Below are 57671 nucleotides of genomic sequence, written 5' to 3'. Positions count from 1 at the left end.
GACTTCAGAATTTTGCTGAAGTCGGGTTCGCTCAATGCCGAAGAACGGAGCGCGGTGCAACAGCACGCGGTGGTTCCGGAGCAACTGTTGTCGGGGGTGCCGGGCCTGGAGACCGCCGTCCAGGTCCTTCGCTCACACCACGAGAATTTCGATGGGTCCGGATATCCTGACGGGCTCGCGGGCGCCGCGATTCCGCGGTCATCCCAGATTCTTCACCTGGCGGACACCTATGAGGCGCTATGCTCGCAACGTCCTTATCGAGAAGCGGTCGCTCCCGATAAGGCGATCATGGAAATCGAACGCGACGTGGGGCGCGCATTTGATCCGACGTTGATCGAACCATTCAAGCTCGCGGTAGGGCGGATGCCGGAGGCAGGACGTTCGTAAGCCCGCAGCACGCCGGGAACACCCGGCGGCTCGGCGAGGGGCCAAGGAGGGGCAACCGTGTTGGTATTAACCAGGCGAGTGGAAGAAGGGATCGTGATCGGGGACGATGTCCGCGTGCGCGTCCTCGAGATCAAGGGGCACCAAGTGAAGCTGGGTATCGATGCACCGCGGAGCACGGGCGTGTACCGGGAGGAGATTTATCGCCGGATTCAGGAGGAAAACCGCCGCGCCGCGCAGGTCCCGGAACACCCGGGCGTTCTGTCATCGCTGTGGCGAGAATGGCGAAACCGCGGATTGCCTGAGAGGAAAAAGCCGTGACCATTGTAACGACCCGTTTCGGAAGGGTGGAGGTGTCCCCGCAGGCGCTGATCGAATTGCCTCTTGGCCTGATCGGGTTGCCCTCGCTGACTCGTTTTGCGGTCCTTGAGGCCGATGCGGGCAGCGTGTTCCGGTGGTGGCAAGCCGTGGACGCTCCGGACACGGCGTTCGTGGTACTGGACGTGGTGTCGGTCCTACCCGACTACGACCTGCGCGGCCTCGAGGCCGAGTGGTCCAACCTCGACATCGACGCCGCCCATCGACACGTCGTGGTGCTGGTCACCGCACCGGGCCCGAGCCTCGACTCCGTCACGCTCAACCTCGCCGCACCGATCGTCGTCAACGCAGCGACCCGCCGGGGCCGTCAGGTGGTCTGGCCTGAGGGACGATACGCCGCGGCGGTTCGCCTCGAAGACGCTCTGGCCCCCAAGAAGCCGGTGGAACTCGCCGCGTGACCGCGCCTCCCCGTGTCGCCGGTTCGGCGCTTCCGTCGTGGTGGGCTCCGGCCGCGCCCACCGACGCCGGGGTGGCCTCCATCGATCGCGTGGTGGTCCTGCTCTATTCGGAAGCCCTGGCTCGGCTGCGGCGCGCGCGCCACGCGCGAGCCGGACGTCGCCGCGACGTCCATGCCGTGGTGGCCATCCTGATGGAACTGTCCAACGCCCTGACCCAGCGGGAGGAGCCTGACAACGTCGTCGACCTCGTTTCGCTGTATCGCTACATGATGCACCGCCTGACCGCGGCCACCGACCACAGGTCCGACCAGGCGTGTGACGACGCCTTGGCCGAGGTCGAACGCCTGTTCTCGACCCTGATGGACGGCTGGATCCAGGTGCTTCCGCCGGGGCCGGATTCGAGCTTTCCGGCCCCGGCGGAAGCGGACGACCCACGCTCACTGCCCCCGCTGTTTCCGGCGCACAGCTCTCCCACCGAGGACTGACACCGCATCCGCACACCGCGGCCGCCTCGCCGACGCGGCGCTGGCGCGACGAACGTCGCGAGTCCGGGACACCGCGACCGTCGCGCAGCGCTCGGAATTCGTTGACTTTTGAGCGCCGATTACTATACTAGGGGGCTACGTTTATGCCGGCCACAGTGGCGATTTCCATAAAAAAGCGCGTCGCCGAGATCCTGCAACGGGCTCTCGATCGTGCGCGGTCTTCCGGCGATCTCCGGAGTGACCCCGTTCCGGTATCGGTCGAGGCGCCGAAACGCGGCGCATGGGGCGACTTTGCGACCACGGTCGCGCTGACCCTCGGTGCCGCCGAACGCCGTCCGCCTCGCCAGGTGGCGGACATCATCAAACAGCATATCGAGACCGGAGACCTGCTCGAGGCCGTGGAGGTGGCGGGACCCGGGTACCTCAACGTCACCGTGCGCCGCGAGGCGTGGCGCAACCTGATCCCGGAGGTGTTGGCGGCGGGAGCCTCCTACGGCCGCGGGGACCCGACCGGACGCACCGTCCAAGTGGAGTTTGTGAGCGCCAACCCCACGGGCCCCTTGCACGTGGGGCACGGGCGGCTCGCCGCCGTGGGGCTCGGACTGGCCAACCTGCTCGCGGCCGCGGGACATACGGTCCAGCGCGAGTACTACATCAACGACGCCGGTCGCCAGATGCGGCTGCTCGGCGAATCGGTGTGGGCGCGCTACTGCACGCTGGTCGGCCGAGCCACGTCCATGCCGGACGACGGCTATCACGGCGCGTATGTCGAAGAAATCGCGCGAGACGTCGCGGCGGACGCCGGGGCCCGATATCTGGACGTGCCGCGGGAAGACGCGGTGGCCGCGCTGACGGCGGCGGCGTATCAACGCCTGATGGCCGAAATTCGCGCGGACCTCGACGCGTTCGGGATCGCGTTCGATTCCTGGGTGAGTGAACGAGCCCTGTTTGCCGCGGGGGCCGTCGAGCAGGTCGTCGAGCGTTTGAGATCGCTCGGGTACGTGTACGAGGCGGATGGGGCGGTCTGGTTCCAATCGTCGATGCTCGGTGACGAGAAAGATCGCGTGATTCGGAAGCAGGACGGAGAGTGGACGTACCTCGCCTCGGACTTGGCCTATCACCTGCAGAAACTCACGGCCGGACACGACGTGCTGGTCGACCTCTGGGGGGCTGACCACCACGGGTATGTGGCCCGGATCCGAGCGTTGCTGCGGGCACTGGGTTACCCCGACGACCGTCTGCGGGTGGAGATCGCCCAGCTGGTCAGCGTGGTCCGTAAGGGCAAGCCCGTGGCGATGTCAAAGCGGGCGGGCACGTTCATCACGCTGCGCGATGTGATCGACGAAGTCGGCCGTGACGCGGCCCTGCTGACGTTTCAGATGCGCCGACTGGACAGTCCGATGGACTTCGACCTCGAATTGGTCAAGGAGCAGTCCGCGGAGAATCCGGTATATTACATCCAGTACGCGCACGCCCGCGTGGCCAGTGTGTTGCGCACTGCCGCGGATCAGGCGCTGTCGTGGCACGCGCTCGGCGAACCCGAGCTCGCGCGTCTTGATCTGCCCGAAGAGATCGGGTTGCTCAAGGCCCTGGCCGCGTTTCCGGACGTCATTGTGGACGCAGCGGCCGCGTATGAACCGCATCGTCTCGCGTACTTCCTGCAAGAGCTCGCGTCCCAGTTTCACGCCTACTACTACAAACACCGGATCATCGGAGAGGATCGCGTGGCTTCGGTCGCGCGCCTCGCGTTGGCCGCGGCTACCGGGGTGGTCATCCGCAACGGTCTGGCGATCCTCGGGGTCTCCGCTCCGGAACGCATGTGATGGCGTCAAGCCGGGTCCAGACTGCGACGGCTGTTGCCGAACGCGCCGACCGCATGGAGCAGGATGCGCGCGGAGGCTTCGCCGTGGTCGCCGTCGATCCCGCCACCGGGGCGCGCATGGGGCGGTTGCAGACTGCGCACGGGGTGATCGAGACCCCGGCGTTTATGCCGGTGGGAACGTCCGCGGCGGTCAAGGGGATGGATCCGGACGATCTCGTTGCGGTCGGCGCCCAGATCATCCTGGCCAACGCCTATCATCTGATGGTGCGGCCCGGCCATCGGCTCATCGCCGACCAAGGCGGCTTGCACCGGTTCATGGCGTGGCCCCGTCCCATCCTCACGGACAGCGGAGGGTTCCAGATCTACAGCCTGGCCGCGCTGCGTCGCGTGACGGATGAAGGCGTGTCGTTTCGGTCGCATCTGGACGGCGCGCTCCACCACCTGACGCCTGAAGGCGCGATCGAGGTCCAGGACGCGCTGGGGGCCGACATCGTGATGGCGTTCGACGAATGTTTGGCGTATCCAGCCACCGACGCGGACGCGGCTGCCGCGCTTCGCCGGACCGTGGCCTGGGCGCGGCGGTGCGCGGCGGCCCGGCGCAGCCGACCGTCGCTGCTCTTTGGCATCGTGCAAGGAGGATTTTCGCTTCCGTTACGGGATCGCGCGGTCGACGAGACCATCGCGCTGGGGTTTGACGGGTATGCCATCGGCGGGGTGTCGGTCGGCGAGCCGAAAGACGAGATGCTCCGGATCGTGGAGCACGTCGCCCCGCGATTACCCGCCTCGCACCCGCGTTATCTGATGGGGGTGGGCACCCCGAGCGATCTGGTCGACGGGGTGGCGCGCGGCGTCGATCTGTTCGACTGCGTGATCCCGACGCGGCACGCCAGAACCGGCTGGCTGTTCACCAGCGAGGGGAGGGTGTCGATCAAACACGCCCGATACGCCGCCGACGACGGGCCGCTCGACCCGGCGTGCGCGTGCTCGACCTGTCGCCGGTTCTCGCGGGCCTACCTGCGCCATCTCTTTCTGGCGAACGACCCCCTGGCCGTGCGGGTGCACACGATCCACAATCTCACCTTTTATCTCGGGCTGATGACCGAGATGCGCCAAGCCATCGCCGCGGCGCGATTCGGCCAATGGCGGGAGCGCACCGGCCACTCGGCCTGGTACCGGCAGGATGTGGTCGGACACCACGAGGAGGAGCCTCAGTGAGGACGGTTTGGGTACGGAGGGGCGACGTCTTGGTCGGCGTCGGGTTGGCGGGATCGCTCATGAGCGCATCCGTGGCCGGAGCGCAGGAGTCGGCGGGGCCGGGGGGACCGCTCGGTCCGCTCTCGGGCTTCATCCCGTTCTTGTTGATCATCGTGCTCTTTTACGTGTTGCTCATCATGCCCCAGCAGCGCCGGCAGAAAAAGCACCGGGCCATGCTGGAGGCGCTGAAAAAGGATGACAAAGTCGTGACCAACGGAGGAATTTACGGCGTGGTCAAAAGCCTGTCCAAAGACACGGTCACGCTCGAAGTAGGCAAGGGCGTCGGCCTCAAGATCCGACGCGACGCCATCGCGGAGTTGCGGAGCGGCGACGACGAGGAGACGAAGTGAAACGCGGCGTCAAAGGGCGGGTTCTGCTTATCGGGGCCACGGTGCTTCTGTCGGTGATCTTCTTCCTCCCCTCGACGCCGTGGTTCGATTCGATGCCGGAGTGGTGGAAACGCTTCCTCCCGCACCAGGGGATTACCTTGGGACTCGACCTCCAGGGCGGCATGCACCTGGTGATGGAAGTCGACGTGGAGCGCGCGGTGGACAACGTGCTCGATCGCGCGGTCCTCGACCTCGGTGATCGCCTCAAGGAACAGCAGATCAATGCCACGCCCGCGCGCGATGGCCGGTCCGTCGCGGTCGCGATGACCGACGTGGCGGATCGGGAAAAGATCTCCAAGATCGTCGACGATCGGTTCGCGATGCTCCGCTCGGGCGATGTGAAGGGTGAGACCCTCGTCCTGGACCTGCGAAGCGGCGAAGCTGATCGGATCCAAAAGGCGGCGGTCTCCCAAGCCCTGGAGACCATCCGAAACCGGATCGATCAGTTCGGAGTTACCGAGCCGTTGATTCAAATGCAGGGCGAGCGGCAGATCCTCATTCAATTGCCCGGGGAAAAGGATCCGCAGCGAGCGCTGAACGTGATCGGCAAGACCGCGTTGTTGGAGTTCAAGCTTCTCGACGAAGAGAGCCCCGTGGCGGCGCAGCTCCCCCCCCAGGTCCTCCCCGGGCAAGAGGAGGCGTTGCTCGCGGAATGGCAGGCCAAGGTGCCGCCGGGTGACCAGATCCTCTTCGAGCGGGTGACCGCGGAAGAAGGCCCGGTCAGCAAGCGCCCGTATCTCGTCAAAGAGCGGGCGGTGATGACGGGCGAATCCCTCCAGGACGCGCTGGTGACGATCGGCGAGTTCAACGAGCCGCAGGTCTCGATCACCTTCGACGGCGCCGGAGCCGCCCAGTTCGAGCGGATCACCTCGGAAAACGTGAGAAAACGGCTGGCGATCGTGTTGGACGATTCGATCTATTCCGCGCCGGTGATTCAGGAACGGATCGGCGGCGGCCGCGCGCAGATCTCCGGCGCCTTTACGATGGACGAGGCCAATGACCTCGCCATCGTGCTGCGCGCGGGGGCGTTGCCCGCCCCCGTGAACGTGATTCAAAACGTGACCGTGGGGCCGTCGCTCGGCCAAGACTCGATCGACGCGGGCATCCGCGCCGCGTGGATCGGCACGCTGCTGGTCGTCGCGTTCATGGCGATCTACTACCGGCTCGCCGGCGTGATCGCCGACTTCGCGCTGGTGCTCAACGTGCTGTTGCTGATCGGCGCCCTGGCCGCCCTCAACGCTACGCTGACGTTGCCCGGCATTGCGGGCATCATCCTGACGATCGGCATGTCGGTCGACTCCAACGTGCTGATCTTCGAGCGAATCCGGGAAGAACTGCGTCAAGGCAAACCCGTGCGTTTGGCCGTGGACGCGGGGTACGAAAAGGCGTTTCTCACCGTCGTCGATTCCCACGTCACCACGTTGATCACGGCGCTGGTGTTGTTCCTGTTCGGAACCGGGCCGATCAAAGGGTTTGCGGTCACGCTGAGTCTGGGGGTGACGATCAATCTCTTTACCGCGTTGGTCGGCACCAAGGTCGTCTTCGATCTGATTAATGCGCGGGCGAAAGTCGCGCAGTTAAGCATCTGAGGGGAGCCATGTTTGAGCTGCTGGGCAAGACGAACATCGACTTTATTGGGAAACGCAACTACGCGTTCGTGTTCTCGGCGATTCTCGCGGTGCTGGGCGTGATCACGATCATTCAGATCGCGCGCGGCCAGGCCAATACCGGGATCGACTTCGCGGGCGGCACGGCGGTTCAACTGCAATTTGAACAGCCGGCCCACCTGGACGAGGCGCGGGCTCTGCTGGAACGGGAAGGGTTTCCGGACGCCGAACTCCAGGAATTCACCGAGGGCAACAAGCTGCTGATCCGCGTCAAGAAACAAACGACGATTCAGGAAAAGACCGCGGACCGACTGGTCGAGGTGTTCAAGAAAGGGTTCGCGGACAATCCGTTCGTGGTCGACAGCACGACCGAGATCGGTCCCACGGTCGGAGCCAAGTTGCAGCAGGACGCAGTGAAGGCCATCACCATCGCGATGATCGGGATCGTCATCTACATCGCCCTGCGATTCGAGTTCCGCTTCGGCGTCGCGGCCGCGGTCGCCACGTTTCACGACGTATTGGCCGTGCTCGGCATCATGGGGATGTTGGGACGGGAGATCAATCTGCTGATCGTAACCGCCCTGTTGACGCTGGCCGGGTATTCGCTGACCGACACGGTGGTCGTGTTCGATCGAATACGGGAGAATCTGCGCAATCGGCGACGCGACCCGTTGGGACAGGTGATCAACCAGGGCATCAACCAGGTGTTGTCGCGGACGATCGTCGTGTCGCTCACCGTGTTTCTGGTGTTGGTCGCATTATTCTTTTTCGGGGGCGAAGTCATCCACGACTTCTCCCTCGCGCTGCTCATGGGGGTGGTGGTCGGCACGTATTCGTCGATTTTCGTGGCGAGTCCGTTGCTCCTGCTGTGGCCCGGCGCGCAAGGCAAGTTGCTCAAGCGAACGGCCTGAGTCGTTTGGTGACGAGCCCGTACGTTGCTTCGCCACCTGGGGGGTAGCCTGCGGCCCAATCGACATGGCGCACCGCGGCGTGGTGCGCTGCAGGTTGCTGCGCCACCTGGGGGGTAGCCTGCGGCCCAATGGACATGGCGCACCACTACGTGGTGCGCTGCAGGTTGCTGCGCCACCTGGAAAGACGCCTGCGGCCCATCGACATGGCGCACCACTACGTGGTGCGCTGCAGGTTGCTGCGCCACCTGGGGGGTAGCCTGCGGCCCAATGGACATGGCGCACCACTACGTGGTGCGCTGCAGGTTTTGACAGCAATGGGCCCGCTCCGCTATCATCCCGCGACGTCCATTGGCCAGTGACCTTCCAGATCAGAGGGGCCGGACCCTCGTCGGGCGTTGTCTCGACCCGGTGCGTGGCGCGTTGGCCGTGATGAGCCTGCTCGCGGTTGGCGTGGCCGTGGCCTGCACCCCGCGCCCCCCGGTGTTTGCCCCCCTCGCGGTCACCGAGACGCCCGGTGCGCGCGATGTGGTGGTTCACGTCCGGCCGATCGACACCCGACTCGGCAGCGAGGACCGGCGGCAGTACGGCGTGGACATCGGCGCGTATTTCTCGGCGTTTTTCGTCAGCGTGGAAAACCGCACGGCGCATGACCTGGCAGTGGATCTCAAGCCGTCGACGCTGGGCGCCGCGTCGGGACCCGTCAGCGAAGTGCTGAGCGACGATGATCTGGTCCGCACGTACCGGCGAGGCGGGATGGATGAGAAGGCGGTGGAACTGGTGGCCAAGGCGCCGGCGGTCGTCAAACGGGAGTTGGAACAGCTTCGCGCGGCGCGCATGCCCGCGACGCAACTCGGGATCGGCGGCCGCGTGGAAGGCGTGTTGTACTTCCGACCGCCGACGACCCCCGACTGTGCTCAGACCGTCTTAACTATCAGAGGAATCGAGATCCTGGACGAACCGCAATCGCTGGAATTCCAGTTCCCGATGGATCCGTGCGGCGCCGGCCCCCGCGAGGCGCGTCCGTAGCGCTCAACGGACGGTCAGTGGGGCGGCGTCTTTGCGTTGGTTCTCCAAGATCGTGTGATCAACGATGGATCCGCAGTTGACGCACTTCCAGGCATAAAAGGTGAGAAAGTAATCGGACAGCCGCTCGCTGTACATCATCCCACTGCATTTTGGACAGGTCATGGGCGACTCCTTGGTGGGTGGTGGATGACGCAATGAGCACGAAATCGAACGCATGGAGGCACCTATTCAGCAAGCGGTATGCCACCGGCTTCGTGCAAAAAGGACCGTGAGAAGCGGTCCCTTGGCCGGGATAGACGGGGTAAACCCTTGCCACTGTGTCAGGAGATTGACGGGGAGTGTCAAAAATTGTCGCTAGAGGGTAAGGTGCGCCAGAGCGAACCAATCCGTCCCCGGTCGTATCCTATTTCAGTGTGGCCCTGCGACGAACGGCCGCGGGAACGGTTGTTGGAACGCGGCGCGGATGGGATGACCGACGCGCACCTGATCGCGATCCTCCTCCGCACCGGTCGCAAACAGCAGAGCGCGGTCGATCTTGCCGTGCGGCTCTTGTCGGAATTTGGTGATTTGCGCGGGCTGGCGCAGGCATCGGTCGCCGAACTCTGTGGGATCGACGGCGTGGGACCAGCCAAAGCCGCCCAACTCAAGGCCGCCCAAGAGTTGGGCCGCCGAGTGGCGGCCGCCCCCTTGCGGCTCGGCGCGCCCATCGAGTCCAGTGCGATCGTCTTCGAGCACTTCGGCCCGCTGATGAGGGGGCTCAAGCAAGAACGGTTCGTCGGGCTCTATCTCGACGGCAGGCACCGCGTGGTGTCGGAGCGAACGATCTCGGAGGGGAGCCTGACGGCGAGCCTCGTGCACCCGCGGGAAGCGTTCGCCCCGGCGGTGCGGGCGTCGGCCGCCGCGGTCATTTTCCTCCACAACCATCCGAGCGGAGACGAGACCCCCAGCCGGGAGGACCGAGAGTTGACGGCACGGCTCGCCGCCTGTGGCCGATTGTTGGGGATCCCGATGCTCGATCACGTGGTCGTGGGATCCGAGCGGTACTTCAGTTTTTCCGACCATCACCTGCTGGAGGCGGCGCCGTGAGCGATCGGCGTGGCGGGGAGCGCCGTCGCGGCGAACGTCGTGGGGCCATGGACCGCCGCCTTCGACACCGGCGCAGCGGGATGGACCGTCGGCGCGTGGACAAACCGATTACGTTTGAGGATCGCCGAACCACCACGCGGCGGGAGGGAGACCGTCGACTCTCGACCCGGCGGCGGACGGCGGGGGGGCGAGCCGGTCTTCAGCCGGACCCGCGAACGCGGCCGCAGGTGAGCCTTCCTCGGCCAGGAAAGGAGATTGCCCCATCGTGAAATCCCGTGTCGGCCGCCGTCCCCGCGGCGCAAAACCCTCCGGCCCGTCGAAACCGGGCGCATGGACACCGCCTCGCGGCCGCGCGAGCGCCGACCGCCAGCGCAACACGGCGCTGGCGGCTGAACTGCGCGGCCTGCGGCTCGACCTGGAGCGGACCGCGGGCCAAGTCAAAGAAGCGATCCAGAAAATCGAACGACTCACGCTCGCCGTCGGCGACCTCCAGGAAGAGGTGGCCGAACTCCACGCGTCGCTTGGCGACGGGGAAGTGGAGTACGGGGCCGTCGAGGGAGACGACTCCGAGATGGGAGAAGGGCATGCGTAGCAGGCTGCTGAAAAAGTCCGTCTGCGGCGTTCTCGGTCGTCGGAAATCCTCACGTACGACCCAGTACGCTCCGGTTTCCTCCTCCCTGCGGCCTTGCAGCCGGAACTTTTTGAGCAGCCTGCCCACCGTTCAACTTTTTCAGCGTCCTGCGAGGCCCGCACCGCCGACGGAGGCGTCACTGCCGGGGATGCTGTCCCGATGACGGGACATCCCGGAGGTTGATGGCGGGTCGACGGGGGTGGGGTGTCCGGGCGGCGACCGTACTGGCCGTGTGGGGACTCATGGCGATCAGCGCGGCCGTCGCCTTCGCGGAGGGCCCGCGGATCCTGTCGGTCACGGTTCGCGGCGCGTCTACGATCGAAGCCCCCACCATCATCAGCCGCAGCGCGCTCGCCGTGGGCGGTACCGCCGACCCCGCGGCGATCCGAGACGCGATCAAGACGGTCTACCGGATGGGGTACTTCGACGAGGTTGCGGTCGAGCAGGAGCCGGAGGCCGACGGCGTTCACCTGGTCATCGTGGTCAGCGAGCGGCCCCTCCTGACCGAAATCCGGTACGAAGGGTATTCCCAGGTGAGTGAGGACAAGCTCAAAGAGCAGGTCACCCTGACCCCGCAGACCTTCGTGGACCTCCGAGCGGTGAGCGCGGCAGCCGCCAAGATCCAACACTACTACCAGAGCGAGGGGTACGGAGACGCCCGGGTCATCCCGGTCACCAAAACCGTGGCGCCCGGCTCGGTCTCCGTCACGTTTTACGTGGAGGAAGGCGAACGCGCCAAAATCCGGGTGGTGACCTTCGCCGGCAACTCGCACGTCCCGTCCAAGCGTCTCCGAACCGTGGTCTCGACCAGACCGTATTCCTGGCTCACCTCCTGGGTGACGAGTCGCGGGATCTTCAAACAAGATGAACTGGACCAAGACGTCGAGCGGTTGCGGGACTTTTACCTGAACGAGGGATATGTGCAGGTCCAGGTGGGAGCGCCCAAAATCAGCCCGGCCCCGAAGGGCAAGGGCCTCCAAGTCACGTTTCCCGTGGAGGAGGGGGACCAGTACACCGTGGCCCGTATCCAGGTGTCCGGTCACGCCCTGTTTTCGACGCCGGAGTTGCTGACGGGCCTGGCGCTTCACGAAGGCGATATCTTCCGGCGGAATCTCCTCCGGCAGGACATGACGCGGTTGACGGATCGCTACGGCGAGCGGGGGTACGCGTTCGTGGACATCCGTCCGCAGTTCGTGCCCAAACCCGACTCCCGGTCCATCGATCTCACCTACGAGATCCGGGAGGGCCGCCCGGTGACGGTTCGCACGATTGCCGTCGAAGGCAACGAAAAGACGTACGACCGGGTCATCCGACGCGAGTTGCGGGTGGCGGAACAGGAGCTCGTCGACACCACGGCGTTGAAACGCAGCTTCCAGCGGATCAACAACCTGAACTTTTTCGAGAACGTCGAGATCCTTCCCAATCCCATCGGCGACGACCAGATGGACATCACCGTGCGGGTCAAAGAAAAGCCCACCGGAACGTTCAGTCTGGGCGGCGGGTACAGCTCCGTGGACGGCGTGATCTTTCAAGCCAACATCGAGCAGGGCAACCTCTTCGGGCGCGGTCAGTTGCTGCGAGCCCGGATGGAGAAGAGCAGTCGCCGGACGTCGAACTACACCCTCACGTTCCGGGAACCGTATCTATTGGACCGACCGGTCTCGGGCACGATCGACTTGTATTCCAACGAGCGCCAATACACCACGTACAAGGACGCCCGCGCAGGGTTCTCCCTGGGTCTCAGGCGCGCGTTCGGCGAATACGTCTCGGCCGGCGTGTCGTACACGCGGGAAACGAGCCGGGTGTATGACTTGGCGCTGCTCGGGGTGGCCGATCCGACGCCGCCTGATCCGGTGACCGGAATCGATCCGGTGCCAGGGGACGAGTTCCTGGTATCGAGCGCGCCGCAGGCCATCCAGGCCGAGGCCGCGCTGGGAAAGGTGACGACGAGCAGCGTCGGCTTTTCGGTGGGGCGCGACACGCGCGACTTCGCCTTTGATCCGCGGCAGGGCCAGCGCCACTCGCTGTCGCTCGAGTTGGCGGGCGGCCCGTTCGGGGGCGACAACCAGTTCTATCGGATCGTCACGGACTCCGCCGCGTTTTTCCCCGCGTTCTGGAGCACGGTGTTTTCGTTGCACCTGCGGTTCGGGTACCTCGCCGGCGACCAGTACCCCTTTGCCGAACGCTTCATCGTGGGGGGGATCAACACCGTGCGCGGGTTCGACTACGGCAAGGCCGGGCGGGTGGATCCGTTTACCGGGGAAATTTTCGGCGGCAACAAAGAGCTGATCTTCAACGCGGAGTACACCTTTCCGTTGATCCCGGACGCCAAGATGAAGGGCGTGATCTTTTTCGACGCGGGCCGGTCGTTCGACGATCAGGGGCGGTATGTCATCGATCAAAACGGCAATCCCGTAGTGCTGGTGGGCCCCGACGGCGTCCCGATGACCAGCGGCGAGCCGTTGCGGATCCGCGAATTGCGCTACAGCGCCGGCTTCGGCATCCGCATGCTGCTCCCGATCGGGCCGATCCGGCTCGAATGGGGGTATAATCTCGACGCCCAGCCGGGGGAGAAGACCGGGGCGTTCCCGGAGTTTACGATCGGCACGGTGTTTTAACGAGGAGGCGAACGGTGATGGTGGGACGACGAATCCGCGCGAGCGGCGCGCGGGGATTGATGATCGGCCTGGCGGCGGTCAGTATGGCGGTCCCGGCGTGGGCGCAATCCGCGGAGGGCCCCAAGTTTGGGTACATCGATACCCAGAAGGTCTTCGACCAGTCCAAGGTGGGGAAAAAGGCCAAGGGGCTGTTGGAGGAATTCGTCAAAAGCCGGCAAAAGATCATCGATCTGGAGGAGACGGAGATCAAAGAGCTCGAAGACAGCCTGGTGAAACAGGAAAGCGTGCTGAGCCCCGAGGCGAAAAAGGCCAAGCAGGAGGACCTCCAGCGTAAGCTGATCGCCTATCAAAAGAAGGCCACGGATCTCAACCGCGAGATCCAGGACAAGAAAGCCGAGGTGCTCAACGACTTTCACCTGCAGCTGCAGGGAGTGGTGAAAAAAGTGGCTGAACGGGACGGCTACACCATGGTGTTCGACAAGGGTGCGGGCGGGCCGGCGGACCTGGCGGCGGTGCTGTATGCGAAGGAGTCGCTCTCGATCACCGACAAGGTCTTGGCCGAGTTGGACAAGGAGGTCAAGTGACGGTTCGCCGGTTGGCCGGTTGGCCAGTGCGCCGGTCGGAGCACAGGTCAACGAGGACACGATGTTTGACCGGCTAACCGGCTAACCGGCCACCGGCCAACAGATCATGTCAGTGCCACCCAAAACCACGCTCCTCTCCGAGCTCGCGGCCCACGTCGGCGGCGCGCTCAAGGGTGACGATTGTCCGATTACCGGCGTGGCGGGCATTCGCGAGGCCGCGGCCGGCCAGGTCACGTTTCTCGCCAACCCGCGCTACGTCCACGAACTGTCGCGCACCCGGGCGTCCGCGGTGGTGATCGCGCCGGAGCATCCGAGCACGGGGCTGGCGCGGATCGAGGTGGCCGATCCCTACTATGCGTTCAGTCGCATCGTCCGCTGGTTTCACCAGCAGCCGTACCGCAGCGGAGGCACCAGCGCCCAGGCCGTGATTGCGGCGGACGCGGTGATCGGGGCGGATCCCACGATCGGGCCCTTCGTCAGTATCGGGCGTCGGACGCGCATCGGGGATCGCGTCACCCTGCTGGCCGGCACGGTGATCGGAGACGACGTGACCATCGGCGACGACACGCTCGTGCATCCCAACGTCACGATCCGCGACGGGTGCACGATCGGGCGACGCGTCGTGCTGCACAGCGGCGTGGTGATCGGCAGCGACGGGTTCGGGTTCGCCACCCGCGACGGCCGACACGAGAAGATCCTCCAAGTCGGCAGCGCGGTGATCGAGGACGACGTGGAACTCGGCGCCAACGTGTGCGTTGATCGGGCGGCGCTCGGGGCCACGCGAATCAAGCGCGGGACCAAGGTCGACAACCTGGTGCACATCGCGCACAATGTCGTGGTCGGCGAAGATTGTTTGCTGGTCGCCCAGGTCGGGATTTCAGGGAGCACGGAGCTGGGCCGAGGCGTGGTGCTCGCCGGGCAAGTCGGCGTCACCGGCCACCTCAGGATCGGCGACGGCGTGATGGTGGGCGCACAGGGGGGGGTCATCGCGGACGTGGAGGCGGGACAAGTGGTCTCGGGCACGTATGCGATGCCACACCCCACCTGGCTTCGCGTCCAAGCCACGTTGCCCCTGCTCCCGGAGATGCGGCGCACGATCAAAAAGCTTGAAGCGCGTGTGGCGGAATTGGAGAAACGGTTGGAAGGGAATAAAGTGCGTTCAAAGGATTCAAGTGGTTCAAATCGTTCAACTTGAACCTTTGAACTCTTGAACTCTTGAACTCTTGAACTGTTGAACTCTTTGGGGTCCCCATGCTCGATGCCGACGCGATTTTAAAGTGCCTGCCTCACCGATACCCGTTCCTGCTGGTGGACCGGGTGTTGTCGGTGGAAGAAGGCAAGGCCGTGGCGATCAAGAACGTCACGGTCAACGAACCGTTTTTCCAGGGGCACTTCCCGGGAAAGCCGATCATGCCGGGCGTGCTGGTGCTGGAGGCTCTGGCCCAGGTCGGGGGAATTCTCGCGTTTCAGACCACCAGGGACGCGGACAACCAGTTGGTCATCTTCCTGGCCATCGACAACGCCAAGTTCCGCAAACCCGTGATCCCCGGGGATCAACTGCGCATGGAGGTCAAGGTGCTGCAGCGGCGCGATCCCTATTGGCGCCTGCGCGGGGAAGCGTACGTCGACGACGCCTTGGTGTGCGAGATGGAATTCAAAGCCATGATCGCCCCGCGGGAGGCGTCGTGAGCCGGCACCCCACGGCCGTGATCCATCCCGGGGCGCGGCTGGCGCCCGATGTCACGATCGGCCCGTACTCCGTGATCGGCGAACACGTGACGATCGGCGCCGGCACCCAGATCGGCGCGCACTGCGTGATCGAAGGGTGGACGGATATCGGCGAAGGCTGCGTGTTTTCCCACTTTGTGTCGGCCGGCACGCCGCCCCAGGACCTCAAGTTCGCGGGCGAGGAGAGTCGGCTCGTCATCGGCAACCGAAACACGTTTCGCGAGTTCGTGACCCTCAACCGCGCGACGCACCACGGCGGCGGCGTGACCCGCATCGGGAATGACAATTTTCTCATGGCCTACGTGCACGTGGCCCACGACTGCACGGTCGGCAACCACGTGATCATGGCGAACGCCGCCACCTTGGCGGGCCACATCGAGATCGGCGACCACGCGGTGCTGGGTGGATTGACCGGCGTGCACCAGTTCGTTCGGATCGGCGCCTACGCGATGATCGGCGGCTGCTCCGCGGTGGCGCAGGACGTGCCGCCGTTCGTGTCCGCGGTCGGCAACCGCGTGAAGCTCTACGGCCTGAACCTCGTCGGCTTGAAGCGGAACGGGTTTTCGGAGGAACGCATCAGCGCGCTCAAGAAGGCGTATCGGCTGTTATTCGGCTCCCATCTCCCTCTCAAGGAAGCCAGTAAGAAAGTCCGCGAGGAACTGCCCGGACAGCCCGACGTGGAACAACTCGTCGCGTTCGTCGAGACGTCGGAACGCGGAATCTCCCGGTGAGCGGGCCGCCCTTGCGGAAGCTGGGGCTGATCGCGGGCAACGGCCGGTTCCCGGTGCTGTTTGCGGACGCGGCCAAACAAGCCGGGTTCGCCGTCACCGCGGTGGCGCATCGCGGTGAAACGCCCGACGTCCTGGATCAGCACGTCGACGACGTGCGGTGGATCAAAGTCGGCCAGCTCGGCCACATGATCGAACACTTCAAGTCCGCCGGAGTGGAGACGGTGGTGATGGCGGGCGGGATCAAAAAGACCCGCATGTTCACGGAATATCGCCCGGATTGGCGCGCGGTCAAGGTGCTGGCGCGCCTGCGCCATTTGAAAGACGATGTGTTGTTGCGGGCCGTGGCGGACGAGCTGGAGTCGGAAGGGATCACGGTCGGCGACGCGACCCGGTATCTGCCGAGTTTGATCGCGGAGGCGGGGGTGTTGACCACCGCGCCCTCCCGTGAGCAGTGGGAGGACGTGCGCTTCGGCGCGGAGATGGTGCGGACGGTGGGCCGCCTCGAAATCGGGCAGTGCGTGGTCGTGAAGAACCGTACCGTGTTGGCGGTGGAGGCGATCGAGGGCACGGACGAGGCGATCCGCCGCGGCGGCCGTCTGGCCCACGGGGGCGCCGTGGTGGTCAAGATGGCCAAACCGGAGCAGGATTTGCGGTTCGACATTCCGGCGGTGGGGCCCAACACGATCGCGTCGATGCAGGAAGTCGGCGCCGCGGTGCTGGCCGTCGAGGCGGGAAAAACCCTGATGCTCGACAAGGCCGACCTGCTGGAAGCGGCTCGCAAGGCTGGGATCTCGGTGGTGGGCATTACGGGAGATGAAGTCCCAGGGGACTCTCATGGCTGAGCGCGTCAAGGTCGGCGTGATCGGAGTCGGGTATCTGGGCCGCCACCACGCGCGGTTGTACGCCGAGTTGCCGGAAGCCGAGTTGGTCGGCGTGGCTGACGTAGAAGCCGGGCGAGCCCGCGAAGTGGCCGCGGCGACCGGGGCTCGCGCGTTCACCGACTACCGCGAGCTGCTGCCGCACGTGAACGCGGTGAGCGTGGTGGTCCCCACCAGCCTGCACCACGACGTGACCGCGGCCTGCCTGGCCGCCGGGCTGGACGTGTTGCTGGAAAAACCCATGACCGTCACGCTCGACGAGGCCGACCGCCTCATCGCGCTCGCCGAGTCCAAACAACGGATCATCCAGATCGGACACCTGGAGCGCTTCAACGGCGCGGTGCGGGCGCTGGTGGCGAGGCTGGTCGCGCCCCGCTTCATCGAATCGCATCGATTGGGGCCGTTCGTGGGACGGGGCACCGACGTGCACGTGATCTTGGACCTGATGATCCACGACCTGGACATCATCTTGAGCTTGGTGCGCTCCCCGATCACCGAGATCCGGGCGGTCGGCGTGCCGGTACTGACCCCGAACATCGACATCGCCAACACGCGGCTGGAGTTCGCGGACGGGTGCGTGGCGAACATCACCGCGAGCCGGGTCTCCAAGGACCCGATGCGCAAACTCAGAATCTTCCAACCCGACGCCTACTTTTCGCTCGACTACCAGAAGCAGGAGGTCGTGATGGCTCGCCGCGTGGACGCGCCGACCGCGCCGGGCTTGCCCCCGATCGAGGTGCAGACGTTGGAGATCGAGAAAGAGGAGCCGCTCAAGATGCAATTGGCGGCGTTTCTGGACTGCGTGGCCACGCGGCAGCCGCCGCTGGTCTCGGGTCGCGAGGGCCGCGAGGCATTGCGGGTGGCGCTGGACGTGCTGAAGTGCATCGAGGGACAAGAAAAGGGGAAGCGTTGTTAGTTGTTCGAGAACCTGACCACGGGTGACCATGCCTCGCCTGTTCATCATTGCCGGTGAAGCGTCGGGGGACGCGCTGGGCGGCAAGCTCGCCGCGGCGTTGTTGGCGCGCGAGCCGGGGCTCGCGCTGGAGGGAGTGGGCGGAGGGGCCATGGAGAAAGCCGGCGTGCGCCTCCACCACGACATTCGCCACCTGGGCGTCTTCGGAGTGGTGGAGGTGTTCTCCCAGTGGCGCGCGATCTGGCGAGCCTATCAGGACGTGCGCAGACGATTGCGCGAGGCGCCGCCGGAGGCCATCGTGCTGATCGATTATCCGGACTTCAACCTGCGGGTCGCCCGCGCCGCGAAGCGGCTGGGGATCCCCGTGGTGTACTACGTCAGTCCCCAGATCTGGGCGTGGCGGCCGGGCCGCATCAGACAGATCAAGGCCTGCGTGGAAATGATGCTGGTCCTGTTTCGCTTCGAAGAGGCGCTCTACCGGAGCGCCGGCGTGCCGTGTCGCTGGGTCGGGCACCCGCTGCTCGATGATCCCGTTTCCGAGGCCGAGCAAGCGGCGTTCTTGCAGCGCCACCGACTGGACGTGGCCCAGAGGGTCCTGGGATTGTTGCCGGGCAGTCGCGCGCAGGAGGTCGAGCAGCTCCTGCCCCCGATGATCGAGGCAGCCCGCGGGCTCCACGCCGCCGGCGTGGTCGATCGGGTGTTGATTTCCGCGGCGCCTTCGGTGGATGCGGCGGTCGTGGACGCGGTGCTCGCGGCCACGGGCGACCTCCCGGCCGCGGCGACGGTCGTGCGCGGAGAGGCGGCGGCGGTCCTGCGCGCCTCGCGCGCCGCGATCGTGGCCTCGGGTACGGCCACGTTACAGGCCGCCGTGGTGGGAACGCCGCTCGTGATGGTGTATCGGGTCTCGCCGCTGACCTTCTGGATCGCCCGCCGTCTGGTGACCACGCCGCACGCGGCGCTCGTCAACGTCGTGGCGGGGCGCCGGGTGGTGCCCGAGCTGATGCAGGAAGAGGTAACCGCGGAGCGGCTGATGACCGCCGTCACCCCCTTGTTGACGGATGACCGCGCCGCGGAGGCCGCGCGGCGGGATCTCGCCGAGGTTCGGGCCGCGTTGGGAGAAGCCGGCGCGTCGGGACGCGCCGCCGACGCGGTGCTGGAGGCCATGGGAGCCTGTCCATGAAAAGCCATCTGCTGCGTTGCCGCATGCGCTCCGGTGCTCACGTCTTTGTAGGGGCGTATTGCAATACGCCCCTACGGCTCCGGTGCTCAGCGGCGCCTTGCGACCCACCTCCAGGTATGGAAATGGCGGAAGTCCCCGAAGGGGGCATCTGGCCTTTCCTGAACGGGCTCCGCTCTCGCGGTGACTCAGACAAGACCCTCGCCGGGAGGCGCGCGGCGTGACGTCGCCAATGACCGCGCCTCGGCGCGTCTACGCTCGGGTGCTGCGGCTCATCGCCCCGCACTGGAAGCGACTGGCGGTCGCGGCCGCGTGCGCCGCGGCCGTGTCCGGGTTGACCGCGGCCAATCTCTGGCTGGTGCAGGAGGTGCTCGACCGCATTTTCATCGAGAAGCACCGCGAGTGGCTGCTGCCGCTCGCGCTCGCCATTCCGGCCGTGGCGCTCGTCAAACGGCTGTGCCAGTTGGCGCACGTGTATCTGATGGCCTACACCGGCAACCGCATCATCACGGACATTCGCGACGCCCTGTATCAACACATCCTGAAGCTCTCGATGGGATTCCACACCACGCGGGCGACCGGCACGTTGATGTCCAACGTGACCAACGACGTGGGGCAGATGCAGCGCGCGGTCAACGTGGTCAAGGAACTCGTGCAGCAACCGCTCACGCTGGCCGCGATGACGGGGTTCATCTTGTACCAAAACTGGCGACTGGCTCTCATCGCGATCGCCGTGTTGCCGCTGGGTTACTATCCGCTCATCCGATTGGGCCGACGCCTCAAGCGCCTGGCGCACGCCGGGCAGGAGCGGATCGCCGAGTTGTCGGCCATGCTCCAGGAAACCTTCTCGGGCATCGCGGTCGTCAAGGGCTTCGGCCGCGAGGAGTTCGAAGCCGAGCGGATGCAACATATCAACCGCCGGTATTTCGACAACATGATGAAGGTGGCGATGGTGTCGGAATTCGCCCCCGCGTTGATGGAGGTGTTGGGCGCGGCGGGCGCGGCCGGCGTGGTGGCCTACGGCGGTTACGCGGTCATCTCGGGCCAGATGACCACCGGCGCGTTTTTTTCGTTCCTGGCCGCGTGCTGGTTGATGTACGCACCGGTGCGCGCCCTGTCGGCGGCGAACAACACGCTGCTCACCGCGTCGGCGTCCGCCGAGCGCGTGTTCGCTATTCTGGACGTGGAGACCGAGGAGCGGCGCGACCGGGGTCACCGCGACCTCGAGACCGTGCGGGACCGCATCGAGTTCCGCGGCGTGGGATTTACCTACGAGGGGGCGGAGCGACCGGCGCTGTCCGACATCTCGTTTGCCGCGCGCGCGGGCGACATGGTGGCGATCGTGGGCGCGAGCGGCAGCGGCAAGACCACGCTCATGAACCTCTTGCCGCGGTTCATCGAGCCCACCCAGGGATTGATCGCCATCGACGGAGTGGACCTGCGCGACATTCGCCTCGCGTCCCTGCGGAGCCGCATCGGGATCGTGAGCCAGGACGTGGTCCTTTTTGACGACACCGTCCGCAACAACATCGCGTACGGGATGGCCGAGGTGGCCGACGCCGACGTCATCCGCGCCGCGGAGGCGGCGTTCGCGCACACATTCGTCCAGCGTCTCCCGCGGGGATACGACGCCGTGATCGGCGAGCGCGGCGTGACGCTGTCGGGGGGCGAGCGCCAGCGACTGGCCATCGCGCGGGCGATCTTACGGAACCCGCCCATCCTCATCTTCGACGAGGCCACCTCGGCGCTGGATCCCGAGTCCGAGGCGGTGGTCCAGCAAGCCCTCGCCAATCTCATGGTCCGGCGCACCACGTTCGTCATCGCGCACCGCCTCTCGACCGTTCAGCGGGCGACCCGCATCATCGTGTTGGACGGCGGGCGGATCGTGGAAGACGGCACGCACGAGACCCTGCTCGCCAAACAGGGCGCATACGCCCGTCTGTACCGCATCCAGTTCGAGAACCAGGCCGGGTATGTCAGCCCCTGAGCCCGCCTGGCGCCGCCTGGCGCCTTCGTTCGTCGCCGCGTTGATCCGCGGGCTGGGGAGCACGATGCGGATCGAGACCGTGAACGGCGAAGGCATCGCCGAACGGTGGCGCGCGGGCCACGCCAACATCCTGGCGTTTTGGCACGGCCGCCAACTCATGATGGCGCGGCTGCCGTACGGCGGCCGCGGCGTGGACATCCTGATCAGTCGCCACCGCGACGGGGAACTGATCAGCCGCGCCATGCGTTCGTTCGGGTTCGCATCGGTTCGCGGGTCCACCACCCGCGGCGGTTCGGCGGCGTTGAAGACCCTGATCCGGCGCGCGCGGGAGGGCCGCGATCTGGTCATCACGCCCGACGGGCCCAAGGGACCGCGGCAGATCGCGCAACCCGGGGTCATCTACCTGGCCAAGGCGACCGGTCTCCCGATCTTCCCCGTGACCTTCGGGGCGTCAAAAAAAAAATCCTGGCGACGTGGGACGGGTTCCTCTTTCCGTACCCGTTTGCCCGCGGCGTCTTTCTCTGGGGCGAACCGATCTGGGTCCCGCGCGAGGCCGACGCCGCGGAGTGTGAGGCTCGGCGCGCGGCTCTGGAGCGTGCTTTGAACGAGCTAACCGATCGCGTCGACCGCTGGTGGTCCTGATCCGTCAAGAAGGGGCGCCTGCTGCGTTGTCGCTGCGCGTCCGCTCCTCACGTTGTGGTAGGGGCGTATTGCAATACGCCCCTACAGGTGCGGGCGCTTGCTCCGCCTTGCGACCCACCTTCAAAAATCGAAACGAGGAAGTCCCCGAAAGGGGGCATCCGCCGCCTTCTTGACGGCCAGGCCGGATGACGAGCGGCAATGCCGGGAACTTAGTGTTTCGGACCTTATACACGGCGGCGCTGGCGGCGGGACTCGTGGTGACCGCGCCGGCTTACGCGGTGCGGGCGGTCCGCCGGGGGACCGGGCTGGCCCTGGCCGAGCGCTTGGGGCGCGTGCCGGAGACCGCCGCGGCGTTGCGCGGCCGTCGGCCCGTCTGGGTCCACGCCGTGTCCGTGGGCGAGGTCACGGCCGCGGCGCCGTTGCTGCGCGCGATCAAAACCCGGTACCCCGGCCTCAGCCTGCTGGTTACCACGGTCACCGCCACCGGGCGTCAGACCGTGATCGAGCGCGTCCCCCAGGCCGACGCCACCGCGTACTTCCCGCTCGACCTGCCGATCGCGATCAACCGCGCCCTGGACGCGGTGGCTCCGGGCCTGTTCCTGTCGGTGGAAACCGAGTTGTGGCCCAACTTTCTGTTCGCGCTCGCGCGACGCGGCGTGCCCGCGTTTCTGGTCAACGCCAGACTGACCGAGCGGTCGGCGCGACGGTACGGCTGGGGACGGCGTCTGTTCGCGCCGGCGCTGGCCGGGCTGATGGGCGTGGCCGCGCAGACCGCGGCCGATGCCAGGCGGCTGGCGTCCATCGGGGTGGACGCGAACCGGATCGTGATCACCGGCAACCTCAAATTCGACCAGGGCGTGGACGAGGCCGAGGGGACGCCCCGGCGTGCGGAGCTCGGACTCGCGCCCGACGAGCGGTTGTGGGTCGCGGGGAGCACCCATCCCGGTGAAGAATCCCTGCTCCTCGAGGCGTACCTTCGCGTTCGACGGGAAGAGCCGCGCCTCGTGCTGTTGCTCGCACCGCGGCACTTGGATCGACTCGACAAGGTCGAAACGCTGGTCCGGGAGGCCGGCGCTGAGCCCATCCGCAGGTCCGCGATCGCCGCCGGGAACGGACGGGCGGGGACCGGGCCGCCGGTCATTCTGCTGGACACGTTGGGGGAGTTGGCGTCGCTGTACGGCGATGCCACGGTGGCGTTCGTGGGCGGAACCCTCGTGCCGGTGGGCGGGCACAACTTGTTGGAGCCGGCGGCCCGGGGCAAACCCGTGCTCTTCGGCCCGCACACGCACAAGTGCGAAGAAATTGCGCAGGCCCTGCGCGACGCAGGAGGCGGCGTGCAAGTGGCGTCGGGTGACGCGCTGGCCGCGCACCTGCGGCGGTTGCTCGCAGACGACGCGTTGCGAGGCCGCATGGGCGAATGCGGCCTCGATATGGTGGCCCGCAACCGGGGGGCGGTGGAGCGGACGATCTCCCTGCTCGATCCCTGGCTCGCGGAGTTGGGGGGAGCCCGTCCATGAGCGGCCATCTGCGGCGTTGCCGCTGCGCATCCGGTGCTCACGTACGCACACAGTACGCTCCGCTCCGGTGCTCGCGGCGCCTTGCATCTGGCGCGCTCCTGAACGGGCTCCGCTATCGCGGTTAATGCAGGGATGAACTGGATGCTCACGCCCCTGTCGTGGATTTACGGCAGTGCCGTGCAGGCGAGGCTGCGGTGGTATGGGGCTGGTTGGGGGCATGTCCACCATCTGGGGCGGCCGGTGATTTCGGTGGGCAATTTGACCGTGGGTGGCACCGGCAAGACGCCGTTGGTGATTGCGATCGGTGAAGCGCTGCTCAAGCGGGGCGTTGGTGTCGCGGTGCTCAGTCGGGGGTACGGGGGAAGAGGCGAGCGCGCTGGCGCGTTGGTGTCCGACGGGCGGGGGACCACCTTTGCGTGGGAAGAAAGCGGTGACGAGCCTGCGCTCATGGCCCGGCGGTTGCCGGGCGCGGCGGTGATCGTGGGCGCAAACCGGGTCGCGGCCTGGCGGCGATTCGGCGACGCCTTGCGGCCGGGGGTGGTGATTCTGGATGATGGATTCCAGCACCTCGCGATTGCGCGCGACGAGAACGTGCTCCTGTGGGATGCGACGGATCCCATCGATCGGGCGGCACTCCTGCCACGGGGTCGGCTGCGCGAGCCGCTGGCGGCCTTGTCGCGCGCCACTGCCGTGGTGATCACCCGCGTGGACCAGGCGGATCCCGGTGCGGTGGCTGCGGTGGAACGCGAAGTGCGGGACCAGGCCGGGACGCTCCCGGTCTTTCGCGCCCGCTTCGAGCCGCAGAGTTTGGTCGAGGTGGCCACCGGGCGCGAGCAGTCGCCGGAGCGTCTGGACGGCGCGCGGGTGCTGGCCGCTGCCGGTGTAGGCCGTTTCGACTCATTCACGCACCTGGTCACGCGAGCCAATGCACGCGTAGTGGAGGCCGTGAGGTTTTCGGATCATCATCCCTACCTGCGCTCGGATCTGGAGCGCCTGGTCGCCCGCGCCCGTGACATCGGTGCGGACATGATCCTGACCACGGAGAAGGACGCAGTGAAGCTGGAGCAGTGGGCCACGCCGCAGCAGGGGGTGTGGGCGGTCCGGATCCACGCCGTGATCGAGCCGACGGGTCCCTGGGAAGCGATGCTCGATCGTCTGGCGGCGCGAGTGGGCAGGCCTGCGTGATCCCCGCAGCGCCGCGATCGTTGCTGGTGCGCGCGCCGAACTGGATCGGCGACGCGGTGATGGCGACCCCGACGCTGACCGCGCTGCGGGCGGGGTTTCCGGCCGCGCGCATATCGGTCCTGGGGCGATCCGCGGTGGCGGACGTGTTGGCGGGCCATCCGGCCGTCGACGAGGTGGTGGTCGACGATCATCGGGGATCCCACTCCGGAGTACTCGGGCGGGTACGCCTGGCCGCGGAGATCCGCCGGCGGGCGTTCGATACCGTGCTGTTGCTGCCCAACTCGTTCGACTCCGCGCTGGCGGCCGCGTGGGCCCGCGTGCCGACGCGTGTGGGGTATCGCACCGACGGCCGCGGCCCGTTGTTGTCCGTCGCGCTCCCGGCGCCCCGCCGACCGCTCCCGCACATGACGAGCTACTATCTGGGGCTGCTGTCGGCCTGGGGCCTGGACGGCGACGCGCGGGCGGTGTCGCTGGCCGTGACTGCGAACGAGCGCGACAACGCGCGGGAGCGGCTTGCCGAATGGGGCGCGAAATCAACCGATCGGATCGTCGCGATGAACCCCGGGGCCGCCTACGGGTCGGCCAAACGATGGCCCGCGGAGCGGTTCGCCGCGGTGGCGAACCGGCTGGTGCGCGACGGCGGGTTCGTGATCGTGCTCGGTTCCGCGGCGGAGCGCGCGCTGGGCGACACGATCACGGCGGGACTCGACGGTCGCGCGGTGAACGCGGCAGGCTTGACCACGATTCGCGACGTCATGGCGATCCTGACCTGGTGCCGGCGGCTGGTGACCAATGACTCGGGGCCCATGCACCTGGCCGCGGCGCTGGGGGTGCCGGTCACCGCGATCTTCGGCCCCACCGACCCGCGGGCGACGAGCCCGATCGGCCAGCGCGTCACGCTGCTCCAGCACGCCGTGGACTGTGCGCCGTGCCGATATCGAGACTGCCCCATCGACCATCGGTGCATGACCGCGGTGTCGGTGGACGAGGTGTATGCGGCGATCGGACGGTCCGCGACGGGTGAAATCCAGATCGTCTTTCTGGACCGCGACGGAACCCTCAACCACGACGAGGGGTACCTGGCCGATCCCGAGCGACTGGCCTTGCTTCCCGGTGCGGCCGAGGCCGTGGCCGCCCTGAACGCCGCGGGCGTGAAGGTGGCCATCGTCACCAACCAATCCGGGGTGGGGCGCGGCCTGATCGCGCCCGACGCGCTGGACCGGATCCACGCTCGGTTGCGCGCGCTGCTGGCCGAACGCGGGGCGCGGGTGGACGGGATCTACTCCTGCCCGCATCGACCCGAGGAGGCGTGCGCGTGCCGAAAGCCGGAATCGACCCTCGCGCTCCGCGCTGCTCGCGACTTGAGGGTAGACGCGACGCGCTCGGCGACGATCGGCGACAAGGCGGTTGACATCGAATTGGGAAGCCGTCTCGGAGGATTGTCGATCTTGGTGCAGACGGGCCACGGAACGCGGACCGAGTCGGACCTGGCTGACGGTCCGCGGCCGGATTATATTGCGCGGGATCTCTATGACGCTGTACAATGGCTGGGTTTTTCACCAAGCGCCCGTCCATGAACGGCCGTCTGCGGCGTTGCCGCTGCGCGTCCGGTCCTCACGTTCTGTAGGGGCGTATTGCAATACGCCCCTACAGGTCCGGTGCTCGCGGCGCCTTGCGACCGTCCTTCGGGAGTGGAAATGTTGGAAGTCCCCGAAGGGGGCATCCGACCATTCCTGAACGGGCTTGAAGAATCAACCGCGGGATAGGCGATTTGTCTGGCGCTGAATCGAACGTGGAACTGGGGCCGGCGCCGAGGATTGCGGTGGTCAAGCTCGGGGCGTTGGGCGATGTGGTGTATGCGTTCCCGCTGGTCTCTGCGGTCAAGGCGCATCGGCCCAAGGCCAGGCTCACGTGGATCGTCGAAGCACGGTTGGCGGCCCTGCCGCGGTTGCACCCGGGCGTGGATGAGGTCGTCACCGTTGATACGAGGTTGTGGCGGGACTTGTTGCGCCGAGGCCGATGGGCCTCCGCGTGGTCGGAGTTCCGTGGCTTCGCGCGAGCCGTTGCAGGGCGATTCGATCTTGCGATCGACGCCCAGGGGTTGCTCAAGAGCGGGGTTGCGGCGCGGCTGACCCGCGCGCCGATCCGCGTGGGGTTCGCATCGAGCGACTGTCGCGAACGGGCAAACGCGTATTGCATGACGCGCCACGCCGCGCCGGTCGGTGCCGCGCATGCACTGGTAAAGAATCGCGGCGTGTTGGCCGCGCTCGGAATCCCGTCCGGGGACACGCGATTCGAGATCCGTATCCCGGAGTCGGATCAGACATGGGCTCGCGCGTGGACCGACGCCCAGGCGGGCGGAAGCGCGGCGGCTCTGACGACTCTCCATCCCGGCGCGGGCCATCCGGGCAAGCGCTGGCCGGTGGAGCGCTGGCTCGCGGCGGCTGAGCGGCTGGCGGGCGCGGGTCGTCGGGTGGTGATCGTGGCGGGTCCCGAAGACCGCGCGACGGTCAGCGAGGCCGTGAAGGCCATGCCTCGCCCCGCAGCGGTGGCCGCGCCGCCCACGGTGGGAGCGCTCGCCGCGCTGCTGAAACGCGCGGAAACCGTGATCGCGGGGGACACCGGGCCGCTGCATCTTGCGGCGGCGTTGGGCGTCCGCACCGTGGCGGTGTACGGGCCGTCGGATCCCGCGACCGCGGCGCCGGTCGGAACCGGGCACACCGTGATCAAACACCCGTGCGCGTGCGGGTGGGTGCCGGGGCCGTCCTTCAACCGGCGCTGCGCGGCCGGTTTCGCGTGTATGCGGGAGATTCAGGTCGACGAGGTGGTGCGGGCCGTGGGTGTCCGTGGCTTGTGAACGAACCGGGAGGGTGTGATGGCGATCGACCGAGAGCTGCTCGACATCCTGGCGTGTCCAAAGTGTAAAGGCACGATCCGTCTCGCGGAAAGGGGCGACGGCCTGATCTGCGATGTCTGTCGCCTGCAGTATCCAATCAAAGACGATATTCCGGTGATGCTTGTCGACGAAGCCATCCGCCTGTGAGTGGCTCTGAGCTGGCGCGGCACACCAGGGATGAACAGGCACCCCCCACCCTCCCCTCCCCCTCAAGGGGGGAGGGCAAGGGAGGGGGTGGCCTTGGGTGTTTTCTCAGTCGGCGATAGCGAATGCCGAAGCTGTCTGTCACCATCGTTGCGCAGGACGAGGAAGCGGACATCGGCGAGTGCATAGCCAGCGTGGCGTGGGCCGACGAGGTCGTGGTGGTGGACGGCGGGAGCCGCGATCGGACCGTGGAAATCGCGGAGCGCGCCGGCGCGCGGGTGGTTCGCCAGCCCTGGATGGGGTACGCGGCGCAGAAGAACTTCGCGCTCGATCGCGTGACCCACGACTGGGTCTTCAGCCTGGACGCGGACGAGCGGGTCACGCCCGAGCTTCGCGCGGAAATCGCCGAGGTCCTGGACCGCGGACCGGAGTGCGACGGGTATGACGTGCCCCGGCGCAGCTATTTCCTGGGGCAGTGGATGCGGTACGGAGGGTGGTATCCGGATTACAATCTGCGCTTGTTCCGGCGGAGCAAGGGGCGCTTTCGCTCGCGCGAGGTGCACGAGGCGGTGGACGTGGACGGACGCGTCGGCCGTCTCCGCGGGCCCATCGACCACCACACCTACCGCACCCTGTCGGAGTATGTCGTACGAATGGAGCGCTATTCCACGTTGGCGGCGATCGAGTTGCGCAAGGCGGGCGTGACGCCGGGTCCCCAGGACCTGCTGGTGCGACCGGGGCTGACCTTCCTGCGGATGTACGTGGCGAAGCGAGGCTTCTCCGACGGGATGCGCGGTCTGCTGCTGGCCGGATGCTACGCCTCGTACACGTTCTTCAAGTACGCCAAGGCGTGGGAAGCCGCGCGGGCATCCAAGGGGTCTCGGTGATCGCGCGCGTTCGCCGGTTCGTGAGCCGGCATCGGATCGCCACCAGCGCTGCGTTCGCCGTGTTCTTTCTGGCGCTCGCACACCCCACCCCGCGTTCGATCCTGGTCGGCTTGCCGTTGGTGGTGCTGGGCGAGGTGGTCCGCACGTGGTCGTCCGGCTACATTCACAAAGACTATCGGCTCGCCATGGACGGCCCGTATTCCCTGACGCGGAATCCGCTGTATCTGGGCAACTTCATGCTGGGTTTCGGCTTCTCGCTCATGGCCAACCGGTGGTCGGTGCTGCTCGCGTTCATCGTGGTCTTCGGGCTGATCTACGACGCCACCATCGAGGAAGAGGAACGCAAGCTGCTTCAGCGATTCGGCGACGCGTTCGTGGGGTACTGCCGCGAGGTGCCCAGGTTCTTCCCGCGCGTCACGGGCTGGCGGAGCGCGCCGTTTCGCTGGACGCTGGTGCGGCAGCACCGCGAATTCAAGACCTGGGCCGCGGTGGTCGGCGTGTTGGCGGTGGTGATCTTGAAGATGTGGTGGGAGGAACTCACCTGATCTTCGACCCCTCGGCGATCCGTCGCGTCCTCATCATCAAGCTCCGGCACATCGGGGACGTGTTGCTCACCGTTCCCACCATCCGCGCGGTCCGGGAGCGATTCCCGCAGGCCCACGTGGCCGCGTTGGTCACCCCGGGCACCGAAGCGATGCTGAGCGGGCACCCGTGTCTGGACGAGGTCATCGCGCCGCCGCGCGGCGAAGGCATGGGGATCGGGGCGCGCGCGGCGAGCGAACTAAAGTTCCTGCGCGACATCCGCGCGAAGCGCTTCGACATGACCATTGATCTCACCAGTGGCGACCGCGCCGCGATTCTGGCGTGGCTGTCCGGGGCGCGGGTGCGATTGGCCTTCGACACGCATGCCGGCATGTTGGGCAAGCGCCGGCTGTGGACGCACCGCGTGCCGGGCCCGGCCTACGACCGGCACACCGTGCTCCAGAACCTGGAGTTGGTGGAAGGCGTGGGCATCACCACGCCGGATCGCCGCGTCGACCTGCATTGGACGCCGGAGGACGACGCCGCGGTGGATCGCTGGTGGCGCGAGTGGGGTATCGCGCCCGGCGAACCCGTGATCCAGGTGCATCCGACCTCGCGGTGGCTGTTCAAGTGCTGGACCGAAGAGGGCACCGCGGCGGTCATCGACGCGCTCGCCAACCGCGGGCTGCGGGTGATGGTGACCTCGGGCCCGGCGCAGTACGAAATCAAAAAGGCCGAACGCATCCTCGCGCGCTGCAGCCGGCGCCCGGTCGCGCTATTGGGGCAGACCACGCTCAAACAACTGGCCGCATTGTCCGCGCGCTGCACGCTCTTCTTCGGCATCGACTCCGCACCCATGCACATGGCCGCGGCCGTCGGCACGCCGGTGGTGGCGATCATGTGGAGCGGCTCGGTCCTCCATTGGCGACCGTGGGGGGAGGGACACACCGTGATCGAGGCTCCGACGCCGGAGGCTGCGGCAAAGGCTGATCGCAAAGCCCAGATCACTGCCGCGCTGGCCGTGATCTCACCAGATCACGCGCTGAAGGCGATCGACGCGAAACTGGCGCTCCTTACCGTCAAGCACTCATGAGCGATCAGTCCGAAATCGGTGTGATGAGCCAGATCCCGCGATCGAGCTTTGAGCGGGTCCGTTCGGCTGAGCTCGTGAACAACCCCAGTTATCGTTATGCGCTGGAATTGCTGCAGGCGCCGGAAGGGCGTAGTGTGCGTATGGTCGACGTAGGGTGTGGCGCCTGTCAAATGGCCCGGCTGGCTCGTGACCGGGGATGGGAGGTCACGGCGGTGGACGCGGTTCCGACCAACCTTGATCACGCCCGGGCGTTCGGCTTTGAGGCCGTGCAGGCGGATTTCAACGCTCCACTGCCGCTTCCCGATGATGCCTTCGATCATGCCATGATGATCGAAGTGATCGAGCACATCGTGAATGCCGAGCACCTGGTCGACGAGCTGGCTCGCATCGTGAAACGCGGCGGGCGCGTGTTGATGACCACGCCCAACAACGCCTACTACAAACGGCGAATCCGCGCGTTGCAGGGCAAGCCGCCGGATGATGAGGGGTATCATTTTCGCTTCTTTGTGAAACGACGCCTGGCCGGAATGTTTGAGCAGCGGGGCTTTCGGTTGGAACGGACGAGGTCGTTCGGGTTCTTGCCGCTGGTCGATCTCGTGCGCCTGCAGCGGTTGCGTCGTGTGGGGCGGAAGCGGTTTGTCATTCCTCCGATGCTCGAGTCGATGTTCGCCGACCGATTTGTGTGGTTGTGGCGACGCGAGTGCTAGCAGGCTGCTGAAAAAGCCTGCGTGGGGGTTGCTCGAAGGGGGTGGGCTCCCTTCGAGGGGTCACAGGCCCCGCTCTTCGGGGCCGTCCTAGGGGCGCGAGCCCCTGGGAAAGCAGGGTGCAGAGTTTTTCAGCACCCTGCTAGTGTTAGGGAGTGGTGAGCGATAGATGGATGACCGAGAGCGCACACTCCAGGCCAAGTTGGCCACGCGGCTGCTGGACGCCGGCACGGCGGAGCGGGATGTGGCGTACCGCGAGGTGTACGAGGCGTTTCACACCTATCTGCGCAGCGACAGCGGGCGGCGGTCGTTTCTGTATCGGAAGCAAGCACAGGGCCAGGCTGGCGGTTCGCGGCGCGCCAAAGAGTGGATCCGGCGTCTCGCGCCGTCGTGGGCCCGCGCGACCTCCGAAGTGGGGCTGGTCGGATCGGGTCATAACGAGGTGCTCGAACTGGGGTGCGGCGAGGGGTGGCTGTCGCTCGCGCTGGCGACGAGCAATCGCCACGTGGTGGGCGTCGATATCTCAGACCAGTGTATCGAACTCTGCCGGCGCAATCAGAAGGAACACGGGGTGAGTAACGCGGAGTTTCATCGTGAAAGCGGCGTGCGCCTCACGTTCAAAGACGATACGTTCGATTGCGCGGTGAGCACGGAGTTCCTGGAACACCTGCATCCGGACGACGTGCCGTTCCATCTGGCCGAGGTGCGGCGCGTGCTCAAGCCCGGTGGGCGCTACGTGGTGGTGACGCCCAACCGGTACCGCCACCATGACGATGACGATGCCGAAGGAACGCTCCATCTCCGGCTATACAGTTACGCGGACCTGGCTGCGTTGTTTGAGGCGGCAGGGTTCTCCCAGGTCCTCAGCCCCTTCTTCAAGACCAACCTGTTGGTGAATGGTCGTCACAAGGTTCGTCTCGAAGGGGTGTTTCACCGCCTCGGGCTCCGGCATGGATGGGGAGGGACGGGATTGAGCAGCGTGGTGCTCTGCGGGGTCAAGCCCGACCATGAGATGCCGAGATGACCGATTCGCTTGACGTGGGGCGCGAGCTGGGCCTTCGCTCTCAGGACGGCGAGGTGGCATGGAGCGTGTTGTACCGGCACCGGGTGGAGGCGCGTGGTCGGCTCGGTGACATCTGGGACCTCCCCATCGTCAAGCGCTACTTTGATCGGATCACCGCCAACCTCGCGACCCACTCGCGCGTGCTGGAGGTCGGGGCGGGCAGCCGGGGCCTGGCCGCTCGGTTGAGCGGTCCGTTCCCCCAGGTCGTGTATCGCAGCATGGACATCGATCGCACCCACGACCACGACTACTACGACCTGGCCGCCATCACCGAGCGATTCGACGCGATCGTGCTGGTTGAAGTGATCGAGCACTTGGCCTTGTCCGACGGGATCGACCTGCTCGATCGTCTCAAAGGCCTCTTGACCCCCGGGGGCACGATCATCCTTACCACGCCCAACGTGCTGCATCCCACGCGGTATTGGGGGGACTGTACGCACAAGACCTTTTACCGGTACGACGAGATCGCCGGGATTCTGGAGGGCCTGGGCTACCGCGACGTGCGCGTGAGCCGGGTCTACAACGCGCCGTTCCTGCAACGATGGCTGCGCCTGCACGTCGGGGTGTACCTGCACCGCTACCTGGACATCGACTTTGCGCCCACCATCGTGGCGGAAGGCCGGGTGTGATGACGCAACTCCGGCCGCGCGTGCTGCTCGTGCTCGAAGCGCTCGCTACCCCGAGCAGCCGCCTGCGCGGACTCAGCCACGTGCCGGCGCTGCGTGACGCGGGGTTCGACGTGGACGTGATCGACGTGCCGCGCTCCCCGTTGGCGCGCTCGGCCCGCTTCGCCGCGCTGCCGCGCTACGACGCCGTGGTGATCCAGAAAAAGCTGCTGCAGCGATGGGATTTGTGGCTGGTGGCGCGCAAGGCACGGCGGCTCGTCTACGACTTTGACGACGCGGTGACGGTGGGCCCGTTCGGCGCAGCAGAAGATCCCCGTCGCGCGGCGCGTTTGGCGGAGACGCTGGCGCGCTGCGATGCCGTGATCGCGGGCAATGACGAGTTGGCGCGGTACGCGGCCGGCTACCCACACGTGCGGGTGATCCCGACCGGCGTCGATCCTGCGGCGTATCGGGTGAAGGCACCCGGCACCGCCGACGGTGGCGGCGCAGGGGTGGTGATCGGCTGGATCGGCACGCGGGGCAACTTGAAATATCTGCGCATGCTGGCGCCGGCGTTCGAAACGCTGGCGCAGCGAGGGGTCCAGGTCTTGCTCCGCGTGGTGTCCGATGGGAGCCCCGAGCCCACGGCGATTCCCGTGGAGTACGTGCCGTGGCGCCTGGATCGCGAGGCCGATGACCTCGTTGGTTTCGACATCGGCGTGATGCCGCTCGACGACACGGCGTGGAGCCGAGGCAAGTGCGGGTTCAAGCTGCTGCAGTACATGGCGGCGGGGCTGCCCGCGGTGGCGTCGCCGGTGGGAGTGAACCGATCGATCATCCGGCACGGAGAAAATGGGTTGCTCGCGGACACGCCGGAGGAGTGGGCCGGTGCGTTGCTGGGGTTGATCGAAAACCCCGCGCTGCGCGCTCGCCTGGGTCACGCCGCGCGCCGCACCGTGGAGGCGCAGTATTCGCTCGCGCGATGCTCCGAGGCGTTCGTCGCGGTTCTGCGCGAGGTGTGCAAGATAACGGCGCCGTCGGCCGCCACCGTCGATTCCAAGGAAGCGGTCAACGTCTGATGCCGGCGCGTCCACCGGGACTGACCATCCTCCACACCGAATCCTCGAACGGGTGGGGCGGCCAGGAGATCCGGATCCTCACCGAAACCGAGGGCATGCAGCGGCGCGGTCACCGGGTGCTCATCGCCGCAACGCCGGGCAGCCGTCTGCTCGAGGAAGCCGGCGGCAGAGGCGTGCCAACGGTCCGCGTCGCCATGGACGGGTGGAGGATGTGGGCGGCCATCGGGCGGTTGCGCGCGGTCATCCGCGACGAGCGGGTGGACATCGTCAACACCCACAGCTCGCGGGATAGCTGGCTCGCGTCCGCGGCAACCAGACTGGCCGGCCGAAAGCCGATCTTGATCCGGACCCGCCACTTGTCGACACCCATCGAGCGATCCATCGTGACCCGCTTTCTCTACAACACCTTGCCCGACGCGGTGATCACGACCGGCGAGTCCATCCGCGCCACCATGATCGAGCGCCACGGGTTCGACGCACGCAAGATCGTGTCGATTCCAACCGGCGTGGACACGGCCATGTTCTCCCGCGCGTCCGCGAAGGGAACGTTGCGTGACGCGTACGGCATTCCGCGAAATTCGCCGCTGGTGGGGATCGTCGCGGTGTTGCGGAGTTGGAAGGGCCACGAAGACTTTCTGGATGCAGCCCGGCTGGTCTTGAAGGAAGTTCCCGACGCGCGGTTCGTGATCGTGGGCGACGGCCCGCGCGCTCCGAACATCCGAGACTACATCGAGCGACTCGGCCTGGCGTCGGCCGTGACCATGACCGGCCACCGCCCGGACGTCGCGTCGGTGCTGGCGGACCTCGACGTGTTCGTGCTGAGTTCCTTCGGCCACGAGGGCGTGCCGCAGGCCGTGCTCCAGGCCATGGCCATGGAGGTCCCTGTAGTGGCCACCAACGTGGGCTCGGTGTCCGAGGTGGTCCGCGACGGCGAAACCGGCCTGCTGGCGCCGCCGCTCGACCCCGAAGCGCTGGCAGGCCGCATTGTCGGCGTGTTGCAGCGCGACGACCTCCGGCGTGACCTGGCATCGGCCGCTCGCCGCTTGATCGAAGAACGCTACCGGCTGGACGCCATGCTGGATCGGTTGGACGCGCTCTACGACGATCTGATGCGCCGCCGCGGCGTGGCGCACTCAACCATGCGGGAGGCTCGCGGCTGGTGACCGACGCCACGACCCATCCGCGCATCATCTACTCGTGCTTCACCAAGATCGGCGCGTCGGGCCTCGGGCTCGACGCCCTCGAACTGCTCAAAGGCATCCACGCTCGCGGCGCCTTGGTCAAAGGCGTGTTCTACGGCAGCCGTCAGAACGAGATTCCCAAGGATCGCCTCCGCTTGATCCGGTTTCATCCCTATCATCTATTTTCGAACTTCTCGTCCCGGTACTATTACCCCCTCAAGCGCATCCACTTGGATCGCGTCACGTCCTCGGTGATTCGCCGGGAGGGCTGCGACGTGTTCCACGGGTGGTCTACGGAGAGCATCCGGTCGATCGAGGCCGCCCACGAGGTCGGGGCCGTGGCGTTCGTGGAGCGCGCATCGCTCCATCCCAAAGTCTCGATGGACCTGCTGGAAGAAGAATACGATCGCTTCGGGATCCAACGGAGGCCGGTGCGCCTCAACGGGCTGCTGGCGACCATCGATGCGGTGTCGAGATCGTTGACCGTAGGATTGGAGGAGATCGATCGCGCGGACCGGGTGATCGTGCAGTCTCCCTACGCAGTGGAGACCTTCGTGGCCCAGGGTGTGCCGCGCGAGAAACTCGTGGTGGTGCCGCGCGCGGTGGACACCAATCGCTTCACGCCGCCGTCTACTCGAGAACGGGACCGGACCTTCCGCGCGCTCTTCGCGGGCCAACTCTGCCTGCGAAAAGGTTTGCCGTACTTGTTACGCGCGTGGACCGCGCTGCGCTTGCGAGACGCCGAATTGACCTTGCTGGGTCCGCTCCACGACGACGTAAAAGCATTGCTGGCCAAGGTCACAGACCCGTCCATCAAACATGTGCCGTGGAGCGACGACACCACGTCGTTCTACCGACGCGCGTCGGTGCTGGTCTTGCCGTCGCTGGTCGAGGGCAGCGCCAAAGTGACGTACGAAGCCATGGCCTGCGGCGTACCCGTGATCGTCACACCGAACGCCGGTGCAGTGGCGAGGGATCGCCAAGAAGGGTTCGTGGTGCCGATACGGGACGACGGGGCGATCAAAGAGGCGCTGCTGGCCCTGTACGAGAATCGCGACCTTGTCCGTGCCTACGGTCAGGCCGCTCGAAAGACCGTCGAAACGTACTCCTGGGACCATCACCGGGACGTGATGTGGAAAGCCTACCGACACGCCTACGAAGCGGCTCACTGACCAGGTCGGACGTGGGTCAGCAGCCGGCCGCGACGACCGTGACCTTACCGCAATCCGCCGAGAGAGCGCGGAGCGCGACGATCTGGCAGTGGCTCGCCCTGGGGAGCCTGGCCGGGTTGGCCGCCATCATGCCGTACGCCCACACAGGCACTCTCCGGTCAACGCTTTTTGCCTTGGCCATCATCGGTTGGGTAGGGCAGTGGTATGCGAACCCGGGTTGGCGTTGGGTGAGAACGCCCGTCGATATTCCCCTCCTGTTGTTCGTGTCCTGGTCGATTGTGGCGCTTGTAACCGCACTTGATGTGCCGTATAGCGCCAGGGAGATTAAGAACGAACTACTCGCCAACGGAGTGATGTTCGTCTTGGCCGTCAGCGCGTCTCGCCGGGAGCGCGCGGTCGACGTGCTGGCGTGGTCGATCACCCTGGCCGGCCTGGTTGTTGGCACCTATGCGGTAGTCGAGTCGGAATGGAGTTTAGATCTCATTCTCAGCCGCGGCGGGCGCACGTCCTCGTTTACGTCCGACCCGATTTTTCTAAGCTCCTACCTCGTGCTCGCTATTCCTGTCGCGCTCTATTTGGCGCTTGCGACCAGGCAGACAGCCGCGCGGTGGGCTGCTTGGGCGATTTGGCTTGTCCTGATGGCCGCCCTCGTGTCCACGGTCACCCGGGCCGCGTGGCTGGCCGTGGCACTACAGTTCCTGGTGTATGGCGTGCTCAGGAGCCGGCGAGCGTTGGTCGCCTGGATAGCCGTGTTTGCGGCGATCATAGGCTCTCTTGCGTTCCAGCCGTCGCTTCGGGAAACGGTCGTTGCTGGCGGTTGGTTCAACGACTACGGAAGAACGGCCTATTGGGAAGGCCTTGTGCCCCGTCTGGCCGATAGTCCCGTCAGTGGTTTCGGTTACGGACAGAAAACCCCGGACTTGGCGGCCCCAGGTGTCCGGAGCGCAACGCCCGCAATCGATTCGAGCCATGCCTTCAACAGCTTTGTGCAAACAGCCCTGGAACTCGGGCTTGTTGGCCTGGGCCTATTCTGCTGGCTGTTGTGGCGTGTCGCCATCACACTGTGGCGCGGCGCTCGCAGCGTGTCGGTGGGTTCGTCCGACTCCGTCTGGCTGGCGTGCATGTTGATGGTGTTGGCCGGCTTCATCCTTCGCAACCAGTTCGATCATCTCTTTAGGGACTCTCCAGGCCACCTCTTCTGGATTCTCATGGGGCTCGGTGTGGGGCGTGCCGTCTTAATCAACGAGCGCGCCGACACGATCCGGTGAGGATCGCCCTTATCCGAAAAACCTACACGCCCTTCGGGGGTGCTGAACGCCACGTAGCGCAATTCACTAGCGCGTTGCGCGCGCGGGGCGATGAAGTGCATTTGTACGCCGCGAAGTGGGACGATTCAGCGTCTGCTTCCGGCGGGATCACCGTACACCGTGTACCGGTTGTCTCCGCCACCCGCTGGGCCGAGGTGTGGTCGTTCGCGCTGCGGGCGTCGGCTATGGCTGCGTCCGGTGAATACGACATCGTTCACAGCTTCGACCGTGTTCACTCCTGCGATGTCTACCGCGCAGGTGACGGCGTGCACCGCGAGTGGTTGCGGCGGCGGCGAGCAGCGCAGCCGGCGTGGCAACGCGCGATCCCGTCGTTCAACCCAACACATCTCGTCTATCTGACACTCGAACGTGGCCTGTTCGAGGGGCGTTGTCGCGCCATCATCGCCAACTCGGAGCGCGGCAAGGCCGAGATCCTGACGCACTACCGGGCTGAGCCGTCGCGGATTCGCGTGATCTACAACGGAGTGGATCTGGACCGGTTCCGGCCGCCGGATCAGGAGACGCGGCGCAAGGCCCGCGCGCTGGCAGGATGTGGTGAGAACGACCGCATCATCTTGTTCGTCGGGTCCGGGTTTGCGCGCAAGGGGCTCGAGACTGCAGTTAGGACGCTTGCGCGTCTCGCGCCTGGGGAGGCCGGCCAAACGGCCCTGGTCGCGGTTGGTCGGGGCGACACGCGGCGATATGCTCGCATCGCGGCTTCGCTCGGAGTGGGCGATCGTGTGCGGTTTGTCGGTCCTGTGACCGATGTCACGCCCTGGTACCACGCCGCGGATGTCTTACTGCTTCCGACGCTCTACGACCCATTCGCCAACGTCTGTCTCGAGGCCCTGGCGTGTGGCCTGCCGGTTGTCACGACCGCAGCCAATGGCGCGTCTGAAGCGCTGACAACGGACACCGGAGTGGTGATTGAAGACGCCCAGGATGTCGAGGCCGTTGCGAGCGGGGTCGAAACAGTTCTGAGGTGGGGGCGAACCCGCGTGGATGCGTGCCGCGTGCAGGCTGAGCAGTTTCCGCAGGAACGCTATGTGCGCGAGACGCTGGCGCTGTATGACGAATTGCGGCGGTAGATGGGGCGGTCGTGAGAGGCTTCAGAACGTCACGTGCCATTCCACCAAACCACCGGAACTGTTCTTTTTCCCGTCCAGCTCGTACTTGCTGAGCAATCCGGTGACCGTCACGCCCCATCCTTCCGCCAGGTAACGAATTCCCAGCGCGAGCGAAGAGACGTCGTCCGGCTCCTGCGTGACGCTGCGCCGAGTGGCGGTGCCGGCAACCTCCGCGATGATCTGATATTCACCGGTGTCTCCCAACAGCCCGGTCCGGGCGAACGGAACGATGCCCGCCACCCCGTACAGGAGCGAGGAGTCGGACTCCGGGCGGCCGAGGTCTCGCCAAAACCCACCGAGTTCGACGACGATCGTAGGCGCCCATTCCGAGTCCCCCACCGCAAGTTGGGCCGAGACCGTGGCAACGTAACCGTTGGTCGAGACGCTGCTGACCGCCACGTGGTCCCCGGTGTCGGCGATCCACGACGCGGAGACCGCGGCGGCCGGAATCCAGCCTGACTGGTCCCGGACGCGCAGTTTGGCCGACACCGTCGCGCTCCCGATGCCGTCAGTGGTCTCGTCGCCGTGTTCCACGCGGAGATACGGAACAGTCACCGCGGCCTCGACGTTACCGGGGAGCCCCAAAGCCAGCGATCCTCGGAACGCCAGGACCTTGTCGAGGCTGGCGATATCGGTCAGCAGCAGGTCGAACCGATTCCCTCCGCTGCCCGAGGCGAGGGATGTCGTGATTCCGACGCGCGTTTGCCAGCGAGACAACACGTCGGCCGAGGTGATGGAGACCACTCCGGTCTGCCCCAAGACCGCGGGTGCCGACGCAAAGGCCGGATTCGTCGCTGCGGCGGCCACCCCGGGAACGCCGACCGAAGCCAGACATCCCAGCGTGAGGATCACCAGCCGGACGGTCCGCGAATCCGCAAGCACGCGCGGACAACGAACATGGGACGCAAGCGACATCACGGCACGCAGGACCGTGGCGGGCTTCTTGTCGGAAAACCGCAACGGGACGCCAATGCTAGTCGAGTCTGAGTCCGACTGTCAAGAAACCCGCGGCGTCTGTGCGCTTGCGCGCGTAATTGCCGGCGTGCTATGGTTCGACCCGGAATTTCCCTGTCGGTCCTGTGCACAACGCCAGCGCGCCTCTGCGCGCAGGTGCCGCATTGTCGGTAACGGTTGTAAGGAAGGTTCCGAGGGCCCGACCGGATCAGCTCGGACCTTCGAGGAGGAGCGCAATGGCCCGTTCGCGCGTGTCCCGATGCGCGGCAGTGGGGTTCGTGATCGGCTTGCTCGCCGGTGCGAGCGCCAAGGCCCAGCCGCCTCCCCCCGCGGTGTCCCCTGAATTGATTCGGCAGGCCGAAGACGCGTGCCGGGCCCTCCAGCAGACCGACCCCCGGCAGGCCGGCGAATTGTGCGCGCGGCTGTCCTCCACCCCGGCTCCGAAATCTTCCACTCAGCCGGCTTCGCCGCCCGCCCCGGCGGCCCGGCACGCGTTCCCGGATACGCCGGCTCCGGAACCCTTGACCCCGGAAGCCGAGACCGCGGCGGGCCCGTCGGATTTGGAGCGATTTTTCCGAACGCAGCCCGAGCCGAGCGGCGAGCCCACGGCAACGGCGATCCCGGAGTCCGGCGACGAGCCGCTGACGCAGTTCGGCTACGACATCTTCGACCGTACGGCCGCGGGGTTTGCCCCGCAGCTCGACGTCCCGGTGACGCCCGACTACATCGTGGGGCCCGGCGATGAGTTCACGATTACGCTCTGGGGGCTGGTCGACGGCCTGTACAAAGTCCAGGTCGATCGCAACGGCGAGATCACGCTGCCGCGGGCCGGGGTGATCCCGGTCGCGGGCCTGCGCTACGAAGAGCTGCGGCCGTTCCTGGAGCGCCACCTCGCAAAGTACTACACGGACTTTCACCTGAGCGTGGGAATGGGGCGGCTACGCAGCATCCGCGTCTACGTGGTGGGCGAGGTCAAACGCCCCGGCGGCTACACGTTGAGCTCGCTGTCCACGGCGCTCAACGCGCTCTTTGTCGCGGGCGGCCCCACCAAGCGGGGCAGTCTGCGGAGCTTGCAGGTCATCCGGGGCGGTAAGACCGCGTCGCGGATCGACTTGTACGACTTCCTGCTCAAGGGCGACCGGACCCAGGACATCAAGCTCCAACACGAAGACACCGTGCTGGTGCCGCTCATCGGGGCCACGGTCGGCGTGTCGGGTCACGTGGTGCGGCCCGCCATCTACGAGCTGAAGGGCGCGGCCGCGCTGGCGGACGCGCTGCGCCTGGCCGGCGGCCCGCTTCCCACCGCGGATCTCAGCCGCGTGCACGTGGAGCGCGTGGTCGCGCACGAAAAACGCATCGTGGTCGATGTGGACCTGTCGCGGGTCGATGAGGCAGCCGAGTTTCCGATTCAGAACATGGACGTGGTGCGGCTCGCGCCGATCGACCCCGTCCAGCGGCACGTGGTGCGGCTGCGCGGTCACGTGGTGCGTCCGGGGGAGTACGAGTTCAGGCCCGGCATGCGCGTCCGCGACGTCATTGCGAGGTACGACCAACTCCTGCCGGAACCGTCGCTCGATTACAGCGAGATCATCCGCTACGAGTATCCCACCATGACCAGGACCGTCGTCTCGTTCAGCATCGAGCAGATGATGGCTGGCAATCCCCGCCACAATCTCGAGTTGCGGGATCGCGACGAGCTCCGCGTCTATCCCGCGTCGCGGTTCCATGGTCCACAGGTCGTGACCGTTACCGGGGCGGTTCGGCACCCCGGGCGCTACCAACTCTACGAGGACATGAAGGTGCTGGAGCTGATACGGCAGGCCGGCGACCCCACCGAGGATGCGTTCGTGGCGCGGGCCGAGATCCGGCGGAAAACGCCCAAGGAAGACGCCGCCTTCGAGCGCACGATCCTCTACTTCCGGCTCGACCGGTTGCTGGAAGGCGAAGGGTCCGAGAACACCGTGCTGCAGCCGGACGACGAGGTGGTGGTCTACACCAAGAGCGACGCCAAGGCCCTGCCGCAGGTCGCGGTTCGCGGCGAGGTGAAAAAGCCGGGCGTGTACCCCTTGCTCAAGGGCATGCGTGTCCGCGACCTGATGTTCGAAGGGGGCCTCACCCGCGAGTCCGCGTTGCGGGAGGCGGAGCTGGTCCGGGTCTCGGCCACGGGCATCGACGGGCAGGTTGTCCGCAACGTGATTCCCCTGGATCCGGATCGGGTGTTGGCCGACGATCCCGACCAGAATGTCATCCTGCAAGGGGAGGACGAGTTGCTCATCAAGCAGGTCGGCGAGCTCAAGCGGCAGTATCGAGTGACGATCCAGGGAGAGATCCCGTATCCCGGGACCTACGTGATGCAGCCCGGCGAGCGGCTCAGCTCCTTGGTCCGGCGGGCCGGAGGGTTCACTGAGAAGGCGTACTTGCGGGGCGCGGTGTTCACGCGCAAGAGCGTGCGCGAAAGCCAGGAACGCCAGTTGCGGGAATTCACGGCTTCGCACGAGCAGCGGATCACGGCCGAGGCTGCTTCCTTGGCCATGGGCGGTTTGTCGAAGGACGAGGCCGAAGCGGCCCGCTTCGAGTTGGCCACGCGCCAGGACGCGGTCAAGATGCTGGCGTCGGAGACCGCGCTGGGACGCGTGGTGATCCGATTGGCCGATCCGGCCGAGCTGGAGGGCACGCCCAACGACTTGCTGCTCGAGGACGGGGATCATCTGGTGGTGCCGCCCCCGCCGTCGTCGGTGTCGATCATCGGCAGCGTGCGCAATCCCACCGCGGTCATGGCCCAGCAGGGGCGTTCGATCGACGACTATGTGGCGTTGGCCGGCGGGTTTCTCCCCAACGCCGACCGCAAAGCCGTATACGTGGTCAAAGCCGACGGCTCCTCGGTCAGCCCGGATGAGATCAAAGCCATCGAGGCCGGAGACGCCATTCTGGTGCCGCCTGAAATGGAAGCCAAATATCGCCCCTTGCCGTTCTGGCGTGACATTGCCACGATCGTGGGGCAATTTGGGATCGCCATCGCGGCGCTCGTGGTGGTTTTCTAGTCAAGCATGCCGTATCGCTCTGAAACCGTCGAGATCGAACACGAGCGGGAGGCCCAACTCGCGACCCATGAGGATTGGGAGCCGACCCTGCAGGACTATGCACGCGTCGTGTGGGGAGGGCGGTGGTTGATTGTGACGCTGGTGGCGCTCGCCACAACCGCCGCGCTCGGGGCGAGCGTGACTATCCCCAAGACGTTTTCTGCGCAGACCACGATCATGCCGTTCGAGCAGGATCGCGGCGGCAGCCTGTCATCCGCGCTCGCAGGGTCACTGGGAGGAAGGTTGGGTATCGAAAACTCGAGCGATAAGCTCGTGGCCGTGCTCCAGAGCCGGCGTGTCGCCGGCATGGTGGTGGACGAGTTGGGGCTTGAAGCGGCGCTGGCTCAGGCGACCGGGAAGAAACCGACCAGGGATGAAGCGATCGAGGCGGTGCAGAAACGGATCGTCAAGGTCAGCGGGCCGGGTCGCGGGGTCATCACGGTACGCGCCCAGTGGCGCGATCCGGAGATGGCAGCGGCCATTGCCAATGCCACGGTCTCGTCGGCCGGTCGATTCCTCAACGAGCGCTCGATCAGCATGAACTTCCAGATCTTGGACGAGGCGGTCCCGCCGCGTAAGCCCATCGGTCCCAGGATGTTGCTCAACATGGTTCTCGCAGGCATCCTGTCGGGGTTCGCGGCATTGGTGGTCGTGTTTGTCCGGGAGTACGTCAAAAGCCTTCGCGAGCACCGATCCTTCAACGGGCGACCCGCGTCGAACGGCTACGAGAACGGGTGAGAGTTGCGGCGGTTGCGATCGCGCTGCTCGCCGTTCATCCGGTGTTCGCCGCCGAGCCCCACCTGCCCATCCATGACCCGGTGTATCGGGGTTTGGAGCGGTTGGCGGCTCTGGGCGTCATCAACGAGGCCCTGCTCAAGACCAAGCCGCTCTCGCGGGGGGCCCTGGGTTCGATTGTCCGCGAGATTCGCGCGAACGCCGAGACCGGGTCCGATCCATGGATCGCCGCCGATGTCCGGGCCATTGAACGCCGGCTGGCGTCGCTGGGGTCGGTCACGGACGTGGTGCTCGACGGCCGGGTCGTGGTGGGAGAAGGACCGCCGGTCCCGACCGGCATCGAACGGTTGGGCGATCGATTCAACGACGGAGGCAATGTCCGCGCGGGCGTGGAGCTGGGCGGATCGCTGGGACCATGGGCGGCGTGGGGGTACCACCCCGAGATTCGTTACCCGGTCGGCGCGACCGACGATTTGGATTTCGCAACCCGCGCAGCGTACCTGTCCATTGCCGGCGCCGGTCTGGCGCTGACCGTGGGGCGCGAGGCGATGTGGTGGGGCCCGGGTTTTCGGGGCTCATTGCTGCTGACAGACTATGCCAGGCCGTTCGACCTGGTGCGCCTGGAGCCGAGCCGGCCGTGGCGCCTCAAATGGATCGGCGCAACGTCCGTTCATCTCTTCGTCACCAGGCTCGAAGCCGATCGCGCGGCCATCCCCAAGCCCTATCTGGCCGGATTGCGCCTTGCCTTCCGGCCGCATCGTCTGCTGGAGGTCGGCCTTGCGAGAACCGCGATGTTCGGCGGCGAAGGGCGCCCGCTTACGGCGGATCTGCTCTGGGACGTGATTCGGGCGCGCGGGGAGAACGACCAACGCAATCCAGGCAACCAATTGGCCGGGGCCGACGTAACGGTGAGGATCCCTTGGCGCCGGCAGCCCCTCGAGTTCTACGCGGAGTGGGGGGGCGAGGACCACGCCAAATGGCTGCCGTCGCATCCGGCCGTGGTCGCGGGGGTGTACCTACCCAAGCTGTTCGGCTCGTCACGGTGGGAGCTGCGCGGTGAGTATGCCGACAATGCCTTCGCGAACGTGGCCGGGGTGTGGTATCAACACGCGGTCTATCGGTCGGGTTATACCTACCACGGATTCGTGATCGGTCATCCCATGGGAACCGACGCCAGGATGCTGAGCCTGGAGATCGAGCGCCGTTTCACGCCGGAATGGGCGCTCGGCGCGCTGTACGACGGCGTGCAGAGCGGCGTGTTCGGCCCCGGGGAAACCTCGGGACGGAGCGCGGGAGCGCGGCTTTCATACGACGCGCCGACCGCATCCGGCCAATTGGAGTATCGATACACGCGGATCGAGCAGCCCGGCGAACCATCTGGAGACGACGGGCACGTCGTGACCGCGTCCATTCGGACACTCTGGTGAGGAACATGGGGCCGGTTGCTGAAGAGGAGCCGAAGGTCAACATGGTGGACGGCGCGCGCGAGGAGCAGTCGAGCTGATCGCCCGTAAGATTCGGCCCCGCTTGGCGTTTATGCCGAGTTGCGGTAGGCGATCTGCTCGTTTAGCGTCTTCCCCACATGACGGCTTCCGTTTCCACGTCCGTGTCCAGGTGTTCGGCCTGCGCCCCGTTGCCGGCAGGGTACCTCCGTGACCTCGCCTGCTGGAGGAACTCTGCCAGAAACGCGGTGAATACGCCCGCCATCAATCCCAATAAGGCGTAAAGCGCGACAATCGTGCCGCGGCCAACGCCCGCGGGGTCCGGCAGTCTGGCGGGTGGCGTCAGAACTACCGTAGTACGGATGCCGGTCAGTTTGGTTTCGATGTCCGTAATGACTTGCTGTTGAAGCGCTTTTTCGCGCTCGTTGTCCACGCGCAGTTTGACGAGTTTGCTACCCAGTTCACCGAGAGATGCCAGTTGCGCTTCCTGGTCTCTGCGGATGTCCGCCAATTGTTTGAGCAGCTTCTCGCGGTCATTTTCCAGAGAGATGTAAAGCCGCTCCTCCAGCGTTCTGAGGCGCGAGCGGCTGTCCACGATCTGGCTGTCCAGCATCAGCAGGGTCATGGCCCGCGCGCCGTCCGTGGCATCCGGTGCCGCTTGGGTACGATGGTTGCTGGCTGAGGCAATGTCGGCGCGCAAATCAGCCACCTGCTGGGTGAGGAGTTTCTTGGTCGCGTCGAATCGTTTGGCTTCGGTCTCGATCAGCTTGGCCTGGTCCTTGAGGCCTTCCAAACGCAACTGGGCTCGTTCGATCTCGCCTTGCAGAAGCTTCTCCTGCACCATGAACACGCGACGATCCGACAACTCGTCGAGCTTGAGTTTGGCACGCGATAGATCGGATTCGTACTGCCGAATCGTCTGGTCGGCCGTGCGCTGGTGGTCGCTGACGAGCCGTTGGGAGATGGCTTCGTGGAGCGACCGGTAGGTCGACTCGTGATCGAGAGGCCCCCGAGTCTCCAGGACCACGACTTCGCTCCCCTTCGGGATCTTGGCCGTGACCTTGGCGTTCGGTGCATCGGGGTGCAGAGCCCGATAGGTATGGACGACATCCGGAATGTACGCGTGGCTCAGCTTGGCTAGGATGGTCTCCGGCGGATCGATGAGCTTCTCGCCGTTGACGCGTCCGATCTCGATGGCGGTTTGGACCGTGTAGGAGCGGGTTGCCAGCAGGGCGTGGGCGAGCCCGGCCGTGACGCTGATCGCCACGATGATCGCAATCAGCCGTTTGCGCCGCGCCAGCACCAATACGTAATCCGCGATCGTTGGCTCGGGATCAGTAAACTGCGGGGATTCTTCTCGAAACGGTGGAGGAGCGTGGTGGGAATCGCTGCGCGACATCAAGAGCCCTCCCACGATGGTGTATCGGGAAACGAAAACGGAGCGCAGTATGCCACGTTTCGAAGGGAATTGCCATCCCGTAAAAAAATGACAAGAAACCCCGGAACGTGTCTTGCCTGTGCCGTCGCGGCTCTGCTACAATCGGCCGTTCTTGATCCCCCGCCGAACCGCCGTCCGTACCCACGGACGACCCGTACACGCTCGGTGACTGGTGGGGGAGACGCGCTGACGCATGACGCCTGTTACCGAAGACGTTCCGACAACGGCCCAAGAGGAGCAGGTCGAGCTGATCGACTACCTCGAGGTGTTGTGGAAGCACCGTTGGCTCATCGGCCTCGGCACCGCTGCATTGGTGGCGCTCGCCGTCGTGTACGGGCTGGTCACGCCCAAGAGCTACCAAGCGTCTCTCCTGCTCAAGGTCGGCACCGTCTTCACGGCTGCCAGCGCTGGGGAGACACGCCTCGGACTGATCGAGGACCCCAAGACCATTTCCCAGGTCCTGACCGGCGACGCCATGCTCGAAAAACTGCGCAGTCATCTTGGTGCAGATAAGCTCACGCTGTCTGCGATGCGCAACGCGCTGAAGGTGAAAGTCATCAAGAACGATCTCGACGTCGCAGCCACGACATTGGTGGAACTCTCGCTTAGACTCTCCGATCCGCAGCAGGTCGTCGATGGCCTGACGTTTCTGGCCAATGAATTGGTCGACGAGCACTCGCGACAGTACCAGGCTGGGCTGGCGATCATTGATCGCGAGCAGGAGAGCCTTCGGGAGAAGAATCACGTGGCGGGATTGCAGCAAGAGACGCTCAAACGCCAGATCACGGACCTCCGGGCGCAAATGGTCGGGGAGTCCAAATACCGGGAAACAGTGGAGCGTAACATCTCGCGCCTGGAGAGTGAGATGAGCCAGGCGCGGACCCGCCTGTCCGAGGCCAAACCCAACGCATCGGAAGCTTTGTGGGAGCAGACCTTGTTTCAGAGTAGGCAAATGCACCTGGACGAGCTCTACCGGGAGCGCAATGAGAGCGAGCTCCGCGGTCGCAAAGCGCAAACCGACATCTATGACGTGGAAAGCTCGCTGACCCAGATGGCCGGCCAACGCGCGGACTATGAAAATCGGATCGTGGAACTGGCCGCGTCGCGCACACGCTCGGAGAACACCAAGGTCCGCAGCGCGCCGGTGCTGCCTACGGTTCCAGTCGGCCCGCGGCGGCTGATCGTGGTCGTGCTGGCTGCGATGGTGGGGCTGTTCGGGTTCGCGGTCCTTGCGTTTTTCGTAGAGTACATTCGCAGCGCAAAGCGTCGCCGGCTCTACGGGGAGCAACTCTTTCCAGGGTAAAAGGGGAAATTGTGCCAACACTCGACGACATCAACAACAAGACCGCCACCATCGGCGTTATCGGCCTGGGCTACGTCGGGCTCCCGCTGGCCGTGGAGTTTGCGAAGGCGGGGTTCTCCGTGGTCGGGATCGACGTGGACCCCAAGAAGATCAAGGCGATTTCCGACCAGCGCTCGTATATCCAGGACGTCCGGGATCAGGATCTTCGCTCCGTGGTCTCGAAGGGGCGGTTGACGGCCACGACCGATTTCTCCGCGCTCCGGAAGGTCGACGCGGTCAGCATCTGCGTCCCGACGCCGTTGCGAAAGACCAAAGACCCGGACATTTCCTTTATCGCGGCTGCGACCGAGCAGGTCGCCAAGTACCTGCCGCAAGGCCAGCTCGTGGTGCTGGAGAGCACCACGTATCCCGGCACCACCAACGAGGTCATGCTCTCGGAGCTGGCCAGGGACGGGCGCAAGGTCGGCAAGGATTTTTTTCTGGCGTTTTCGCCTGAGCGCGTGGATCCGGGCAACCCGACCTTCCACACGCGGAACACCCCGAAGATCATCGGCGGCGTCACTCCCGAGTGCACCAAACGCGCGGTCGCGCTCTACCGCCACGCGGTCGATACCGTCATTCCAGTGAGCTCGACGCAGGCCGCTGAGATGGTGAAGCTGCTCGAGAACACGTTCCGCGCCATCAACATCGGCTTGGCGAACGAAGTGGCGCTCATGTGCCGGACCCTGGGGATCGACGCGTGGGAAGTCATCGACGCGGCCTCCACCAAGCCGTTCGGGTTCATGCCGTTCTACCCCGGACCGGGGTTGGGCGGGCACTGCATCCCGATCGACCCGTTGTATCTCTCATGGAAGCTCAAAGCCTTCAACTACAACGCCCGGTTCATCGAGCTGGCGAGCGAGATCAACACCAAGATGCCCGAGCACGTGGTGGAGCTGGTGGCCGACGCGCTGAACGGAGTCAAGAAGAGCGTGAACGGGTCCAAGCTGCTGATCGCGGGCGTGGCGTACAAGCGCGACGTGGACGACGTGCGCGAGTCACCCGCCCTCGACATCATCCGCCTCCTCGAATCCAAAGGAGCCAAGGTGGCCTACACCGATCCGCACGTGGCGTCATTGGACGTGGGCGACGGGCGGACACTCAAATCCGTCAAACCGGATGCTCTGTCTGGTTATGACGCCGTGGTGATCGTGACCGACCACCGCGCGTTCGACTACAAGGCGATGGTCAAGCAGGCCAAGCTGGTGATCGATACGCGAAATGCCACGAAGAATGTGAAAGAGGGACGGGGAAAGATCGTCAAGTTATGATGCAATCCGGCATCAGAACCAGCGGCTCACCCGGCGGCATGACAATGCACCCCCCACCCTCCCCTCCCCCGCAAGAGGGAGGGGAAGGGGCGAACGTTTGACCCTCTGGCGCACCCTCGACAAGGCACCCTCCCCCTCAACGGGGGAGGGCAAGGGAGGGGGTGGCCTTTCGCAGGTTCCGGGCAGACTGAGATGACAACGCAGCAGTCGCGCCTTATCGGCGGATCACGGTACTTGGTCACCGGCGGCGCCGGCTTCATCGGTTCTCACCTGGTAGAGACCCTGTTGACCAAGGGCCACACTGTCCGAGTCCTCGACAACTTTGCGACGGGGAAGCGCGCGAATCTCGATGCGGTCATGGCCCGGTGCAAGGTCGCTCCGGGCGATCCGAGGCTGACGGTGATCGAAGGCGACATCCGCGATCCCAAGACTTGCGCGGAGGCCGTGGCGGGGGTGGACTATGTCCTGCACCAGGCCGCGCTGCCCTCCGTCCCTCGATCCGTGGCCGACCCGGTGGGCACGACCGCGGTCAATGTCACTGGCACGCTTAATATGTTGTGGGCGGCCAAAGAGGCCAAGGTCAAACGGTTCGTGTACGCGTCATCGTCGTCCGTGTATGGGGATACGGCGGTGCTGCCCAAGGTGGAGTCGCTCCCGACCAACCCGCTGTCGCCCTATGCCGTGAGCAAGCTGGCCGGCGAACAGTTCTGCAAGGTCTTTTATCGGGCGTACGGTCTGCCCACCGTGGCGCTCCGGTACTTCAACATTTACGGTCCCAGGCAGGACCCTGAGTCGCAATACGCGGCCGTGATTCCGCGATTCGTGTCGGCGCTGGCATCGGGCCGGCCCGTGACGATCTACGGTGACGGCAAGCAGTCGCGTGACTTCACGTTCATCGACGATTGCGTGCGCGCCAACCTGCTCGCGTGCCGCAGCAAACACGCGCTGGGCGAAGCCATGAACATCGCGTACGGCGACCGCACCACGATCAATGCGCTGTACACCGAGATCGCGCGGTTGTTGAAAGTCTCCGCCAAACCCGAATACGTGGATCCCCGGCCCGGCGACGTGAAACACTCCCTGGCCGGTCTGACGCGCGCCGACGCGCTCCTGGGGTACAAACCCAGGGTGAACATCAAGGCGGGACTGAAGCGGGTGGTCGCGGCTTTCCAGAACCCAGTCCGTTGAACTCCTTTCGGGAATAGAGTATTGTCCCCGGCATGGGCACGTTACACGAGGCGTTCGCGTCCCTTCAGGAGCGAGTACTCGATGCGGTCAAAGCCGTGTACGGCGACCGTTTGGTGAGTGTCGTCGTATACGGATCAGTGGCACGAGGCACCATGCGGTTCGACTCGGATGTCGATCTGCTGGTCGTCGCCCGGGGGTTGCCTAAAGGGCAGCCTCGCCGTCGCATAGAGTTCCAGGACGTGGAGCGGCTCTTGGAGCCCGAGATGCGGCGCCTCGCAGGCCTCGGCGTCACGACGGAACTCTCGGTGGTGTTTAAGACTCCGGAGGAAGTGGAAATCGGGAGTCCTCTCTTCTTCGATATGGTGGAGGACGCCAAGATCCTGTTCGACCGAGACGGCGCGTTCGCGAGAAGGCTGGATCGCTTGCGGAGGAGGATGACTGAACTGGGATCCAAACGGATCTGGAAAGGTAACGCCTGGTATTGGGACCTGAAGCCGGACTATAAGCCTGGTGAAGTCTTCGAGATATTATGACGAGCGGCTCGCTGGCGAGGAGCTATCTCAAAAAAGCGATGGCTCGTCTCGAAATCCTGGACGTGCTGCTCCGGAACGGAGCGTACTCCGACGTCATTCGAGAAGCGCAGGAAGTCGTCGAACTCGCGTTGAAGGCGATGCTTCGTTCGGTCGGAATCGAACCGCCAAAAGTCCATGACGTCGGTTCGTTTCTGAAAGAACATCGCGGCCGATTTGTTGCCGAGGTGTCGGCTCGAGTCGATCGGTTGGCCGAAATTTCCAAGGAGCTCAGAAAAGACCGCGAGCTCTCGTTCTATGGGGATATAGACTTCATTCCGACCGAAGAGTACGACGTGGATGACGCCAAAAAAGCACGCGAGGGTGCCTACCACGTCGTCGAAACCGCACGGATGGTGGTTTCCGAGGCCCCGTGAACGTCAAAGAGACGCCGCTTGCCGGCTTGCTGGTCATCGAGCCCAAGGTCTTTCGCGACAGCCGCGGGTTCTTTTGGGAAACGTACCACGCGCGGCGGTACGCCGAGGCCGGAATTACCGGGCCGTTCGTGCAGGACAACACTTCGCACTCGGTCAAAGGCACGCTGCGCGGGCTGCACTATCAACTCAAGCGGCCGCAGGGCAAATTGGTGTGGGTGGTGCGCGGCGAGGTCTTCGACGTGGCGGTGGATATTCGCCGGAGCTCGCCCACGTTCGGCAAGTGGCACGGCGAGCGGCTGTCAGGCGAGGAGCCTAGACAATTCTACATCCCGCCCGGCTTTGCCCACGGGTTCTGCGTGCTGAGCGACTCGGCCGATTTCATGTACAAGTGCACCAATCTCTATGCGCCGGACGACGAGCGGGGGATCCTGTGGAACGACCCGGAGATCGGGATTGCGTGGCCGGTGTCGCAGCCGGTCCTGTCGGCCAAGGATCAGCGGTTTGCGCGGCTTCGTGACGTGCCTGCAACGGATTTGTTCGGATGAACACCCCGTCGTAGGGGCGGATTGCCGTCTTGCATAATTTGCAGTCTGACTGCATAATATCGGCATGTGGATTGCCAGAGAGTCGGAGTCGCTCGTGCGGCGCATGGCCCGGCAGTTCCCGGCCGTGTTGGTGACCGGCGCTCGGCAGACGGGCAAGACCTCGCTGCTGCGCCATCTCTATCCGCGCGCTTCCTACCTGAGTCTCGATTTGCCGGCCAACGCCGAGGCCGCGCGCACCGCGCCTGACGCGCTGCTCGAAGAGTACCCGGCGCCGGTGGTCATCGACGAGATTCAGTACGCACCCTCGCTGCTCAAGCACCTCAAGGTCAGGATCGACCGGGACCGCTCGCCCGGCCAATATCTGCTGACCGGCTCCCAGGTGTTTGCGCTGATGCAGGGCGTGTCGGAGAGTCTGGCCGGGCGCTGTGGTGTGCTCAACCTGTACACGCTATCTAAGGCCGAGTTGTCTGCTGCGGACTACGCGATCGATGAGACCCGGTACCTGTTTCTTGGAGGGTACCCGGAACTGCACACCGGCGCCGACCCTGATCTGTGGTTTCCGGCGTATGTGGCCACCTACCTGGAACGTGACGTGCGCAATGTCATGCGGGTGGCGGACCTTCCCGAGTTCAATCGCTTCCTGCGCGCGTGCGCGCTGCGAACCTCGCAGGTGCTCAACTCCTCGGACTTGGCTCGTGACACCGGCGTCGCACCGAACACGGCCAGGAAATGGCTGGGCCTGTTGCAGACCTCCGGGGTCGTGGCGCTGATCGAGCCCTATTTCAGCAACCGCACCAAGCGACTGGTCAAGGCGCCCAAGCTCGCGTTTCTGGACACGGGACTGGCCGCGTTCCTCGCAGGATTTCGTTCCGAGCGCGCGCTGACAACGTCCGCACTCGTCGGCGCGTTCTGGGAATCGCACGTGTTCGGGCAAATCGTGCGCCAAGCCGCCGGCCGCGCCGATACCGCGCTCGTGGGCTACTGGCGCACCGCGGGCGGGCCGGAGGTGGACCTGGTGATCGAGCGCGCGGCCGGGGCGCTGGTGGCGATCGAGTGCAAATGGAAGGAGCAGCCCGAGCCGGCGGATGCCGCGGGACTGCGGGCGTTCGGGACCGCGGAAAAGGGACGCGTGAAGGAGAAGATGATCGTGTGTCGGACCAAGGCCGGCTACAAACTGCCGGACGGGACCTGGGTGCTGGACGTGGCGCACGCCCTGAAACGCATAGGAGCCCGTCCATGAAGGGCCGAATGGGGTCCGCTTGAGTCCCGCTGCAGTCTGCGGTATAAGTGGCGGGCGCGCTCCCAGCGCTCATGTGGTGAATCGCCTTCTTCGCCCTAACCGTCGAGGTCTGCATGACTCGCAATTTTGACGCAGCGGTCCGTTGCATTCGCGACGGACTTCCGGACGTGGTGGCGATCTACCGCTACGGTTCTGCCGGAACTCAGCACGAGCGGCCAGACAGCGATGTGGATCTGGCTGTCCTGCCTGCTCGGCCTCTGACGTTTGACACTATGCTCAAACTCAGCGGGGCCCTGAGCGATGTGGCAGGGCGTCAGGTTGATTTGGTGGACCTGCTCAAAGCTCCCACGATCCTTCGCGCTCAAATCGTGGCGTACGGCGAGCGGTTGTATTGCGCCGACGAGCGCGCGGGCAGTGTGTTTGAGGACTACGTGTTCTCCTCGTACGCTCGGTTCAACGAGGAGCGCCGGGCGCTGGTGGCGGACATTCTCGCGCGGGGAAGCGTGTATGGTGGATGATGTCTTATTGGCGAAGGCGGCCATCATCGAGCGCTGCCTGAAGCGGATTGCCGAAGACTACATCGGCCATGAAGCCGAGTTCGCCGAGGACTGTATGCGGCAGGACGCCATCATCTTGAACCTGCAGCGCGCGTGTGAAGCCGCGATCGACGGGGCCATGCACCTGGTCCGAACCGGACACCTCGGGCTCCCGCAAGAGAGCCGGGAGGCGTTTTCCTTGATGCAAAAGGCGGGGCTGCTCGAACCGCAGCTTGGCGACAAAATGCGGGCCATGGTGGGCTTCCGCAATGTTGCGGTGCACGACTACGGCAGTCTCAATCTCGATATCGTGCGCGCGATTGTCGAGAAGCGCTTAGGTGATCTCCGTGCGTTCGCGAAGCTCTTGATCCAGCACGCAGGGTGATCGGCCACTGGATGGCGGAGTTCCCAACCAAAGTCGCGAGGGTACTCGATTGCATCGTGGCGCACGCCCGTGACGACGCCAACGTCCTCGCGGTGGCGTTGTACGGCAGCCACGCCCGCGGCGACGCACGGCCCGACTCGGACATCGACGTGTGCCTGATGCTCGAGCCGGCTCGGTATGAGCCCCTAGCGCTGTCGGAAAAAAAACTGGAGTATTTGGGGCTGAGCGACGCCGACGTGCAGGTGTTCCAGCAACTCCCGCTCTACATTCGTCACCGTGTGCTCAAGGAAGCGAAGTTCCTCTTCGTGCGGGACGAAGACCGCCTTTACGAGCTGGCATTTCGCACGGCGCAAGCGTGGGAGGACTTTCGGCCGTACTACCAGCGCTACTTGGACGAGGTCGCGCGTGGTTGACCGCGGCCGGATTTTGGGAAAACTCGATGAGCTCGAACGGTACGTGCGTGAACTCCGTGCGATCGCCCCCGGGAGCTTCGAGGAGTTCCTGCGTCCGGAGAAGAAGCGCGCGTGCGAGCGCCTGTTGCAGATCTCAGTGGAGGCGACGATCGATGTCTGTCACCTTCTGGTGATGGGGCTTCGTTTGGGCTACAGCTCGGAGGAGGCCGACTTGTTCAACGCGCTTGCGCGGAAGGACGTGATCTCTGAGGGGCTTGCCGCAACGCTCAAGGATATGAAGGGCTTTCGCAATATCCTGGTCCACGAGTACGCCGAGGTGGATGATGCCCTGGTGTACAAGGCGGTCCGCGACCGGCTAGGCGATTTTGAGGCGTTCAAACGCGAGGTCCTGGCGGCGCTCGATCGCGGAAAATAATAGGGGGCGGCGCGAAACGGTGGATCAATGAACAGCGACCGCAAATCGCCCCCTTTGTTCGACCGGCGTCACGGTGACCGTGTACGTGTTCTATGGCCGATGGGAGCAACCAACGTGAAGATCTACTATGACGATCAGAAGGATTTACTCTACCTGCGATTCGACGAACGCCCCCAGGAAGTCGAGAATCAGCGTTTGACCGAGGACATTGTGCTTGATATCGGCGATGAGGGAAGGATCGTGGGTATTGAAATCTTGGACGCGTCCCGGCATGTGCGTTTGGAGGGGATTCTGCCTACACACTATGTCAAAGGCTGACGCATCGGTTCGCCGGCTCTTCGGCTCGTAAGCACACCGGCTGACCGCCCTTTCTCCCCCTCACCCCACTTCCCAGTTCGCGCCTTTTCAACGCGATCCGCAAAGCCCTTGAGTCCCACCGCGGTTTGCGGTATAAGTGACGAGTTCGCGCGTCGGGGCTGGACACCCGACGTGCCGCATGAACGCGCCGAGGCCTTGCTCCACGCCGGCCGCGTGATCACCACATGGAAGGGGGGAACGCAGGTGCACGATCTGGAAGCCAAACGGACGTTGGTGCCCCGGATCAAAAGACCGCTCGGTTCCCGCCACCGCAAGACGTGTGCCTGCTCTTTTAAAGATTAAAGATTTTAACACCGGCTTGGCCTATCAAAGCAAACCGATTCGCTCTAGAGAAGACAAGATTGTTTTCCACAGTCTCGTCTCCGCCAATAGATTCGACTTATTCCGATCCAGTTCATTCCGATGAACGGTGAAGGGTTGCGGGTAAGAGCCGTAATCACGTGCATCGTAAATTGAAGAGAGACGTTGTTTAAGCTGATTTTCAAATCGTTATATTGCAGAGGCCACATCTTATTGACGCACTCCGTGGCGAACGTGGCGCTCATCTATAGACGTGACGTTCGGAAAGCGGGAATCTGTTCTCTACCCTACCTGGACCTTGTGTTTTTCGAGTACTGCATATGTGCGGCATAGGTGGAATAGCCCTGAAGCCGCGAGTCGAGCAAGATATGCGAGCTCTACTGGGGCGAGTTATAGAAATTCAACATCACCGCGGCCCTGACGGACATGGGATGTGGCTGAACGACGAGGCAACGGTCGGCCTGTGTCATAACCGCTTGGCCATTCTTGACCTGTCACCGGCCGGGGCCCAGCCCATGCTGTCATGCGATGGCCGATTTGTTGTTGTCTATAACGGCGAGATATACAACTACAAAGAAATAAGAACACTTCTGGTTTCGAAAGGTGTGCGATTTCGCTCGGGAAGCGACACTGAGGTCCTGATAGAGGCGTATAGAGCTTGGGACGACGATATGTTGGTCCGACTACGGGGTATGTTCGCCTTTGCTATCTATGACACCGCCTCAAATACGCTGTTTTGTGCCCGAGACCGGTTTGGCAAGAAGCCTTTTGTTTACGCGATAACGCCGTTCGGATTTGCGTTTACGTCGGAGATCCCGGCAGTACGAATAATGCCGGGAGTCGATTTGACGCTAGACCATTCAGCGCTGGCCGCGATGTTGCTCCACAACCTTAGGCACATTCCTGATCCCTATACTGTATACAAAGGAATTCAACGATTGCGATCTGGGCATGCAATGATGATCCGGGATGGTGCGATAGTTCGAGTATGGCGCTACTGGGAGCCCCGGCCCTCTGACGATCTCACAACACCACATGCCTTGCGGTCGATGCTTGAAGATGCTGTGCGCTTGCGAATGCGGGCAGACGTGCCCGTGGGTGCGCTGCTATCTGGCGGCGTCGACAGTTCCGCGATCGTCGGCCTGATGCGAAAACATGCGGATACCCCCATACACACCTATGCCCTCGGCTTCGACCCGCAAGACGAAGACCTGCGGCGAGCCCGCATCATGGCGGAGCGACTCGGCACCACCCATAAGGAGTTCTACTTCGAGCCAGATGAACAATGGGCCATTTTCCAGCAACTCCTGAAACTCTATGGTGAACCCATCATGCTCCTACCCTTGGTTCACACCTACTCGCTTTGTCGGGCAATACGGGACGATGGTATCAAAGTTGTGATGTCTGGGAATGGTGCCGATGAACTGTTCTATGGCTATACCGGACACATACGCACCCTCAGAATTTCGCGTTGGCTTGACCGACTCTCGTTTCTTCGGCCGATGCTCGCGCCGCTTGCCGGAGGCCGGCTTGGCTGGTTAGCCGCGCCTCCCGGAAAGAGGAAAGCCGCCTTTTACCGAGCCCTGGCCGGAAACGAATGGACGCCAATCTTGAGCGAAGACGCCAAACAGCAGCTGGCCAATCGGGCTGTGGAAGAGATGACCTACTGGGGATCCCTGTGCCCATCCAAGCGGTTCATCGACGAATCAAATTTTGTGGGCCTGATGGTTGAGAATACGCACTCCGTGACCATCGTCGGGGATTTGGCCGCCATGGCAGCGTCGATAGAGATGCGATCGCCATTTCTCGATCAGGAAGTCGTCTCGTTCGCCCTCGCAACTCCGGTGGAACAGAAGATACCTTTTAGCAGCAATCCAGGGTGGCTCAAAGCAATACTTCGTGAGTCCGTATCGGATCTGATACCCACTGAACTGCTTGCCGCACCGAAGCGGGGATTCGGCATGGGGATTCAGGAGGCGATGGTATTCAGTGGCCCATGGAAAAGGCATGCCGAAGACCTGTTCTCGACACCGATGGATGCGGATGGTTTGTTCAATGTTGATTCTATCAGGCGCGTTTGGCATGGGTTTAGAAACAACAAACGGGATGCCAGTCGTGCTGCGAAACTGTTTGCGATTCAGGAATGGCTTGTTAAAGCGAGGCGATAACTCATGAGATCTAACGATCTAACCAGGCTAGATACAAGGCCAGCCCTGGAAACACATATCGTAGACTGGGTATTGCAGCGAGCAAAGGATAAGTCAGTTCTCAATGTCGGTGCAGCAGGTGGCGTGCGAGGGTATCTTCCGAATAATCGTGAAGCATGGCTACATCACCAGATTGGTCGTGTCGCCAAAGATCTGGTAGGCATAGATATTGACGAGGAAGGCATTGTATATGCCTCTCGACATGGCGTGGAGATCTTTAAAACAAACTGCGAGACCATGGACTTGATGCGCGAGTTTGAGATTATTGTCTTGTCGGACGTGATTGAGCACCTTGATGCACCAGTTATAGGAATAAGAAACCTGATGCGGCATTTATCACAAGATGGCCGGCTTTTGATCACAACGCCAAATCCAACATCGTCCAACACCATCGCCAGGGTTATCGCCGGTAGATTGATTAATGTCTATTACGATCATGTCACCTGTTTCATGCCTGAGCATATTCAGGGAATATGCGATCGCTATGGTTATGAGGTTGAAGGGTTCTTATTTTTTGACCATCTTGATAAACGAAACATGGTGATTCGCGGAAAATCGATCGCTGCAAGGGTAATATCAATGGTCAACCATCGGCTTGCGACGTCATTCATGGCAATAATTAAACATGGCAAGTGATTGTTCCCTGCTGCAGATGACTCATGAAGTAAGGACTTCACATGAGGCGTGACATTCTTGGTGCCATAGGCAGCGGCTACGGCCTGATGGCACTGACCATTGCCATCCA

At 64.8% G+C, this 57671-nt stretch carries 58 protein-coding genes (1 of these 58 running past the window's edge); 55 read left to right on the top strand and 3 right to left on the bottom strand.

Features of this window, described 5'->3' with window-relative positions; translation table 11 throughout:
- The 10 genes from AB1451_09205 to AB1451_09160 form a co-directional block, all read left to right on the top strand.
- On the top strand, positions 1–387 hold the 3' portion of the coding sequence (locus tag AB1451_09205; protein MEW6683088.1) for an HD domain-containing phosphohydrolase. It extends 666 nt beyond the left edge of the window; the window shows 387 of its 1053 coding nt (coding positions 667–1053); its start codon lies off the left edge, out of view; the stop codon is at positions 385–387.
- Positions 388–444: 57 nt separating this feature from the next.
- Entirely contained in the window at positions 445–705 is a 261-nt protein-coding gene (gene csrA / locus AB1451_09200; protein ID MEW6683087.1) for a carbon storage regulator CsrA, read from the top strand.
- Positions 702–1160 (top strand): flagellar assembly protein FliW, encoded by a 459-nt coding sequence (gene fliW / locus AB1451_09195; protein MEW6683086.1) that lies wholly within the window; start codon positions 702–704, stop codon positions 1158–1160. The genes csrA and fliW overlap by 4 nt, the downstream gene beginning before the upstream one ends.
- The gene (locus AB1451_09190) at positions 1157–1645 is read left to right on the top strand and encodes a flagellar protein FliS (protein MEW6683085.1); all 489 of its coding nucleotides are present in this window, start codon (positions 1157–1159) and stop codon (positions 1643–1645) included. The genes fliW and AB1451_09190 overlap by 4 nt, the downstream gene beginning before the upstream one ends.
- Positions 1646–1788: 143 nt before the next feature.
- Positions 1789–3468, top strand: a complete 1680-nt coding sequence (argS, locus tag AB1451_09185; protein ID MEW6683084.1) for an arginine--tRNA ligase — start codon at positions 1789–1791, stop codon at positions 3466–3468.
- A 53-nt stretch (positions 3469–3521) separates the two neighbouring features.
- Positions 3522–4682, top strand: a complete 1161-nt coding sequence (gene tgt, locus AB1451_09180; GenBank protein MEW6683083.1) for a tRNA guanosine(34) transglycosylase Tgt — start codon at positions 3522–3524, stop codon at positions 4680–4682.
- Positions 4679–5071, top strand: a complete 393-nt coding sequence (gene yajC / locus AB1451_09175; protein ID MEW6683082.1) for a preprotein translocase subunit YajC — start codon at positions 4679–4681, stop codon at positions 5069–5071. Before tgt ends, yajC begins: the two co-directional genes overlap by 4 nt.
- Positions 5068–6699, top strand: coding sequence for a protein translocase subunit SecD (gene secD, locus AB1451_09170; GenBank protein ID MEW6683081.1), 1632 nt, complete (start codon positions 5068–5070; stop codon positions 6697–6699). The genes yajC and secD overlap by 4 nt, the downstream gene beginning before the upstream one ends.
- Positions 6700–6707: 8 nt before the next feature.
- Positions 6708–7628 (top strand): protein translocase subunit SecF, encoded by a 921-nt coding sequence (gene secF / locus AB1451_09165; protein ID MEW6683080.1) that lies wholly within the window; start codon positions 6708–6710, stop codon positions 7626–7628.
- A gap of 426 nt (positions 7629–8054) precedes the next feature.
- Positions 8055–8654, top strand: coding sequence for a hypothetical protein (locus tag AB1451_09160; protein MEW6683079.1), 600 nt, complete (start codon positions 8055–8057; stop codon positions 8652–8654).
- Positions 8655–8657: 3 nt separating this feature from the next.
- On the opposite strand, the gene AB1451_09155 is transcribed toward AB1451_09160, so the two are convergent.
- Positions 8658–8816, bottom strand: coding sequence for a hypothetical protein (locus tag AB1451_09155; GenBank protein MEW6683078.1), 159 nt, complete (start codon positions 8814–8816; stop codon positions 8658–8660).
- A 243-nt stretch (positions 8817–9059) separates the two neighbouring features.
- On the opposite strand from AB1451_09155, the gene radC reads away from it, so the two are divergent.
- The 28 genes from radC (at position 9060) to AB1451_09015 (ending at position 38072) form a co-directional block, all read left to right on the top strand.
- Positions 9060–9740, top strand: coding sequence for a DNA repair protein RadC (gene radC, locus AB1451_09150; protein ID MEW6683077.1), 681 nt, complete (start codon positions 9060–9062; stop codon positions 9738–9740).
- Between the two features lie 265 nt (positions 9741–10005).
- Positions 10006–10332 (top strand): hypothetical protein, encoded by a 327-nt coding sequence (locus AB1451_09145; protein MEW6683076.1) that lies wholly within the window; start codon positions 10006–10008, stop codon positions 10330–10332.
- Positions 10333–10553: 221 nt separating this feature from the next.
- A complete protein-coding gene (bamA, locus tag AB1451_09140; protein MEW6683075.1) occupies positions 10554–12989 on the top strand; it encodes an outer membrane protein assembly factor BamA in 2436 nt (811 codons plus the stop codon).
- A 17-nt stretch (positions 12990–13006) separates the two neighbouring features.
- On the top strand, positions 13007–13573 hold the full coding sequence (locus AB1451_09135) for an OmpH family outer membrane protein (GenBank protein ID MEW6683074.1): 567 nt from the start codon (positions 13007–13009) through the stop codon (positions 13571–13573).
- A 106-nt stretch (positions 13574–13679) separates the two neighbouring features.
- Positions 13680–14768 (top strand): UDP-3-O-(3-hydroxymyristoyl)glucosamine N-acyltransferase, encoded by a 1089-nt coding sequence (gene lpxD, locus AB1451_09130; protein ID MEW6683073.1) that lies wholly within the window; start codon positions 13680–13682, stop codon positions 14766–14768.
- A gap of 56 nt (positions 14769–14824) precedes the next feature.
- Positions 14825–15262, top strand: coding sequence for a 3-hydroxyacyl-ACP dehydratase FabZ (gene fabZ / locus AB1451_09125; protein MEW6683072.1), 438 nt, complete (start codon positions 14825–14827; stop codon positions 15260–15262).
- Positions 15259–16032 carry an acyl-ACP--UDP-N-acetylglucosamine O-acyltransferase gene (gene lpxA, locus AB1451_09120; protein MEW6683071.1) on the top strand — a complete coding sequence of 258 codons (774 nt, stop codon included), beginning with the start codon at positions 15259–15261 and terminating at the stop codon, positions 16030–16032. The genes fabZ and lpxA overlap by 4 nt, the downstream gene beginning before the upstream one ends.
- Positions 16029–16874 carry a UDP-2,3-diacylglucosamine diphosphatase LpxI gene (lpxI, locus tag AB1451_09115; protein MEW6683070.1) on the top strand — a complete coding sequence of 282 codons (846 nt, stop codon included), beginning with the start codon at positions 16029–16031 and terminating at the stop codon, positions 16872–16874. Before lpxA ends, lpxI begins: the two co-directional genes overlap by 4 nt.
- Positions 16867–17826 carry a Gfo/Idh/MocA family oxidoreductase gene (locus AB1451_09110; GenBank protein ID MEW6683069.1) on the top strand — a complete coding sequence of 320 codons (960 nt, stop codon included), beginning with the start codon at positions 16867–16869 and terminating at the stop codon, positions 17824–17826. Before lpxI ends, AB1451_09110 begins: the two co-directional genes overlap by 8 nt.
- Before the next feature lie 28 nt (positions 17827–17854).
- Positions 17855–19003 carry a lipid-A-disaccharide synthase gene (gene lpxB, locus AB1451_09105; protein MEW6683068.1) on the top strand — a complete coding sequence of 383 codons (1149 nt, stop codon included), beginning with the start codon at positions 17855–17857 and terminating at the stop codon, positions 19001–19003.
- A gap of 217 nt (positions 19004–19220) precedes the next feature.
- A complete protein-coding gene (locus tag AB1451_09100) occupies positions 19221–20987 on the top strand; it encodes an ABC transporter transmembrane domain-containing protein (protein MEW6683067.1) in 1767 nt (588 codons plus the stop codon).
- Positions 20974–21591, top strand: a complete 618-nt coding sequence (locus AB1451_09095; protein ID MEW6683066.1) for a DUF374 domain-containing protein — start codon at positions 20974–20976, stop codon at positions 21589–21591. Before AB1451_09100 ends, AB1451_09095 begins: the two co-directional genes overlap by 14 nt.
- Positions 21592–21814: 223 nt before the next feature.
- Positions 21815–23146: a 3-deoxy-D-manno-octulosonic acid transferase gene (locus AB1451_09090; protein MEW6683065.1), complete on the top strand. Its 1332-nt coding sequence runs from the start codon at positions 21815–21817 to the stop codon at positions 23144–23146.
- A 141-nt stretch (positions 23147–23287) separates the two neighbouring features.
- A complete protein-coding gene (gene lpxK / locus AB1451_09085) occupies positions 23288–24331 on the top strand; it encodes a tetraacyldisaccharide 4'-kinase (GenBank protein ID MEW6683064.1) in 1044 nt (347 codons plus the stop codon).
- Positions 24328–25908, top strand: coding sequence for a lipopolysaccharide heptosyltransferase II (gene waaF / locus AB1451_09080; protein ID MEW6683063.1), 1581 nt, complete (start codon positions 24328–24330; stop codon positions 25906–25908). The genes lpxK and waaF overlap by 4 nt, the downstream gene beginning before the upstream one ends.
- Positions 25909–26123: 215 nt before the next feature.
- On the top strand, positions 26124–27188 hold the full coding sequence (locus AB1451_09075; GenBank protein ID MEW6683062.1) for a glycosyltransferase family 9 protein: 1065 nt from the start codon (positions 26124–26126) through the stop codon (positions 27186–27188).
- 18 nt (positions 27189–27206) lie between these two features.
- A complete protein-coding gene (locus AB1451_09070) occupies positions 27207–27374 on the top strand; it encodes a Trm112 family protein (protein ID MEW6683061.1) in 168 nt (55 codons plus the stop codon).
- Positions 27375–27496: 122 nt separating this feature from the next.
- Positions 27497–28258: a glycosyltransferase family 2 protein gene (locus tag AB1451_09065; GenBank protein ID MEW6683060.1), complete on the top strand. Its 762-nt coding sequence runs from the start codon at positions 27497–27499 to the stop codon at positions 28256–28258.
- Positions 28255–28803, top strand: a complete 549-nt coding sequence (locus AB1451_09060; GenBank protein ID MEW6683059.1) for an isoprenylcysteine carboxylmethyltransferase family protein — start codon at positions 28255–28257, stop codon at positions 28801–28803. The genes AB1451_09065 and AB1451_09060 overlap by 4 nt, the downstream gene beginning before the upstream one ends.
- Entirely contained in the window at positions 28785–29873 is a 1089-nt protein-coding gene (gene rfaQ / locus AB1451_09055; GenBank protein MEW6683058.1) for a putative lipopolysaccharide heptosyltransferase III, read from the top strand. The genes AB1451_09060 and rfaQ overlap by 19 nt, the downstream gene beginning before the upstream one ends.
- Complete coding sequence (locus tag AB1451_09050) at positions 29870–30580, top strand: class I SAM-dependent methyltransferase (protein ID MEW6683057.1); 711 nt, start codon at positions 29870–29872, stop codon at positions 30578–30580. Before rfaQ ends, AB1451_09050 begins: the two co-directional genes overlap by 4 nt.
- Positions 30581–30746: 166 nt before the next feature.
- Complete coding sequence (locus AB1451_09045; protein MEW6683056.1) at positions 30747–31601, top strand: methyltransferase domain-containing protein; 855 nt, start codon at positions 30747–30749, stop codon at positions 31599–31601.
- The gene (locus tag AB1451_09040) at positions 31598–32269 is read left to right on the top strand and encodes a class I SAM-dependent methyltransferase (GenBank protein ID MEW6683055.1); all 672 of its coding nucleotides are present in this window, start codon (positions 31598–31600) and stop codon (positions 32267–32269) included. Before AB1451_09045 ends, AB1451_09040 begins: the two co-directional genes overlap by 4 nt.
- A complete protein-coding gene (locus AB1451_09035; protein ID MEW6683054.1) occupies positions 32269–33324 on the top strand; it encodes a glycosyltransferase family 4 protein in 1056 nt (351 codons plus the stop codon). The genes AB1451_09040 and AB1451_09035 overlap by 1 nt, the downstream gene beginning before the upstream one ends.
- Entirely contained in the window at positions 33324–34487 is a 1164-nt protein-coding gene (locus tag AB1451_09030) for a glycosyltransferase family 4 protein (GenBank protein ID MEW6683053.1), read from the top strand. The genes AB1451_09035 and AB1451_09030 overlap by 1 nt, the downstream gene beginning before the upstream one ends.
- Positions 34484–35677 (top strand): glycosyltransferase family 4 protein, encoded by a 1194-nt coding sequence (locus AB1451_09025; protein ID MEW6683052.1) that lies wholly within the window; start codon positions 34484–34486, stop codon positions 35675–35677. Before AB1451_09030 ends, AB1451_09025 begins: the two co-directional genes overlap by 4 nt.
- 173 nt (positions 35678–35850) lie before the next feature.
- Entirely contained in the window at positions 35851–36945 is a 1095-nt protein-coding gene (locus AB1451_09020) for an O-antigen ligase family protein (protein ID MEW6683051.1), read from the top strand.
- A complete protein-coding gene (locus tag AB1451_09015; GenBank protein MEW6683050.1) occupies positions 36942–38072 on the top strand; it encodes a glycosyltransferase family 4 protein in 1131 nt (376 codons plus the stop codon). Before AB1451_09020 ends, AB1451_09015 begins: the two co-directional genes overlap by 4 nt.
- 21 nt (positions 38073–38093) lie before the next feature.
- Here AB1451_09015 and AB1451_09010 read toward each other — a convergent pair whose 3' ends face one another.
- On the bottom strand, positions 38094–39071 hold the full coding sequence (locus AB1451_09010) for a hypothetical protein (GenBank protein MEW6683049.1): 978 nt from the start codon (positions 39069–39071) through the stop codon (positions 38094–38096).
- Between the two features lie 230 nt (positions 39072–39301).
- On the opposite strand from AB1451_09010, the gene AB1451_09005 reads away from it, so the two are divergent.
- Genes AB1451_09005 through AB1451_08995 form a run of 3 tightly spaced genes read left to right on the top strand, consistent with a single transcriptional unit; the run spans position 39302 to position 44307 of the window.
- Positions 39302–42106 (top strand): SLBB domain-containing protein, encoded by a 2805-nt coding sequence (locus AB1451_09005; protein MEW6683048.1) that lies wholly within the window; start codon positions 39302–39304, stop codon positions 42104–42106.
- A 6-nt stretch (positions 42107–42112) separates the two neighbouring features.
- Positions 42113–42883, top strand: coding sequence for a Wzz/FepE/Etk N-terminal domain-containing protein (locus AB1451_09000; GenBank protein ID MEW6683047.1), 771 nt, complete (start codon positions 42113–42115; stop codon positions 42881–42883).
- Positions 42880–44307, top strand: a complete 1428-nt coding sequence (locus AB1451_08995; GenBank protein ID MEW6683046.1) for a capsule assembly Wzi family protein — start codon at positions 42880–42882, stop codon at positions 44305–44307. Before AB1451_09000 ends, AB1451_08995 begins: the two co-directional genes overlap by 4 nt.
- A 139-nt stretch (positions 44308–44446) precedes the next feature.
- Here AB1451_08995 and AB1451_08990 read toward each other — a convergent pair whose 3' ends face one another.
- Entirely contained in the window at positions 44447–45721 is a 1275-nt protein-coding gene (locus AB1451_08990) for a hypothetical protein (GenBank protein ID MEW6683045.1), read from the bottom strand.
- A 232-nt stretch (positions 45722–45953) separates the two neighbouring features.
- Between AB1451_08990 and AB1451_08985 the strand changes: the two genes are divergently transcribed.
- From AB1451_08985 to AB1451_08920, 14 genes are all read left to right on the top strand, one after another.
- Positions 45954–47063 (top strand): Wzz/FepE/Etk N-terminal domain-containing protein, encoded by a 1110-nt coding sequence (locus AB1451_08985; GenBank protein ID MEW6683044.1) that lies wholly within the window; start codon positions 45954–45956, stop codon positions 47061–47063.
- An 11-nt stretch (positions 47064–47074) separates the two neighbouring features.
- Complete coding sequence (locus AB1451_08980; GenBank protein MEW6683043.1) at positions 47075–48373, top strand: nucleotide sugar dehydrogenase; 1299 nt, start codon at positions 47075–47077, stop codon at positions 48371–48373.
- Between the two features lie 192 nt (positions 48374–48565).
- Entirely contained in the window at positions 48566–49561 is a 996-nt protein-coding gene (locus tag AB1451_08975; GenBank protein ID MEW6683042.1) for an SDR family oxidoreductase, read from the top strand.
- 32 nt (positions 49562–49593) lie between these two features.
- The gene (locus tag AB1451_08970; protein MEW6683041.1) at positions 49594–50094 is read left to right on the top strand and encodes a nucleotidyltransferase domain-containing protein; all 501 of its coding nucleotides are present in this window, start codon (positions 49594–49596) and stop codon (positions 50092–50094) included.
- Positions 50091–50507 (top strand): HEPN domain-containing protein, encoded by a 417-nt coding sequence (locus AB1451_08965; protein MEW6683040.1) that lies wholly within the window; start codon positions 50091–50093, stop codon positions 50505–50507. The genes AB1451_08970 and AB1451_08965 overlap by 4 nt, the downstream gene beginning before the upstream one ends.
- Positions 50504–51052 carry a dTDP-4-dehydrorhamnose 3,5-epimerase gene (rfbC, locus tag AB1451_08960; protein ID MEW6683039.1) on the top strand — a complete coding sequence of 183 codons (549 nt, stop codon included), beginning with the start codon at positions 50504–50506 and terminating at the stop codon, positions 51050–51052. Before AB1451_08965 ends, rfbC begins: the two co-directional genes overlap by 4 nt.
- A gap of 64 nt (positions 51053–51116) precedes the next feature.
- Positions 51117–52292, top strand: a complete 1176-nt coding sequence (locus AB1451_08955; protein MEW6683038.1) for an ATP-binding protein — start codon at positions 51117–51119, stop codon at positions 52290–52292.
- Positions 52293–52405: 113 nt separating this feature from the next.
- Positions 52406–52810, top strand: coding sequence for a nucleotidyltransferase domain-containing protein (locus AB1451_08950; GenBank protein MEW6683037.1), 405 nt, complete (start codon positions 52406–52408; stop codon positions 52808–52810).
- Positions 52800–53213 (top strand): DUF86 domain-containing protein, encoded by a 414-nt coding sequence (locus tag AB1451_08945; protein MEW6683036.1) that lies wholly within the window; start codon positions 52800–52802, stop codon positions 53211–53213. Before AB1451_08950 ends, AB1451_08945 begins: the two co-directional genes overlap by 11 nt.
- 11 nt (positions 53214–53224) lie before the next feature.
- A complete protein-coding gene (locus AB1451_08940; GenBank protein ID MEW6683035.1) occupies positions 53225–53626 on the top strand; it encodes a nucleotidyltransferase domain-containing protein in 402 nt (133 codons plus the stop codon).
- Positions 53619–54041, top strand: coding sequence for a DUF86 domain-containing protein (locus AB1451_08935; GenBank protein MEW6683034.1), 423 nt, complete (start codon positions 53619–53621; stop codon positions 54039–54041). The genes AB1451_08940 and AB1451_08935 overlap by 8 nt, the downstream gene beginning before the upstream one ends.
- Positions 54042–54155: 114 nt before the next feature.
- The gene (locus tag AB1451_08930) at positions 54156–54359 is read left to right on the top strand and encodes a DUF2283 domain-containing protein (GenBank protein MEW6683033.1); all 204 of its coding nucleotides are present in this window, start codon (positions 54156–54158) and stop codon (positions 54357–54359) included.
- A 680-nt stretch (positions 54360–55039) separates the two neighbouring features.
- The gene (asnB, locus tag AB1451_08925; GenBank protein ID MEW6683032.1) at positions 55040–56887 is read left to right on the top strand and encodes an asparagine synthase (glutamine-hydrolyzing); all 1848 of its coding nucleotides are present in this window, start codon (positions 55040–55042) and stop codon (positions 56885–56887) included.
- 3 nt (positions 56888–56890) lie between these two features.
- A complete protein-coding gene (locus AB1451_08920; protein MEW6683031.1) occupies positions 56891–57562 on the top strand; it encodes a methyltransferase domain-containing protein in 672 nt (223 codons plus the stop codon).
- Positions 57563–57671: the final 109 nt, after the last annotated feature.

This window comes from Nitrospirota bacterium (genome assembly GCA_040757335.1).
Lineage (GTDB): Bacteria > Nitrospirota > Nitrospiria > 2-01-FULL-66-17 > 2-01-FULL-66-17 > JBFLXB01.
The sequence above is the reverse complement of the archived record's forward strand: the minus strand, read 5'-3'. Positions and strand labels throughout refer to the sequence as shown.

What these genes read in the sequence shown, in the direction of transcription:
- argS (MEW6683084.1), top strand. Translation starts at nt 1,789, where the DNA reads ATGCCGGCCACAGTGGCGATTTCCATAAAAAAGCGCGTCGCCGAGATC.
- tgt (MEW6683083.1), top strand. Translation starts at nt 3,522, where the DNA reads ATGGAGCAGGATGCGCGCGGAGGCTTCGCCGTGGTCGCCGTCGATCCC.
- secF (MEW6683080.1), top strand. Translation starts at nt 6,708, where the DNA reads ATGTTTGAGCTGCTGGGCAAGACGAACATCGACTTTATTGGGAAACGC.
- AB1451_09155 (MEW6683078.1), bottom strand. Translation starts at nt 8,816, where the DNA reads ATGACCTGTCCAAAATGCAGTGGGATGATGTACAGCGAGCGGCTGTCC.
- bamA (MEW6683075.1), top strand. Translation starts at nt 10,554, where the DNA reads ATGGCGGGTCGACGGGGGTGGGGTGTCCGGGCGGCGACCGTACTGGCC.
- AB1451_09135 (MEW6683074.1), top strand. Translation starts at nt 13,007, where the DNA reads ATGGTGGGACGACGAATCCGCGCGAGCGGCGCGCGGGGATTGATGATC.
- lpxD (MEW6683073.1), top strand. Translation starts at nt 13,680, where the DNA reads ATGTCAGTGCCACCCAAAACCACGCTCCTCTCCGAGCTCGCGGCCCAC.
- fabZ (MEW6683072.1), top strand. Translation starts at nt 14,825, where the DNA reads ATGCTCGATGCCGACGCGATTTTAAAGTGCCTGCCTCACCGATACCCG.
- AB1451_09110 (MEW6683069.1), top strand. Translation starts at nt 16,867, where the DNA reads ATGGCTGAGCGCGTCAAGGTCGGCGTGATCGGAGTCGGGTATCTGGGC.
- lpxB (MEW6683068.1), top strand. Translation starts at nt 17,855, where the DNA reads ATGCCTCGCCTGTTCATCATTGCCGGTGAAGCGTCGGGGGACGCGCTG.
- AB1451_09095 (MEW6683066.1), top strand. Translation starts at nt 20,974, where the DNA reads ATGTCAGCCCCTGAGCCCGCCTGGCGCCGCCTGGCGCCTTCGTTCGTC.
- AB1451_09090 (MEW6683065.1), top strand. Translation starts at nt 21,815, where the DNA reads ATGACGAGCGGCAATGCCGGGAACTTAGTGTTTCGGACCTTATACACG.
- lpxK (MEW6683064.1), top strand. Translation starts at nt 23,288, where the DNA reads ATGCTCACGCCCCTGTCGTGGATTTACGGCAGTGCCGTGCAGGCGAGG.
- AB1451_09070 (MEW6683061.1), top strand. Translation starts at nt 27,207, where the DNA reads ATGGCGATCGACCGAGAGCTGCTCGACATCCTGGCGTGTCCAAAGTGT.
- AB1451_09065 (MEW6683060.1), top strand. Translation starts at nt 27,497, where the DNA reads ATGCCGAAGCTGTCTGTCACCATCGTTGCGCAGGACGAGGAAGCGGAC.
- AB1451_09050 (MEW6683057.1), top strand. Translation starts at nt 29,870, where the DNA reads ATGAGCGATCAGTCCGAAATCGGTGTGATGAGCCAGATCCCGCGATCG.
- AB1451_09045 (MEW6683056.1), top strand. Translation starts at nt 30,747, where the DNA reads ATGGATGACCGAGAGCGCACACTCCAGGCCAAGTTGGCCACGCGGCTG.
- AB1451_09040 (MEW6683055.1), top strand. Translation starts at nt 31,598, where the DNA reads ATGACCGATTCGCTTGACGTGGGGCGCGAGCTGGGCCTTCGCTCTCAG.
- AB1451_09035 (MEW6683054.1), top strand. Translation starts at nt 32,269, where the DNA reads ATGACGCAACTCCGGCCGCGCGTGCTGCTCGTGCTCGAAGCGCTCGCT.
- AB1451_09030 (MEW6683053.1), top strand. Translation starts at nt 33,324, where the DNA reads ATGCCGGCGCGTCCACCGGGACTGACCATCCTCCACACCGAATCCTCG.
- AB1451_09005 (MEW6683048.1), top strand. Translation starts at nt 39,302, where the DNA reads ATGGCCCGTTCGCGCGTGTCCCGATGCGCGGCAGTGGGGTTCGTGATC.
- AB1451_09000 (MEW6683047.1), top strand. Translation starts at nt 42,113, where the DNA reads ATGCCGTATCGCTCTGAAACCGTCGAGATCGAACACGAGCGGGAGGCC.
- AB1451_08990 (MEW6683045.1), bottom strand. Translation starts at nt 45,721, where the DNA reads ATGTCGCGCAGCGATTCCCACCACGCTCCTCCACCGTTTCGAGAAGAA.
- AB1451_08985 (MEW6683044.1), top strand. Translation starts at nt 45,954, where the DNA reads ATGACGCCTGTTACCGAAGACGTTCCGACAACGGCCCAAGAGGAGCAG.
- AB1451_08975 (MEW6683042.1), top strand. Translation starts at nt 48,566, where the DNA reads ATGACAACGCAGCAGTCGCGCCTTATCGGCGGATCACGGTACTTGGTC.
- AB1451_08970 (MEW6683041.1), top strand. Translation starts at nt 49,594, where the DNA reads ATGGGCACGTTACACGAGGCGTTCGCGTCCCTTCAGGAGCGAGTACTC.
- AB1451_08965 (MEW6683040.1), top strand. Translation starts at nt 50,091, where the DNA reads ATGACGAGCGGCTCGCTGGCGAGGAGCTATCTCAAAAAAGCGATGGCT.
- AB1451_08955 (MEW6683038.1), top strand. Translation starts at nt 51,117, where the DNA reads ATGTGGATTGCCAGAGAGTCGGAGTCGCTCGTGCGGCGCATGGCCCGG.
- AB1451_08950 (MEW6683037.1), top strand. Translation starts at nt 52,406, where the DNA reads ATGACTCGCAATTTTGACGCAGCGGTCCGTTGCATTCGCGACGGACTT.
- AB1451_08945 (MEW6683036.1), top strand. Translation starts at nt 52,800, where the DNA reads ATGGTGGATGATGTCTTATTGGCGAAGGCGGCCATCATCGAGCGCTGC.
- AB1451_08940 (MEW6683035.1), top strand. Translation starts at nt 53,225, where the DNA reads ATGGCGGAGTTCCCAACCAAAGTCGCGAGGGTACTCGATTGCATCGTG.
- asnB (MEW6683032.1), top strand. Translation starts at nt 55,040, where the DNA reads ATGTGCGGCATAGGTGGAATAGCCCTGAAGCCGCGAGTCGAGCAAGAT.
- AB1451_08920 (MEW6683031.1), top strand. Translation starts at nt 56,891, where the DNA reads ATGAGATCTAACGATCTAACCAGGCTAGATACAAGGCCAGCCCTGGAA.